Annotated in this window: 62 protein-coding genes, 5 tRNA genes and 2 pseudogenes (1 of these 69 only partly in view); 5 read left to right on the top strand and 64 right to left on the bottom strand. The window is 45.7% G+C overall.

Features of this window, described 5'->3' with window-relative positions:
* From NG78_RS03820 to nusA, 5 genes and pseudogenes are all read right to left on the bottom strand, one after another.
* On the bottom strand, positions 1-779 hold the 5' portion of the coding sequence (locus NG78_RS03820; protein WP_004134308.1) for a tRNA pseudouridine synthase B. 370 nt of this gene lie to the left of the window's left edge; only the first 779 of its 1149 coding nucleotides appear in the window; the start codon lies at positions 777-779; the stop codon falls past the left edge of the window.
* A gap of 23 nt (positions 780-802) precedes the next feature.
* A complete protein-coding gene (rbfA, locus tag NG78_RS03825) occupies positions 803-1339 on the bottom strand; it encodes a 30S ribosome-binding factor RbfA (RefSeq protein ID WP_004134307.1) in 537 nt (178 codons plus the stop codon).
* Positions 1340-1341: 2 nt separating this feature from the next.
* A pseudogene (gene infB / locus NG78_RS03830) lies at positions 1342-3705 on the bottom strand (translation initiation factor IF-2); the annotation flags it as partial.
* Positions 3706-4004: 299 nt separating this feature from the next.
* Positions 4005-4227, bottom strand: a pseudogene (locus NG78_RS06240) (translation initiation factor IF-2 N-terminal domain-containing protein); the annotation flags it as partial.
* 212 nt (positions 4228-4439) lie between these two features.
* Positions 4440-5477 carry a transcription termination factor NusA gene (gene nusA / locus NG78_RS03835; RefSeq protein ID WP_004134305.1) on the bottom strand — a complete coding sequence of 346 codons (1038 nt, stop codon included), beginning with the start codon at positions 5475-5477 and terminating at the stop codon, positions 4440-4442.
* A gap of 172 nt (positions 5478-5649) precedes the next feature.
* On the opposite strand from nusA, the gene NG78_RS03840 reads away from it, so the two are divergent.
* Together NG78_RS03840 and NG78_RS03845 are read left to right on the top strand one after the other, a co-directional pair.
* Positions 5650-6729 (top strand): hypothetical protein, encoded by a 1080-nt coding sequence (locus NG78_RS03840; protein WP_004134304.1) that lies wholly within the window; start codon positions 5650-5652, stop codon positions 6727-6729.
* Between the two features lie 36 nt (positions 6730-6765).
* Entirely contained in the window at positions 6766-7206 is a 441-nt protein-coding gene (locus NG78_RS03845) for a hypothetical protein (protein WP_004134303.1), read from the top strand.
* A gap of 161 nt (positions 7207-7367) precedes the next feature.
* Here NG78_RS03845 and NG78_RS03850 read toward each other — a convergent pair whose 3' ends face one another.
* From NG78_RS03850 to NG78_RS04060, 43 genes are all read right to left on the bottom strand, one after another.
* Positions 7368-8624: an ATP-binding protein gene (locus NG78_RS03850; protein ID WP_004134301.1), complete on the bottom strand. Its 1257-nt coding sequence runs from the start codon at positions 8622-8624 to the stop codon at positions 7368-7370.
* Positions 8625-8828: 204 nt separating this feature from the next.
* Positions 8829-8914 (bottom strand) — tRNA-Ser (locus tag NG78_RS03855).
* Between the two features lie 90 nt (positions 8915-9004).
* Complete coding sequence (locus NG78_RS03860; RefSeq protein ID WP_004134300.1) at positions 9005-9922, bottom strand: tRNA pseudouridine synthase A; 918 nt, start codon at positions 9920-9922, stop codon at positions 9005-9007.
* A gap of 27 nt (positions 9923-9949) precedes the next feature.
* Positions 9950-11194 (bottom strand): Mbeg1-like protein, encoded by a 1245-nt coding sequence (locus NG78_RS03865; protein ID WP_004134299.1) that lies wholly within the window; start codon positions 11192-11194, stop codon positions 9950-9952.
* Positions 11195-11322: 128 nt separating this feature from the next.
* On the bottom strand, positions 11323-11757 hold the full coding sequence (gene rplQ / locus NG78_RS03870; RefSeq protein WP_004129014.1) for a 50S ribosomal protein L17: 435 nt from the start codon (positions 11755-11757) through the stop codon (positions 11323-11325).
* Positions 11758-11842: 85 nt separating this feature from the next.
* Positions 11843-12838, bottom strand: a complete 996-nt coding sequence (locus NG78_RS03875) for a DNA-directed RNA polymerase subunit alpha (protein WP_004134296.1) — start codon at positions 12836-12838, stop codon at positions 11843-11845.
* A gap of 79 nt (positions 12839-12917) precedes the next feature.
* Positions 12918-13316, bottom strand: coding sequence for a 30S ribosomal protein S11 (gene rpsK / locus NG78_RS03880; protein WP_004105468.1), 399 nt, complete (start codon positions 13314-13316; stop codon positions 12918-12920).
* Positions 13317-13399: 83 nt separating this feature from the next.
* The gene (rpsM, locus tag NG78_RS03885) at positions 13400-13777 is read right to left on the bottom strand and encodes a 30S ribosomal protein S13 (RefSeq protein WP_004105472.1); all 378 of its coding nucleotides are present in this window, start codon (positions 13775-13777) and stop codon (positions 13400-13402) included.
* Positions 13778-13919: 142 nt separating this feature from the next.
* Positions 13920-14033, bottom strand: a complete 114-nt coding sequence (gene rpmJ, locus NG78_RS05975; protein WP_003842636.1) for a 50S ribosomal protein L36 — start codon at positions 14031-14033, stop codon at positions 13920-13922.
* Between the two features lie 21 nt (positions 14034-14054).
* Positions 14055-14273: a translation initiation factor IF-1 gene (infA, locus tag NG78_RS03890; protein WP_004129021.1), complete on the bottom strand. Its 219-nt coding sequence runs from the start codon at positions 14271-14273 to the stop codon at positions 14055-14057.
* A gap of 167 nt (positions 14274-14440) precedes the next feature.
* Entirely contained in the window at positions 14441-15001 is a 561-nt protein-coding gene (locus NG78_RS03895) for an adenylate kinase (protein WP_004129023.1), read from the bottom strand.
* A gap of 34 nt (positions 15002-15035) precedes the next feature.
* Positions 15036-16376, bottom strand: coding sequence for a preprotein translocase subunit SecY (gene secY / locus NG78_RS03900; RefSeq protein WP_004134291.1), 1341 nt, complete (start codon positions 16374-16376; stop codon positions 15036-15038).
* 195 nt (positions 16377-16571) lie between these two features.
* Positions 16572-17027, bottom strand: coding sequence for a 50S ribosomal protein L15 (rplO, locus tag NG78_RS03905; RefSeq protein ID WP_004134287.1), 456 nt, complete (start codon positions 17025-17027; stop codon positions 16572-16574).
* 2 nt (positions 17028-17029) lie between these two features.
* A complete protein-coding gene (rpmD, locus tag NG78_RS03910; RefSeq protein WP_004105491.1) occupies positions 17030-17212 on the bottom strand; it encodes a 50S ribosomal protein L30 in 183 nt (60 codons plus the stop codon).
* Positions 17212-17940: a 30S ribosomal protein S5 gene (gene rpsE / locus NG78_RS03915; protein WP_004134284.1), complete on the bottom strand. Its 729-nt coding sequence runs from the start codon at positions 17938-17940 to the stop codon at positions 17212-17214. The genes rpmD and rpsE overlap by 1 nt, the downstream gene beginning before the upstream one ends.
* The gene (gene rplR, locus NG78_RS03920; protein ID WP_004109670.1) at positions 17937-18308 is read right to left on the bottom strand and encodes a 50S ribosomal protein L18; all 372 of its coding nucleotides are present in this window, start codon (positions 18306-18308) and stop codon (positions 17937-17939) included. Before rplR ends, rpsE begins: the two co-directional genes overlap by 4 nt.
* Position 18309: 1 nt before the next feature.
* Positions 18310-18849, bottom strand: a complete 540-nt coding sequence (rplF, locus tag NG78_RS03925; RefSeq protein WP_004129046.1) for a 50S ribosomal protein L6 — start codon at positions 18847-18849, stop codon at positions 18310-18312.
* A gap of 16 nt (positions 18850-18865) precedes the next feature.
* The gene (rpsH, locus tag NG78_RS03930; RefSeq protein WP_004105495.1) at positions 18866-19264 is read right to left on the bottom strand and encodes a 30S ribosomal protein S8; all 399 of its coding nucleotides are present in this window, start codon (positions 19262-19264) and stop codon (positions 18866-18868) included.
* 86 nt (positions 19265-19350) lie between these two features.
* Positions 19351-19536, bottom strand: a complete 186-nt coding sequence (locus NG78_RS03935) for a type Z 30S ribosomal protein S14 (RefSeq protein WP_003808046.1) — start codon at positions 19534-19536, stop codon at positions 19351-19353.
* A gap of 1 nt (position 19537) precedes the next feature.
* A complete protein-coding gene (gene rplE, locus NG78_RS03940) occupies positions 19538-20110 on the bottom strand; it encodes a 50S ribosomal protein L5 (protein ID WP_004129048.1) in 573 nt (190 codons plus the stop codon).
* The gene (gene rplX, locus NG78_RS03945) at positions 20107-20442 is read right to left on the bottom strand and encodes a 50S ribosomal protein L24 (protein ID WP_004129050.1); all 336 of its coding nucleotides are present in this window, start codon (positions 20440-20442) and stop codon (positions 20107-20109) included. The genes rplE and rplX overlap by 4 nt, the downstream gene beginning before the upstream one ends.
* A 1-nt stretch (position 20443) precedes the next feature.
* Entirely contained in the window at positions 20444-20812 is a 369-nt protein-coding gene (rplN, locus tag NG78_RS03950) for a 50S ribosomal protein L14 (protein WP_004129052.1), read from the bottom strand.
* A 91-nt stretch (positions 20813-20903) separates the two neighbouring features.
* Positions 20904-21170 carry a 30S ribosomal protein S17 gene (gene rpsQ, locus NG78_RS03955; RefSeq protein WP_004114365.1) on the bottom strand — a complete coding sequence of 89 codons (267 nt, stop codon included), beginning with the start codon at positions 21168-21170 and terminating at the stop codon, positions 20904-20906.
* 2 nt (positions 21171-21172) lie between these two features.
* Positions 21173-21424 carry a 50S ribosomal protein L29 gene (rpmC, locus tag NG78_RS03960; protein WP_004129054.1) on the bottom strand — a complete coding sequence of 84 codons (252 nt, stop codon included), beginning with the start codon at positions 21422-21424 and terminating at the stop codon, positions 21173-21175.
* Entirely contained in the window at positions 21424-21843 is a 420-nt protein-coding gene (gene rplP / locus NG78_RS03965; protein ID WP_004109684.1) for a 50S ribosomal protein L16, read from the bottom strand. The genes rpmC and rplP overlap by 1 nt, the downstream gene beginning before the upstream one ends.
* A 4-nt stretch (positions 21844-21847) precedes the next feature.
* A complete protein-coding gene (rpsC, locus tag NG78_RS03970) occupies positions 21848-22663 on the bottom strand; it encodes a 30S ribosomal protein S3 (protein ID WP_004129057.1) in 816 nt (271 codons plus the stop codon).
* A gap of 2 nt (positions 22664-22665) precedes the next feature.
* Positions 22666-23025 carry a 50S ribosomal protein L22 gene (gene rplV / locus NG78_RS03975; RefSeq protein WP_004105510.1) on the bottom strand — a complete coding sequence of 120 codons (360 nt, stop codon included), beginning with the start codon at positions 23023-23025 and terminating at the stop codon, positions 22666-22668.
* A gap of 16 nt (positions 23026-23041) precedes the next feature.
* Entirely contained in the window at positions 23042-23320 is a 279-nt protein-coding gene (gene rpsS, locus NG78_RS03980) for a 30S ribosomal protein S19 (RefSeq protein ID WP_004114357.1), read from the bottom strand.
* A gap of 15 nt (positions 23321-23335) precedes the next feature.
* Positions 23336-24166 carry a 50S ribosomal protein L2 gene (rplB, locus tag NG78_RS03985; RefSeq protein WP_004129060.1) on the bottom strand — a complete coding sequence of 277 codons (831 nt, stop codon included), beginning with the start codon at positions 24164-24166 and terminating at the stop codon, positions 23336-23338.
* 34 nt (positions 24167-24200) lie between these two features.
* Positions 24201-24497 (bottom strand): 50S ribosomal protein L23, encoded by a 297-nt coding sequence (gene rplW, locus NG78_RS03990; RefSeq protein WP_004105515.1) that lies wholly within the window; start codon positions 24495-24497, stop codon positions 24201-24203.
* Positions 24498-24502: 5 nt separating this feature from the next.
* Positions 24503-25168, bottom strand: a complete 666-nt coding sequence (gene rplD, locus NG78_RS03995; protein ID WP_004129063.1) for a 50S ribosomal protein L4 — start codon at positions 25166-25168, stop codon at positions 24503-24505.
* Between the two features lie 5 nt (positions 25169-25173).
* The gene (rplC, locus tag NG78_RS04000) at positions 25174-25824 is read right to left on the bottom strand and encodes a 50S ribosomal protein L3 (protein ID WP_004105519.1); all 651 of its coding nucleotides are present in this window, start codon (positions 25822-25824) and stop codon (positions 25174-25176) included.
* 13 nt (positions 25825-25837) lie between these two features.
* Positions 25838-26146: a 30S ribosomal protein S10 gene (gene rpsJ, locus NG78_RS04005; protein ID WP_003808013.1), complete on the bottom strand. Its 309-nt coding sequence runs from the start codon at positions 26144-26146 to the stop codon at positions 25838-25840.
* A 321-nt stretch (positions 26147-26467) separates the two neighbouring features.
* A complete protein-coding gene (gene adhE, locus NG78_RS04010; protein WP_004134278.1) occupies positions 26468-29170 on the bottom strand; it encodes a bifunctional acetaldehyde-CoA/alcohol dehydrogenase in 2703 nt (900 codons plus the stop codon).
* A 332-nt stretch (positions 29171-29502) separates the two neighbouring features.
* Positions 29503-29991, bottom strand: a complete 489-nt coding sequence (gene rpsI, locus NG78_RS04015) for a 30S ribosomal protein S9 (RefSeq protein WP_004129066.1) — start codon at positions 29989-29991, stop codon at positions 29503-29505.
* Positions 29992-30008: 17 nt separating this feature from the next.
* Complete coding sequence (gene rplM / locus NG78_RS04020) at positions 30009-30458, bottom strand: 50S ribosomal protein L13 (protein WP_004134277.1); 450 nt, start codon at positions 30456-30458, stop codon at positions 30009-30011.
* Positions 30459-30719: 261 nt separating this feature from the next.
* Positions 30720-32885: a 4-alpha-glucanotransferase gene (gene malQ / locus NG78_RS04030; protein ID WP_004134275.1), complete on the bottom strand. Its 2166-nt coding sequence runs from the start codon at positions 32883-32885 to the stop codon at positions 30720-30722.
* A gap of 8 nt (positions 32886-32893) precedes the next feature.
* On the bottom strand, positions 32894-33526 hold the full coding sequence (locus tag NG78_RS04035) for a hypothetical protein (protein ID WP_004134272.1): 633 nt from the start codon (positions 33524-33526) through the stop codon (positions 32894-32896).
* A gap of 39 nt (positions 33527-33565) precedes the next feature.
* Complete coding sequence (locus NG78_RS04040) at positions 33566-34243, bottom strand: YigZ family protein (protein ID WP_004134270.1); 678 nt, start codon at positions 34241-34243, stop codon at positions 33566-33568.
* Positions 34244-34249: 6 nt separating this feature from the next.
* Entirely contained in the window at positions 34250-34543 is a 294-nt protein-coding gene (locus NG78_RS04045; RefSeq protein WP_004134269.1) for a metal-sensitive transcriptional regulator, read from the bottom strand.
* Between the two features lie 196 nt (positions 34544-34739).
* On the bottom strand, positions 34740-37640 hold the full coding sequence (locus NG78_RS04050; RefSeq protein ID WP_004134267.1) for a hypothetical protein: 2901 nt from the start codon (positions 37638-37640) through the stop codon (positions 34740-34742).
* 343 nt (positions 37641-37983) lie between these two features.
* A tRNA-Ser gene (locus tag NG78_RS04055) sits at positions 37984-38070 on the bottom strand.
* A 98-nt stretch (positions 38071-38168) separates the two neighbouring features.
* Positions 38169-39101: an EamA family transporter gene (locus NG78_RS04060; RefSeq protein ID WP_032837670.1), complete on the bottom strand. Its 933-nt coding sequence runs from the start codon at positions 39099-39101 to the stop codon at positions 38169-38171.
* A 97-nt stretch (positions 39102-39198) separates the two neighbouring features.
* Between NG78_RS04060 and dinB the strand changes: the two genes are divergently transcribed.
* On the top strand, positions 39199-40509 hold the full coding sequence (dinB, locus tag NG78_RS04065) for a DNA polymerase IV (protein ID WP_032837668.1): 1311 nt from the start codon (positions 39199-39201) through the stop codon (positions 40507-40509).
* A gap of 35 nt (positions 40510-40544) precedes the next feature.
* Here dinB and fdxA read toward each other — a convergent pair whose 3' ends face one another.
* From fdxA to NG78_RS04140, 15 genes are all read right to left on the bottom strand, one after another.
* Positions 40545-40877, bottom strand: a complete 333-nt coding sequence (gene fdxA, locus NG78_RS04070) for a ferredoxin (protein WP_004134259.1) — start codon at positions 40875-40877, stop codon at positions 40545-40547.
* Positions 40878-41044: 167 nt separating this feature from the next.
* Entirely contained in the window at positions 41045-42673 is a 1629-nt protein-coding gene (locus NG78_RS04075; RefSeq protein ID WP_004134258.1) for an APC family permease, read from the bottom strand.
* A 279-nt stretch (positions 42674-42952) separates the two neighbouring features.
* The gene (locus tag NG78_RS04080; RefSeq protein ID WP_004134256.1) at positions 42953-44233 is read right to left on the bottom strand and encodes an FAD-binding protein; all 1281 of its coding nucleotides are present in this window, start codon (positions 44231-44233) and stop codon (positions 42953-42955) included.
* A gap of 124 nt (positions 44234-44357) precedes the next feature.
* Positions 44358-44528, bottom strand: coding sequence for a 50S ribosomal protein L33 (gene rpmG / locus NG78_RS04085; RefSeq protein WP_004105548.1), 171 nt, complete (start codon positions 44526-44528; stop codon positions 44358-44360).
* A gap of 53 nt (positions 44529-44581) precedes the next feature.
* Positions 44582-44655 (bottom strand) — tRNA-Met (locus tag NG78_RS04090).
* Between the two features lie 4 nt (positions 44656-44659).
* Positions 44660-44731: transfer RNA gene (locus NG78_RS04095), tRNA-Thr, on the bottom strand.
* A gap of 1 nt (position 44732) precedes the next feature.
* Positions 44733-44814, bottom strand: a tRNA-Tyr gene (locus NG78_RS04100).
* 110 nt (positions 44815-44924) lie between these two features.
* On the bottom strand, positions 44925-46022 hold the full coding sequence (hisC, locus tag NG78_RS04105; RefSeq protein WP_004134254.1) for a histidinol-phosphate transaminase: 1098 nt from the start codon (positions 46020-46022) through the stop codon (positions 44925-44927).
* 134 nt (positions 46023-46156) lie between these two features.
* Positions 46157-46450, bottom strand: a complete 294-nt coding sequence (gene groES / locus NG78_RS04110) for a co-chaperone GroES (RefSeq protein WP_004127748.1) — start codon at positions 46448-46450, stop codon at positions 46157-46159.
* 175 nt (positions 46451-46625) lie between these two features.
* Positions 46626-47525, bottom strand: a complete 900-nt coding sequence (locus NG78_RS04115) for a hypothetical protein (RefSeq protein ID WP_004134252.1) — start codon at positions 47523-47525, stop codon at positions 46626-46628.
* A gap of 316 nt (positions 47526-47841) precedes the next feature.
* Positions 47842-48573 carry a hypothetical protein gene (locus NG78_RS04120; protein WP_080577888.1) on the bottom strand — a complete coding sequence of 244 codons (732 nt, stop codon included), beginning with the start codon at positions 48571-48573 and terminating at the stop codon, positions 47842-47844.
* Positions 48574-48770: 197 nt separating this feature from the next.
* On the bottom strand, positions 48771-48947 hold the full coding sequence (locus NG78_RS04125) for an FmdB family zinc ribbon protein (RefSeq protein ID WP_029600038.1): 177 nt from the start codon (positions 48945-48947) through the stop codon (positions 48771-48773).
* Between the two features lie 119 nt (positions 48948-49066).
* Complete coding sequence (locus tag NG78_RS04130) at positions 49067-49273, bottom strand: hypothetical protein (protein ID WP_004127727.1); 207 nt, start codon at positions 49271-49273, stop codon at positions 49067-49069.
* The gene (locus NG78_RS04135) at positions 49270-53019 is read right to left on the bottom strand and encodes a hypothetical protein (protein ID WP_004134246.1); all 3750 of its coding nucleotides are present in this window, start codon (positions 53017-53019) and stop codon (positions 49270-49272) included. The genes NG78_RS04130 and NG78_RS04135 overlap by 4 nt, the downstream gene beginning before the upstream one ends.
* 16 nt (positions 53020-53035) lie before the next feature.
* Entirely contained in the window at positions 53036-54490 is a 1455-nt protein-coding gene (locus tag NG78_RS04140) for an FHA domain-containing protein (RefSeq protein ID WP_004134244.1), read from the bottom strand.
* A 426-nt stretch (positions 54491-54916) separates the two neighbouring features.
* On the opposite strand from NG78_RS04140, the gene NG78_RS04145 reads away from it, so the two are divergent.
* Both NG78_RS04145 and NG78_RS04150 read left to right on the top strand, forming a co-directional pair.
* Positions 54917-55204: a type II toxin-antitoxin system RelE/ParE family toxin gene (locus NG78_RS04145; protein WP_004134242.1), complete on the top strand. Its 288-nt coding sequence runs from the start codon at positions 54917-54919 to the stop codon at positions 55202-55204.
* Positions 55176-55478: a HigA family addiction module antitoxin gene (locus NG78_RS04150; protein WP_004134240.1), complete on the top strand. Its 303-nt coding sequence runs from the start codon at positions 55176-55178 to the stop codon at positions 55476-55478. Before NG78_RS04145 ends, NG78_RS04150 begins: the two co-directional genes overlap by 29 nt.
* Before the next feature lie 740 nt (positions 55479-56218).
* On the opposite strand, the gene NG78_RS04155 is transcribed toward NG78_RS04150, so the two are convergent.
* Positions 56219-56974 carry a hypothetical protein gene (locus NG78_RS04155; RefSeq protein WP_004134238.1) on the bottom strand — a complete coding sequence of 252 codons (756 nt, stop codon included), beginning with the start codon at positions 56972-56974 and terminating at the stop codon, positions 56219-56221.
* Between the last annotated feature and the right edge of the window lie 697 nt (positions 56975-57671).

The following is a 57671-nucleotide window of genomic DNA, read 5'->3' as shown; positions in this document are numbered from 1 at the left end:
TCGCGCGTTTCTGAGTAAAGTTTAAGAATACGCGGGCTATTAACCGAAAAATTTCCGACACTTGTGCGTCGAAGCGAAATCAAATGTCCACCGACGCCAAGAAGACGGCCTAAATCGCGCGCTAAAGCACGAATGTATGTGCCGCTACTGCAAGAAACAGTTGCAGTAATATCGCATACTTTTCTGCCACTTTTGCCGCACGAAATACGAGGATTGGCAACATAAAAATCGCTAATAGTTATTTCACGCGACTGAATTTCTACAGTTTTCCCTTCGCGAGCTAAATCGTACGCACGCTGACCGTTAATTTTAATAGCAGAAAAAGCGGTAGGAGCTTGCATAATTTTGCCAGTTAAGTTTTCTTTAATAACTTGCTTAATTCGCTCAAAAGCTTGGTTTATAAGCTCGCTATTGCAAGAATTACTTTCAAAAAGAAGCTTCGAAAACACATCATCTGCAGATTTAGCAACAACTCCCGGACCTAATTGTAGATTGTTTTGTTGCAAAATCTCACCGTCGGCATCATCTGTAGTCGTAGACTCACCCAAGCGAATTACCGCTTCGTAAGTTTTGTTGTGACCTAGCATGTAGTTAAGAAGCCGCGTTGCGTTACCAAATCCTACAATAAGCAAGCCTGTTGCCATAGGATCAAGCGTTCCTGCGTGGCCTACGCGCTTTGTGTGCAAAAGGTGACGCGCGCAGGCTACAACGTCGTGACTTGTAACGCCTTGCGGCTTATCTACAAGTAAAAGACCGGAAGATGATGTGAATTGCGTCATATGCAAATTAAGATTTTTTCGCGCTATTCTGCAGATTCGGAAGATTCTGAAGATTCTGCAGGTTCGTCGTCTTCAAAGTCGTCGTCATCAGAATCGTCTTCAAAGTCGTCGTCAGACTCATCATCTTCATGCGGCTTCTTATAAGGATCCGACTCGCCAGCATACTTAGCATTTTCGCGCATTTTAGCTAACTCTTCGTCACGATGACGAGCAGCAACCAAAATATCCTCAATTTCGTGCGCTTCCGTAGGCACTTCGTCGTAAACGAACTGCAATTGCGGAGTTAAACGCAAGCCAGCTTTTGCACCAACCAAAGAGCGCAAACGTCCGTGAGCCTGCTGTAAAGCCTGGGCTGTACGTTGACGCTCACCCTGCTCTTTTCCAGCATGGCCAAGCTGAGTCCAATAAACTTTTGCAATTTGCAAATCGTTAGTAACTCGAACTTCCGTAATAGTTACACTAGCAAGACGCTTATCGTGCAACTGCGATTCCATATTAGAGGCGATTACGCGCTGAATTAACGCTGCAATACGTGCAGCTCTAGGATTCGTTCCTGCCATAATTACTTGCGCTCAATCTGCTTCATTTCAAAGGTTTCGATTACGTCGCCAAGCTCAATGTCGTTGAAGCTTCCAAGGTTAATACCTGCTTCATAACCTTCGCTAACGGACTGCACGTCATCCTTGAACCTACGCAAGCTGGAGATTTCCAGGTCGTTGACTGTTGCAACACCGTCGCGCAAAATACGGCACTTCGTACCGCGCTTGACTTCGCCGTCTTGAACCATAACACCAGCAATATTGCCGAACTTGGAAGAGCGGAAGATTTCGCGAATTTCGGAATGCGAAGTAACAACTTCTTCAAATTCCGGCTTAAGCATACCCTTCAAAGCAGCTTCAATATCTTCAATTGCCTTGTAAATAACAGAGTAGTACTTAACTTCCACGCCCTCGCGATCTGCCAAATCTGCAACCTGACGGTTTGGACGCACGTTGAAGCCAATAATCACAGCCTTGTCAACAGTTGCCAAGTTCACATCGTTCTGAGTAATTGCACCAACACCGCGGTGAATAACCTGGATTCCAACTTCTTCAGAAACCTCAATCTTCATCAAGGAATCTTCCAAAGCCTCAACAGAACCGGAAGAATCACCCTTAATAACAATGTTCAGCATGTCAACTTCAGACTTAGCGAACTGTTCCTTAAGGCTTTCAAGAGACACAACCTTGCGACGCTTAGCAAGCTGAGCTGCACGCTCTGTAGCTGCACGCTTCTCCGCAATCTGACGAGCAGAACGGTCGTCGGAAGTAACCAAGAACAGGTCACCTGCGGTTGGAACAGAAGTCAAACCAAGCACCTGAACAGGAGTGGAAGGAGCTGCATCCTGCAAGTGATTGCCGTTTTCGTCGAGCATAGCGCGAACGCGGCCGTAAGAAGTGCCGGCAACAATAGAATCGCCAACGTGAAGAGTACCCTGCTGCACCAAAACGGTAGCAACAGCACCGCGACCCTTGTCGAGTCGAGCCTCAATAGTTGCGCCACGAGCGTCCATATTTGGATTTGCTTTAGGATCAAGCTCAGCGTCAGCAGTCAACAACACGGCTTCAAGAAGCTTATTGACGTTAGTGCCCTGCTTTGCGGAAATATCCACAAACATGGTGTCACCACCGTACTCTTCCGCAACCAAACCGTATTCAGTGAGCTGACCGCGAACCTTATCTGGGTTAGCACCTTCAACATCAATCTTGTTTACAGCCACAACAATCGGCACGTGAGCCGCTTGAGCGTGGTTAATTGCTTCAACAGTCTGAGGCATAACACCGTCGTCTGCTGCAACAACAAGAATAGCAACGTCTGTAAGCTCAGCACCGCGAGCACGCATAGCAGTAAACGCTTCGTGACCTGGGGTATCGAGGAATGTAATCTTACGAGGCTTACCCTCAAGATTTACAGTTACCTGATAAGCACCGATTCGCTGCGTAATACCGCCAGCTTCGCGATCAATAACATTCGACTTACGGATGGTGTCGAGCAAACGAGTTTTACCGTGATCAACGTGACCCATAACGGTAACAACAGGTGGACGAGATTGCAAATCGTCATCTTCCTGCAACTCTTCTTCATCCAAATCGATATCGAATTGCTGCAAAAGCTCTTTATCTTCTTCTTCAGCAGAAACAATATTGATATTCCAGCCGATTTCTTCACCCAAAATCTGGAATGTCGACTCATCCAAAGACTGCGTAGCTGTTGCCATTTCACCCAAGTGGAAGAGCACAGTTACCAAAGCTGCTGGATTGACATCAATTTTTTCTGCCAAGTCAGAAAGAGTTGCGCCCTGACGCAAACGAATAGTAGCGCCATTACCGGAAGGAATGCGAACGCCGCCAATAACTGGTGCTTTAAGCTCTTCGTATTCACGACGCTTCGCTAAACGGTTCTTACGAGCCTTAGAGGACTTGCCTCCCTGACGACCAAATGCGCCTGCAGCGCCTGCCCTACCGCGACCGCCGCCGCGAGATGGACCACCGTTTGGAGCACCTGCTGCTGCAGCCTGGAAAGTTGCAGCTTGATTTGCATTAAAGCGCGATTCTGCAGATGGCCTGCTATTTGAAGAGCCAGAGCCATTAGAAGCGCCACCGCGACGCTGACCTGACCACTGAGAACGCCCAGCTCCTTGGTTAGAGCGACCGCCGCGAGAACGATTTCCGCCGCGTTCACCGCGCGCACCATTTGCGTTACCCGCTCCACCCTGGCCTGGACGGCCACCGCGGCCATCTTGAGCGCCTGGGCGAGACATTGGGTGAGGACGTGGAATATCTCCAGGGGTAGGAGAATGCATGCCCTGCTTACGGCTAAACGGATTATTTCCAGGACGAGGGGTTGCATTACCTGCTCCTTGAGCGCCCTGATGTGGGCGCGGACGAGGAGGCATCTGCGCACGATTCTCGCGATTCTCACGGTTTTCACCACGACGCTCTGCATGTTTCGATTCGCCAGAAGAAGATGGACGAGGATTATGATTTGCGCGAGAGTGATTTGCTTCAGATTTTGGTGATGCCTTAGAAGCTGCAGAATGTTCGGATTGCTCCGAATTTTGATTGCCTGCAGCGCGCTTTTGAGATTCAGTCTGAGACTTAGCTTTTGGTGCAGAAGGTTTTGCAGCACCAGAAGGTTTTGCAGACTGATTTGCAGACTGATTTGCAGCTTGCTTTGAAGCTGTAGTTGCAGCAGGATTTGCCGCAGCTTTAGCAGGCTTGCTAGCTGACTTGCTACCTGCCTGATTTCCTTCAGCTGCCAGCGCCGCCTGCAAACGACGCACTACTGGAGCCTCAACTGTTGAAGAAGCGGACTTAACAAATTCGCCCATGCCCTTCAAACGCTCCAACACGGTTTTACTGTCTACACCAAATTCTTTGGCCAGTTCATACACGCGCTTTTTAACCACTCAGTGTTCTCCTCTGTCTGTGGCAGCGCTAGAGCGCGCGGCCACTTTACATTATTGCGAGCTTATTATTTATTATCGTGCGATATATCATCGTGCGACCATGATCTTGTACCTCGTCTTGTGCAGGACGATGCTACTGCTTTTTCGCCCAGATTCCAGGTTTCAGCATACTCGAAACGTTGGATTGGTGCGAGTGTCGCCACTACTAAAAACTATGCGTTTTGACCTTGAGCTGCAGCAACTTTCTTATCATGCTCTTCTTGGGACTCAATGCCAATCTTCCAACCAGTTAGCTTTGCAGCCAAACGAGCATTCTGACCTTCCTTGCCAATAGCAAGAGAAAGCTGAGCATCGTGAATAAACGCAACTGCAGTCTGATTTTTTTCGCTAACTACCTGCACCTGCGTAACAGTTGCTGGAGAAAGCGCGGCGGCAACAAACTTCGCTGGGTCATCCGACCAATCGACAATATCAATCTTTTCCTGACCCAAATTTTCCATTACCGCACGCACCCTAGAACCGCCAGGACCAATCAAAGCTCCCTTTGGATTAACGCCCTCAGAGTTAGCGCGTACAGCAATCTTCGTGCGAGCTCCAGCCTCTCGAGCAATCGCCATAATCGAAACAGCGCCAGAAACAAGCTCTGGAACCTCACGCTCAAAAAGACGACGAACAAGCTCAGGATGCGACCTAGAAACCACAATTTCTGGTCCGCGAAGACCACGCGCAACATTTACAACATATACGCGAATACGCTCACCATGGCGGTAACGTTCACCTGGAACCTGCTCACGGCGAGGCAAAATCGCTTCAACATCCCCAACAGCAACGTGAATATTAGTAGTGTCTTTGGCATCCTGCTGAATAATTCCATTAATCAGCTTGCCTTTTTGACCAGAAAAAGCACCAAATACGCGATCATCTTCAGCTTTACGGAAGATTTGGCTAATAACTTGACGGGCTGTTGCCGCAGCAAGACGGCCAAAATCGCGCGGAGTATCGTCGTACTCTTCTCCAAGCGTTGGTGCCGGATACGGGTTATCTTCAGTAGGCTTACCAGGAATTTCATCCCTAGCCCACACAGTGAACGAACCTGCACGTTCATCCAGTTCAACTCGCACATGCTTTGCAGGATGAGCGGTTTTAATATACGCAAGACGCAAGGCCTCGGCGAGCGCCTCGTCCAGCTCCTCGGCATTAATCCCCTGCTGTGCCGCAAGCTGATGCATTCCCGCCAAATCCAATTCCATCGCGCACGTCCTCTCGTTATAACGCATTCATTTATGATTATTATTTTTGCAACTGTTTTGCCTTCTGATATAGCTTTTATAATCAGATTTGCTTTAAGTTGCAGACAAGCCAACATGCTACTGAATTAATACAGTCGATATTGGTCACAGTCAGTGGCTATTTTAGTAGATTATGCAGACACTTTATGTTTTGTTAAAAGCCGCACGCAATAACGCAAATAGCAGCATAAAAATTGCGATTAAGATTTTCGTTTGTGCACTATTAGCACCTACCCTAGTTTTTACTCTAGCTTCTTGTGGCATACCTCAAAACATTCACGTAGATCATACTGTAAAATCTGCTTCTGGCGAAAATATTTGCGCAAAAGCATATCGTTTAGCGCAAAAAAATCAACAATTTATTGAAAATAACGTAAATAATGTATCTGCTTCGGACTGGGAATCTTCCGCAAAAGAATGGGAAACTGTAGCACAACAATGCCCAGGAAGATTAAGCGAAAGTATTGTTTATAGCGCACAAGCAAAATGGGAAATATTATCTAAAGAATCTGGAAATAATAAGTCAAAAATTGCCGAAGAGATTGCTGGCACAAACGATGAGGAAAATGCTGACGAAGGCACAAAAAACCAAGAGAACACTGTAAGCACAGAAAACCAAGAAAACCCAGAAAACCCAGAATCTTCAATAACTCATCAACTAGAACGTAACGCTTATATACAATTTACAAAAACAGTAAAGCATTACAACAATTTCCAATGGACGCATCACCCTTTGGCCAGCGCAGCAGCTGCAGAAGATCAACTAGCGTTTATACTGCAAACTTTAGCTGCAAAAAAAGTTCCAGGACTGCCGTTGGAGTACAGCGATATGGCCTCAAGCAATGCTCAAACTTTTATGAACGCAGCCGGAAAAGGCGATGATTTACGCAAAAAAATATACGAGATTCCAGCAGACGCTCTTGAAAGTGGAAAAGCACAAGATAATGCAAGCGGAAAAGATTTGCCGATTGCGGCCATAGCTTATATGGATTGCGCTCGAGCTGAGCTTACTGCTTTTAACCAAATAATAGTTATTGAAGAAAATAAAACTAGAAGCTCGGCAAAAAACAATCGCAACGAAACAAGCTACGAATACTCTGCTGTTCAAGCACATAAGGCTTTTAAAGATGCGGTAATAAAACTAATCACTTCCAGACTATTGCGCGCCTACGCACTCGGCTACCCAACAGAGACAAATTTGGTTTTGAAATAGCGTAATTTGGTATGGTCTACAATAGAGGTATAACTAATGTCGTTACTACATTATTTAAAACGTACACTGTCTAATCGCTTATCAGAGCAAGCTAAAAAACGTATTCGTAAATATATTACTGTTTTTATTGTTTCGTATATGATTTTACTTTTGTTATCATATATACTTCTTGAACATGAGGAATCAGTTTGTGAATATGCTGTAGTAAATGCAAATTCCACTGCATCTGTTGTTGTAGATATGGAAGAATCTAAATCATTGCAAAAATACGTTAAATTAGTTAGAAAGAGAAAAACACCTAATTTTGATGAAAAAAATACTTGTCCAAGAAGTATTTTTATTTGGGATGTAATTGGACGATGGCTATATCTTCGTAGATATACCAATGAATTGCAGATATCTACTATGGACGACTTAGATTGGATTAGTTCCGTATTAGAGAAAGAATCACAAGCAAATGAAAATAAAGTTTATTAAACTAAATGTCGTTATAATCTAAAAATCTAGAGCAATCGGCAAAAAGAGGTCTACTATGCAATAGCTAGCAGTCCTCTTTTATATTCAACATAGATATATAACAAATGCAAGCTGAATATTACAAAACTTATATTTATAAATCTTAAATTATTTATCTCAAGTTATTCAAATGCTTCACGCTCCCACAGTGCGCTTAGTGGTATTGCCCACAAATTATCCGCCCACTGCATAATTTTTTGACCCAAATAAACAACGTATCCGCGCTTAAATTCATGTCTTTGCGAAAGAGCTACAAGTCCCTTAAAATCGTTACGATTCACCATGCTAGAACTTTTCACTTCCACACCAACCAGATTCCCGCGGAAGCCTAGCACAAGATCAACTTCTTTAGGACTGCTACCAGTTTCACGCCAATAGAAGCAATCCGGATGCGTTTTAGACCATTGCACAGCAGGCATAATCTGATTTACAACAAAACTTTCGAGCAAATTCCCATACATAACGGGATCTTCCAAAGGATTATGCCCCTTACTAATCATTGTTTGAACACTTAAAGACGTATCAACCGGATGCATTTTAGCTCTAGTAAAAGTTTGACGATTCGGCGCGGTTTTTATATTCGGGAGCGCATTTATTAAAAACCTGCGCAAGAATACGCTAACATAACGCTCAATAGTTCGCCTATCTAAAGCAAGATCTTGACCTATTGAACTCGTGTTAAGAATCCCACCAGGCGTACACAGCAATTTATTAAGTATGCTAACAGCCAAACTTCTGTCTAATCGCTCTCCTGGAAGAATAGTATCTCCCAACACCGCAAGAATATCGCTTGACACAAGCTTTTCGCGTTCCCAATCTTCGTAAGAATCATATGATTGCTGATATTCTGGGAATCCGCCAGCAGCCATAATTTTATATACTTCTTCTCTGCCTATTTCTTTTTCATATTTAAGATTTGGATTACTTTCTATAAGACTATCTACAATATTTCCACTATTTTGAGTAATTTCGCACTGCGTAAAAGGACTCATTATAAAGTGCTGAGCGCGCCTAGCAAGAGGATCTTGACCATCTAATCCGTTGCGATTTATAAGCGCACTACCTGTTAAAACATACTGAAGACTGTTTGACGTTGAATTATCAACTATTTCTTTTATTGCAAGCGGCAGATCTGGAAGTCTTTGCGCTTCATCAATAACAACTGGAGTATTAAGATTTTTTAGCAAACCATATAAATCTGTTGAGGCAAGCGCAAACGTATTTTCATCCGCAAGACTCACGTATGAAAACCCTTTAGACACAAGCTGACGCTTTGACATCATAGTTTTGCCTACAGCTCTTGCGCCTTCAAGAATTACGACTTTTCGTTTTGCGTGAAGAATAGCATCAGCAATTGGTCTAGGAAAATACTCGCTCATAAAAACAACTATACACGAAAAACGTAGTTTTTGTACATTCGATGTACAATTTTTTGTACATTGGATGTACAAAAAATACAATATGCGCATATTACGCTCGCGCGCGAAACTCGCGTTGGAAGCACACTGTGCTTCCAACCTGAGCAAGCTCGGCGAATTAAAAAAGCCTAAAGCAATTTACATGCTTTAGGCTTGGTTAATTCGCGGATGAAGCGAGATTCGAACTCGCGGAGGATTTTACCCTCACACGCTTTCGAGGCGTGCTCCTTAGACCGCTCGGACATTCATCCACTTGCGATTCGCGCAACAAAATCGCGCACAAACGCAACTTTTCAATTGTAAACCATGGCGCGAATATAAAATTATGGCGAGTTGAAACGCTATAACTCAGCAGAATCACGGCGAGCGCGAATCTTTTCCGCACGCTCCGCAAGCTCATTATCTGGCGGATACGCCACATATTCTAAAGTCAAACCTTGCGGCGCAATAGGACCAGTAGAACCTTCTCGAATCGGCGTATTAATCTTCTCAACAAACCAATCAAGCGTGCGCTTACCACGCCCAATCTGCACGCAAGCCTGCACAAGCGAGCGCACCATATTGTGAGCGAAAGCATCAGCAACAATAGTAAACTCAAGCAAACCCTGCTCAACAGGCGGCACACAGCCAGTTTTAAGATTAACGAGCACGTCATTAGCGCGCTCTCCCACACGTTCCCAACAAGCACTCTTTACATCGCGAATAGTAGTGCCGCCAGGATTAGGTCGAGCAAAAGATCCAAAATCGTGAAGACCAATCATAAGCCCAGCAGCCTGGTTCATTGCATCAACATCCAAAACATCGTCAAGTTTCAAAACAAAACCACGCATACGAGGATCGTAATCACAATAATCAGAAGCGTCGCAAATACGATACACATACGTGCGCTCCAACGCAGAAAAGCGCGCATCAAAACCAAGTGGAGCAACACTTACCTTATGCAACGAAATATCTTGCGGCAAAACGTGTCGCAGCCGGTACTCGAGCGCGCAAACACCGTCCAATCCAGTATGCCCTACGCATCGCAGCAAAGTTTCTTCAGAAACATCAAGATGACAAACCTGATGCGACGCATGCACGCCCGTATCCGTACGTCCAGCCACAGTAAGGCGCAGCGGCTCAGCAGCATCCCCTTCTGGCACACGCAATACTGTGTGCAAAGCCCCCTCAATTTCACCCTGCACAGTTCGCAAAGTAGGCTGCTTAGCCCAACCGTAAAATCCGCCACCATCGTAAGCTAAATCTAAGCGAAGTCGCATTCAAAACCTTTCCAAACAGACTTTCCACTAGCTTTTCTTATCCGAAGAGCTGCCGCCCGCAAGCGCAAAAGCACTCATAACACTACGAATCAGCTCATAAGTTTTTGAATCCATATGCATTGCAATCTTCAATAATTTAGGAACAACCTCCGACCAATGAGAAGACATTTCATCAAAAGTTGGGTATCCCAAACTGCTAAAAATGCTATAAACGCTGTCAATTCTGCGCTTTCGCTCCTCAAATGGCAGATTCATCATCCACTCGTTTGCAGCCTTAGAAACGGCCAGAGCGCGCGGAGTTACGCAATCACAGTAGTCAAAATCACCATTTTTAATCTGCCAATACATGCCAAAATGTTGCATTAATCCAATCGAATCGGCAAATGTAACCTTATACGGCACTCCCGTATCCATAATCAATCCAATAAAGGCAGACTGCGGAACTACTTTTTCAATACGACTTGAAACATTCGCAAAAACGCTTGTATCCACTACATCAGACGCAAAACCAGGTCCGTCCATAGAATAAATTTTTGATACAAGATCACCTAGTTTTTGACTTGTAGCATCTAAGCGCATAGCCGCATAAGCAGCCATGTTCCCACCTTTTGAATGACCTACAACAATAATATTTGGATTATTATTTTGCAAGTCTACGGAAGATTTTGAAAAGCGGGCAAAAAGTTTGTTCGCAAAAATTTTATTAAAGAAGTTTTTATTAGAATAACGCTTGCTATATCTTTGCGCTACAGAAGTCAAATATTCAGCAGCAGATTCTTGCGCTGGCACTGGGCAGCGGAAAGCCATGTTGAAATCTTCTTTCCACCCAACAAGCGTACTGTCAGTGCCGCGAAAAGCCACAACAAGAGTATGAGGATTATCAATCCCCTCGCAATTGCTAAGATCAAAAGTAACTCCAGCAAACTGCTGCTCTAATGATTCGTCAATATTTGATTCATCAAACCTCTCAAGATACTCCCCTACGCGAATTCCCCTATACCTAGGGCTGGAAGCGACAGCAAGAAGCAGCTTCCTGCGGAATTTATCTACTTTGGGAGATCCAGAAGAAAACATTGACGAATATTCTTCTATTCTAAGCAATTCGTTAATAGATACAGTAGAAATATTCTTTGGATTATCACAATATTTTGGCACGTACGTTGGCATATTTATATAAGATAGCTCGCACAAAATCAGCGCATCCACGGCATTAAACTTGCGCTTAGCGAAGGTAGAGAAATCGTTGCGCAACAAATCAATAACATTCGACATAATTCAATAATAATACAAATAAAAAACGAGCCGAGGAAATCCTCGACTCGTTTTAGCAATTCTTCAAGAAGCGATTTTACGCTTAACTTTAAGATTTACTTTACCGATGCGTAAAGCTGAAATGCTGACTACTCGGCAGCTTCTTCTTTAGCTGCTACCTTAGTAGCTGCTTCAGCTTCCTTCACAACAGCCTTCTTTGGGCTTACTGGCTCAGTTACAAGCTCAATAATTGCCTGAGGAGCGGTATCGCCACGACGTGGAGCAATCTTCACGATGCGGGTGTAGCCGCCTTCACGCTGCTTCATCTGCTCAGCAATCTGAGTGAAAAGAACGTGAACCACGGACTTGTTGCGAATCACGCGCAACACGCGACGACGCGAATGCAAATCGCCACGCTTAGCGAATGAAATCAAACGCTCAGCAAGCGGACGAAGACGCTTTGCCTTTGGCAACGTCGTCACAATACGACCGTGCTGGAAGAGGCTGGTCGCCATGTTGGCCAGCATCAGGCGCTCATGAGCCGGGCTAGAAGCCAGACGAGGGCCTTGTTTCGGTGTAGGCATTATTACTCCTTATTGTCGCAATTGCCGAAAACTCAGGTGGGCATCAACCCGAACATCCGAATTTTACGACGATTGCAGGTGAATTCTACTCGTCTTCAGGCGAGAAGAAAGTGCCACCTTCGAGATTATTGGCGTCGAAGCCAATCGGCGAAGCCTTCAAAGACAGACCCATGGACTGCAACTTCTCTTTGACCTCATCGATGGATTTCATGCCGAAATTACGAATATCGAGCAAATCCTGCTCAGTGTGAACTACCAATTCGCCGACTGTATGAATACCCTCGCGCTTCAAGCAGTTGTAGCTGCGCTGGGTAAGATTCATTTCTTCAATCGGTATAGCCAGCTGGGAATCAGATTCCTCACGCATTGGCGCTGGACCAACTTCAACACCTTCAGCTTCAAGATTAAGCTCACGGCAAAGGCCGAAAAGCTCAACCAAGGTTGAACCTGCGGACGCAACAGCATCGCGCGGTGTAATAGCTGGCTTGGTTTCCACATCCAGGATGAGCTTATCGAAGTCCGTGCGCTGTTCCACGCGGGTAGCTTCGACCTTATAGCTCACCTTCAAAACTGGCGAGTAGATCGAATCCACAGGAATGCGGCCGATTTCGCTGTTCTCCTGCTTGTTCATCTGAGCTGGTACGTAGCCGCGACCGCGTTCAACAGTAAACTCAATTTCAAGTTCACCATCTTCAGCAAGTGTAGCAATATGCAATTCAGGGTTGGCAATAGTAACGCCAGCCGGAGGAGTAATGTCTCCAGCGGTTGCTTCACCTTTACCATTCTTGCGCAGATACATCACTACAGGCTCGTCGTACTCACTAGTGAGCACGATGCCCTTGATGTTCAGCAGAATTTCAGTGACATCTTCTTCAACACCTGGCAGAGTCGTAAACTCATGCAAAGCTCCGGAAATGCGTACCGAAGTAACGGCAGCACCTGGAATGGAGCTCAACAAGGTACGACGCAGCGAATTGCCGAGAGTGTAGCCAAAACCTGGTTCCAACGGCTCAATAGTAAAGCGAGAACGCTGGGGATTCAGTGATTCCTCGGTAAGTGTCGGACGCTGTGCGATAAGCACTTTGGTATCCTTTCAGCTTCTGGTCGGTGGTGCACTCGCCGCCCATAAGCGGGTTGGATGGATGGATTCGTAAGAGTGCTCAGACGCGGCGACGCTTTGGTGGGCGTACGCCGTTATGCGCTTGCGGGGTAACGTCGGTAATAGAACCAACTTCGAGACCCGCGGACTGGAGGGAACGGATAGCGGTTTCACGACCGGAACCTGGACCCTTAACAAACACGTCGACCTTCTTAAGGCCATGCTCCATTGCCTTACGAGCGGCAGACTCAGCGGCCATACCTGCAGCGTAAGGAGTCGACTTACGGGAACCCTTAAAGCCGACGTCACCACCGGAAGCCCAGGAAAGGACTGCACCGGATGGATCGGTGATGGAGATAATCGTGTTATTGAATGTTGATTTAATATGCGCCTGCCCAACCGGCACCGACTTGCGGTCCCGGCGACGCGGCTTGCGCGAGGCTTGCTTTGCAGCTGCCATTGACCCTCGTTTCCTAATGACGAATGAGTTGGTATGTCTAGACGATGGAAATGTATCCGTGGCCTAGAGCCGACCACCGACTACTATCGGGTGGCCTTCTTCTTCCCGGCGACAGTACGCTTCGGGCCCTTACGGGTACGAGCATTAGTCTTGGTACGCTGACCACGCACAGGAAGACCCTTGCGATGACGCTGGCCTTGATAGCAGTTGATCTGAATCTTACGACGGATGTCTGCGTCAATTTCACGACGCAAATCGCCCTCGATCTTGTAATTAGCCTCGAGATAATCACGCAAGGTGATCAGCTGTTCATCCGTAAGATCCTTGACGCGAGTGTCCGGATTCACACCGGTCGCGGCAAGCGTTTCCTTAGCGCGAGTGCGGCCAACACCAAAAATGTAGGTGAGGGCAATCTCAATGCGCTTCTCATTGGGAATATCTACTCCGGCAAGACGTGCCATTGTAATTCCTTTACTGTTACGCAGGTCGTGCACCAAGTCTTCCGCATTAATAAATTAGATGCGGCCTGGGCCTGCGCACCCAGGGTTCAGCTTCTGCTGTGACTTAGCGCCTTATTCTTTGTATTCCGCGATGGAAATCTGCTCAGCCCTGACGCTGCTTATGACGTGGGTTAATGCAGATCACCATGACGCGGCCGTGACGGCGGATCACGCGGCAGTTTTCGCAGATCCTCTTCACGCTAGGGCTGACCTTCATGGTTTTCCTTTGCTTGTACCTTTACTTATAACGGTACGTAATACGTCCACGGTTCAGATCGTATGGACTCATCTCCAGCACTACACGATCCTGCGGAAGAATGCGGATATAATTCTTACGCATTTTTCCGGAAATCGTAGCTAGAACGATGTGCTCATTCTCGAGCTGAACACGAAACATCGCGTTCGGCAGTGCTTCGACTACCTTGCCTTCGACTTCAATCACACCGTCTTTTGCCATGAGCCTCGTTCCGATCCTTGGGCATACTACTTCGCGCATCCGAAGACACGCCAATCTTCTATATTACAGTAAATGCGCCCTATGCAACACTCGGCGTGTCGCATAGGGCGCATCAACTCTTTACAAACCTGACCGTAATAAATCAGTCTATTATTGTTTTACTGCTATTAGTTTAGCGATTCGATAATGCGATTATTAATTTCTTTAATATCGCCAACACCATCAACTTCAACTAACTGGCCGCGGCTATCGTAAATATCAAGAAGCGGAGCAGTTTCTTTTTCGTATGTTTCCAAACGTTTAGCAATAACTTCTGGAGTATCGTCAGAACGACCCTGCTCTACTGCACGCTTCTGCATGCGCTCGAGCAAAACCTCACGCTCAGCTTCCAAGGCCACAACGTGATCGAGCGGAGTTGAAAGCTCTTCCAACATTAAATCCAAAGCCTGAACCTGGGAAGCGTTACGAGGATAACCGTCGAGAATCCAGCCATTCTTAGCATCATCTTGTGCAAGACGATCCTTAACAATGCTGTTTGTCAGTTCATCTGGAACCAACTCGCCCTTGTCAAGATAAACCTGCACTTGCTTGCCAAGCTCAGTCTGATTCTTTAAGTTATAGCGGAAAATATCACCAGTAGAAATTGCTGGAATATTGTAATGCTCACTTAACAAAGCAGCCTGAGTGCCCTTGCCAACGCCCTGAGGACCCATAATCAGCAATCGCATATTCATCTCCTTGATTCTTCACAAATTATTTTATTTACTTAGATACTTGTTTTTGATTTTCGTGGTTGAACAAGAAACCAGCATACTGGAACTGTTCAGTCTGAGCCTTTGCCTGACGCAAAGTATCCAAACCTACACCAGCAATAATCAGAATTGTTGTACCGCCGAATGGCAACTTTGTATTCAAGTGCAAAGCCATAATCAAAACGGTAGGAATCAAAGCGACGAAAAGCAAATAAATAGCGCCGACAGTGTTAAGCCTGTTCATAACATAGCTCAAGTAATTGCTAGTTGCGCTACCTGCGCGGATTCCAGGAATAAATCCGCCATACTCTTTCATGTTATCTGCAGTTTCATCCGTATTAAAAGTAATCTCGGTGTAGAAGAAGCAGAAGAACACAATCATAACCGTGTAGAACGCAATGTACCAAGCAGACGTGGAATTTGCCAAATTTTCTTCAATCCACTGTACCCAAGGCTTGCTCTTATCTCCGAACTGAGCAATAAGAGTAGGAACAGCAAGAATAGAAGAAGCAAAGATTGGTGGAATAACACCGCTCATATTGATCTTCAAAGGCAAATAAGTGGAAGATCCGCCGTACATCTTGCGGCCAATCATGCGACGAGTGTACTGCACAGGAATACGACGCTGCGCAAGTTCCACAAAGTCAACGAAAACAAGAATTACAAGAAGCACGCCGCCAACGATGGAGAACTTAGTCCAATCACCATTAGAACCGTTAGTGCCCCAACCAATTTCCCAAAGCTTTGGCAAGAATCCGGAGCAAATGGACATAAAGATTAAGACGGACATACCTTGGCCGATGCCCTTATCTGTAATAAGCTCTGCCATCCACATAATAAGGCCAGTGCCGCCGGTCATAATCAAAACCATTACAACCAAGCTCCAGAAGCCACCATCTGGAATAACCTGACCGCACTGATAATTAAACAAAGCGCCTGAGCGAGCAGTTACCAAAATTGTTGTTGACTGCAAAACAGCCAAACCAATAGTCAAGTAACGAGTGTACTGAGTAAGCTTTGTCTCGCCAGACTGACCTTCCTTATGCAACGCTTCGAAGCGCGGAATAACAACGCGAAGAAGCTGAATCACAATGGAAGCTGTAATGTAAGGCATTACGCCCAAAGCAAAGATAGAAAGCTGCAACAGCGAGCCGCCGGAGAACAAGTTGACCAACCCAATAAAGTTCTCTTTTGACGAAGCTAACTTAGCTGTGCAAGCACGAATTACTTTATAGTCAACACCTGGAATCGGAATAAACGAGCCGATACGGTAGATGATAATCATAGCGAAGACGAAGAGGATCTTATTCCTCAACTCCTTCGTCCTGAAGGCCTGGATTAACGTTTTCACCTGGGTCTTCCTCCCTTTTTTCGCGCACTCCTAGGCGCAACAGTGCAAAAAACAAACTCTGAGGCAATAGTGTAACTCACGGTGCATACTGAAACAGATTATTGGTGAGTTTTGTCGATAAAAATAGTCCCCCTAGACAATGCTAGAGGGACTATCTACAGCTTTATAACTGCATCAAGCTTAAAGTAGTTCTAACTACTCTTCGCTGATGGAGCCGCCTTGAGCCTCAACCTTTGCCTTAGCAGAAGCAGAAGCCTTCATACCCTTCAAGTTCAAAGCAACAGTCAATTCACCATCGCCCAAAACCTTAACTGGGTAACCATCACGCACGGCGCCCTTTGCAATAAGGTCAGCTACAGTAACATCGCCACCCTTTGGGAAGAGTTCAGCGAGAGCTGCAACGTTAACGACCTGGAACTCCTTCTTGAAAGGACTCTTGAATCCACGCAACTTAGGCAAGCGCATGTAAAGTGGAAGCTGGCCACCTTCGAAGCCAGGACGAACCTGATAACGCTTCTTTGTGCCCTTGTCACCACGACCCGAGGTCTTACCCTTGGAGCCTTCACCACGGCCTACGCGGATGCGATCCTTCTTAGCTCCTGGAGCTGGACGCAATGTGTGCATATGCAGCATTGGTTCTTCGTTAGCCATAATCAGTCGACCTCCTCGACGCTCACCAGGTGGCGCACGGCCATGACCAAGCCACGATTGACGGGGGTGTCTTCGCGAACTACGCTGTGACCAATCTTATGAAGGCCGAGCGTATGAACATTCGCGCGCTGGCGCTCAGTGGTGTGAACCAAACCGTGCACCAGAGTGATCTTCAAATTAGACATCACTCACCATCCTTTGCTTCAGCTGCCTTGGCGGCCTGAGCTTCTTCGCGAGCCTTGCGAGCTTCGGCAATGCCGGCAGCACGCTCACGGAGCAAAGCATCAGGAGCAACTTCCTCAAGAGAAAGACCACGACGAGCAGAAATCTCTTCTGGCTCTTCGAGCTTCTTCAAAGCGTCCACAGTAGCGCGCACCACGTTTACAGCGGTCGCAGAACCCATGGACTTGGTGAGGATATCTGTAATGCCAGCGCACTCCATAACAGCACGCACAGCACCACCAGCGATTACACCAGTACCTGGAGCAGCTGGACGAAGCAACACGGTACCAGCAGCATCGTGACCGAGCACTGGATGAGTGACGGTACCACGAATACGTGGAACAGTGAACATATGCTTCTTAGCGTCAAGCTGACCCTTAGCGATAGCTGCTGGAACTTCACGAGACTTGCCGTAACCAACACCAACAGTGCCCTTACCGTCGCCAACAACAACAAGTGCTGCAAAGCTGAAGGTACGACCACCCTTGTGGGTCTTGGAAACACGGTTAATAGTAACTACGCGATCCAGAAGCTCTTCGCCGCGGTTTTCTTCACGACGATTACGACGCTCGCCGCGCTTACCCTCGCCCTTATTGCGGCGAGAACGACGATCATCGTTGCGTTCCTCAGCGGATGCCTGAGTGTTCTGAGTTTCTTCAGCCACTTGGGTTTCCTTTTCGTTGTCGCTCACAGTGCTAGACCTCCCTGACGGGCGCCTTCAGCTACTGCTGCGACGCGACCATGATATTTGTTACCGCCACGGTCGAAGACTACAGCGGTGATGCCCGCTTCCTTCGCCTTAGCCGCTACTAATTCGCCAACCTTGGTTGCAGCTTCAGTCTTCGTGCCGGTGAAACCAGCGAAGTCAGCTGTCAAAGTGGAAGCGCTTACCAAAGTAATGCCCTTGGTATCGTCCACAATCTGAGCAACCATGTGACGGTTAGAACGAGAAACAACTAAACGAGGACGTTCAGATGTACCAGCAATATGCTTACGAAGACGGGCGTGACGACGCAAACGTGCGACTTTGGTACCCTTACCGAAAATCTTAACGCTCATATCACTTACCAGCCTTTCCAGCCTTGCGCAGGATACGTTCATCGGTGTACTTAATACCCTTACCCTTGTAAGGTTCTGGAGCACGAAGCTTGCGGATGTTAGCAGCAACCTGGCCAACAGTCTGCTTATCGGTGCCCTTAACGATTACCTGGTTAGGATTTGGCAACTCGAACTCAATACCTGCCGGTGGTTGAACGGTAATAGTGTGAGAATAACCGAGCGAGAACTCAATGCCCTTGCCCTTCATTACTGCACGATAACCGGTACCGACAATATCCAAAGTCTTGGTGTAGCCTTCATGCACACCCTTAACCATGGAAGCAACAATCGCGCGAGCCAAGCCGTGCTTTGCACGAGTTGGACGCAAATCGTCAACTGGAGTCAAAACAATCTGATTCTCAGCAACTTCCGCGGTAATGCCCTCTGGAATTACATAGGAGTCAGAACCCTTAGCGCCCTTGACGCTGAAGGACTGACCTTCAATCTTTACTTCCACGCCTTGAGGAATGTCGACGGGGAGCTTACCAATATGCGATGCCATCTTCAGCTCTCCTTTCTCACCATACGTAGGCGACAATTTCGCCGCCAATGCCTCGGTCGAGGCATTCCTTCTGAGTCAACAATCCCGAGCTGGTCGAGATAATAGCGATACCGAGACCACCAAGAGGCATTGGCAAAGCATCAGACTTAGCGTAACGACGCAAGCCTGGCTTAGAAATGCGCTTGATGCCCTGGATAGAACGCTGGCCATTGGAGCCATACTTCAACGTAATTTCCAACGTCTGTCCAACCTTAGCTTCCTTAGCAGCGAAGTCCTTAATGTAGCCTTCGTGCTTAAGAATCTCGGCGATATTCGCCTTGAACTTGGAGTACGGCATTTCCACGGTATCGTGCTTTGCCGCGCTCGCGTTACGCAGACGTGTCAACATGTCTGCGATTGGATCTGTCATTGTCATGTGGGCTAACGCCCTTTCTCGCCGTGGTTTCCACCGCCTCTATATAAGACCTTTGTCTTTAGGCAGTGGACCTTCAGCGTCGATATTTACCAACTGGACTTCGTAACACCCGGCAACTCACCGCGATGAGCCTTCTCACGAAGGCAGATGCGGCACAGACCGAACTTGCGATACACGGAGTGAGGACGACCACAAACCTGGCAACGCGTATAAGCGCGTACCTTGAACTTCGGCTTAGCGGCCGCCTTGTTTTTCAGAGCGGTTTTTGCCATTTCAGTTCTCCTTGAATGGGAAACCGAGGTGCTTAAGCAAAGACTTGGCCTCCACATCGTCCTTGGTGGTAGTCACCACGGTGATGTCCATACCACGCTGATGATCAATCGAGTCAGGATCAATCTCATGGAACATAGACTGTTCCGTAAGACCGAAGTTGTAATTACCCTGACCGTCAAACTGGTTGCCGTTAATACCACGGAAATCGCGGATACGAGGCAAAGCCAGAGTAAGCAAACGATCCAAGAATTCCCACATACGATCGCCACGAAGGGTTACGTAAGCACCGATAGCCTGGCCTTCGCGCAGATGGAACTGAGCGACAGACTTCTTTGCCTTAGTGACCTTTGGCTTCTGGCCGGTGATCAAAGTGAGATCCTTAATCGCACCTTCGATGAGCTTGGAATCACGTGCTGCAGCGCCGACGCCCATAGAGACGACAACCTTCTGTACACGGGCCACCTGCATAGGATTGGTGTGGCCAAATTCCTTCTCCAAGGCTGGAACGATTTCATCCTTGTATTGTTGCTTTAAGCGCGGAGTTGCCGGCAACTCAACTGTAGTATCGGTCATGCCAGCTCCTTTCCGGACTTCTTGGCGACACGCACGCGCACGGTCTTAACCTTGCCGTCACGAGCCTCTTGCTTAACAATCACGCCAACGCGAGTAGGCTGCTTGGTTTCTGGATCAATAACCATCACGTTAGAGCGATGGATTGGAGCCTCAACCGAAACAATGCCCGACTGCTGACCCTGCTGGGTGGCGCGAACGTGCTTCTTAACGACCTGAACGCCTTCTACGACTAAACGGTCGTCGGCAAGTACGCGAAGTACTTTGCCTTCCTTACCGCGATCCTTACCGCGGATAACCTTCACCTGGTCGCCGGACTTAATCTTGGCTACCATATCAGATCACCTCCGGGGCAAGGGACACAATCTTCATGAAGTGCTGATCACGCAATTCACGACCGACTGGTCCGAAGATACGAGTGCCTTTTGGTTCACGGCCAGAGCCGAGAATGACGGCGGCGTTCTCATCGAACTTAATATAGGAACCATCGACACGGCGATGTTCCTTGACAGTACGGACGACGACAGCCTTAACTACGTCGCCTTTCTTGACCGACCCGCCAGGGATCGCGTCCTTGACGGAGGCGACGATGATGTCGCCGATGCCGGCATAGCGTCGCTTCGATCCACCGAGCACGCGGATGGCAAGTAATTCCTTAGCACCCGTGTTGTCGGCGACATGAAGCCGCGTTTCCTGCTGAATCATTGATTCTCCTTAGCCGAGCTGGTTCTCCCCACTCACCTGTGCCTGCCCAAAGAACAGACACAGGTGAAGCGCGGAGCCTTGCCGAACTTGTTTACTTGGCGCGCTCGATAATCGAGTCGAGACGCCAACGCTTGGTCTTGCTCAGGGGCCGAGTTTCCATAATACTCACGAGGTCGCCAATATGTGCCTCGTTGTGTTCATCATGGGCTTTGACCTTGCGGGTGGAGCGAACGACTTTACCGTAAAGCGGGTGTGTCGAACGCTGCTCCAGCTCAACGGCAATCGTCTTGTCCATGGCCTCGGACACGACGTAGCCGCGACGAACCTTGCGGAAGTTGCGCTCTTGGTTCTCAGCCATGCTTACTTCTCCTTGACCTCAGTGGCGCCAGGCTCTTGGCTGATGCCGAGTTCACGCTCACGCAGGACAGTATACATCCTGGCTATGTCGTGCTTGACCGCCTTGAGGCGAGCGCTGTTTTCAAGTTGACCAGTTGCTGCCTGGAAGCGCAAGTTAAAAAGCTCTTCCTTGGACTTCTTCAAGAAGCCTTCAATTTCAGCATTGGTCTTCTCGTTCAAATTCTTGATGGTGTAGTCTGCAGTTCCGACTGGCATCAGATGTCACCGCCTTCACGCGCAATAACGCGGCATTTCATTGGGAGCTTATCGATAGCGCGGCGCAAAGCCTCGCGAGCGATGTCCTCAGAAACACCACCGATCTCGAACATTACGCGTCCTGGGTGGATGTTGGCAATCCAGAATTCTGGAGCACCCTTACCGGAACCCATTCGCGCACCAAGCGGGTGCTTGGTTAATGGACGATCTGGGAAGATCGTAATCCACACACGACCGCCACGCTTAATGTAGCGGGTCATTGCGATACGAGCTGCCTCGATCTGTCGGTTAGTGATGTAGGCCGGAGCCAGCGCCTGAATACCGAAATCGCCGAAAGCAATCTCGGTGCCACCCTTAGACATGCCGCTACGGGTAGGACGGTGCTGCTTACGATATTTAGTCCTCTTTGGGATAAGCATCTGCTCACTCCTTCGTTTCCGTTGCGGCAGGAGCTTCAGCAGCTGCAGCTTCAGCTGGCTTTTCAGCCTGTGCTTCAGCAGCCTTCTGCTGGTTAGCAGGACGTGCGCCACGACGTGGACGACGATCGCCACGACGGCCTTCACGCTTACCCTGCTGAGCCTGCTGCTCTTCAAACTCACGCTCGGTCATATCACCCTTGTAAATCCAGACCTTAACGCCAATACGGCCGTAAGTGGTCTTAGCTTCAAAGAAGCCATAATCAATAAGGGCACGAAGGGTCTGCAGTGGAACGCGACCCTCACGATAGAACTCAGAACGGCTCATTTCGGCGCCACCAAGACGACCGGAGAGCTTAATACGAATACCCTTGGCACCAGCGCGCATTGCGTCCTGCTGTGCCTTACGCATAGCACGACGGAATGTAACGCGGTTTGTCAACTGTTCCGCAATTCCCTGAGCAACCAACTGAGCGTCAAGTGCAGCATTCTTCACCTCAAAGATGTTGAGCTGTACTTGCTTGCCTGTGAGCTTCTCAAGCTTTGCACGAACGCGCTCAGCTTCAGCACCACGACGGCCGATAATAATACCTGGACGAGCGGTGTGAATATCAACACGAACGCGATCACGAGTGCGCTCGATGACGATACGAGATACGCCAGCACGCTCGAGGTCATGGCTCATTTCCTTGCGAATCTTGTCATCCTCAAGGACGAAGTCACGATAACGCTCGCCAGCCTTGTTGGAGTCGGAGAACCACTTAGAACGATGATTCTCGGTGATGCCCAGGCGATAGCCGAAAGGATTTATCTTCTGACCCATCTTTAGCGGGCTCCTTCCTTAAGCGAGACGATAACGGTGATATGGCTTGTGCGCTTGTTAATGCGCGCAGCGCGACCCTGTGCACGAGCGCGGAAACGCTTAAGCGTTACACCCTCATCCACGTAGGTTTCCTTGATGACCAAGTCCTGCTCACGGAATGGTTCACCGGCTTTTTCAGCCTTAACGCGAGCGTTAGCGATCGCGCTTTCAAGAACCTTGCGCACCGGCAAAGATGCGTCCTGAGGAGCAAACTTCAAAATGGTAATAGCTTCGCTTGCACGCTTGCCTCGGATGAGGTCGACCATGCGGCGAGCCTTGCGCGGCGTCACGCGGACGTGACGAGCGATTGCTTTAGCTTCCATGTGTCCTAACTCTCCTTTAGCGGCGTGCCTTTTTGTCGTCCTTCACATGACCCTTGAAGGTCTTGGTTGGGGCGAACTCACCGAGCTTATGACCAACCATGGCTTCGGTAACGAATACCGGCACATGCTTGCGGCCATCGTGTACGGCAAAGGTGTGTCCAATGAAATCAGGAGTGATCATCGAACGACGCGACCACGTCTTAATGACGTTATGCGTGCCCTTGTCGTTTTGCTCGTCGACTTTCTTCTGCAAGTGGGCGTCGACGAAAGGGCCCTTCTTGATGCTACGAGTCATCTATTCGACACTCCCTTACTTGCGGTTCTTACCATTCGGGCGACGACGAACAATCATCTTGTTCGAAGCCTTCTTTGGACGACGTGTACGAACCTCGCCCTTGCCCCATGGAGAAACTGGCGGCTTGCCACCACGGGTACGACCACCATGTGGGTGGTCCACAGGGTTCATGGATTCGCCTCGAGTGATTGGCCTACGACCAAGCCAACGAGCGCGACCAGCCTTACCAAGTTCAATGTTGGCGTGATCAGAATTACCAACTTCGCCAATCGTAGCGCGGCAACGAGCGTCAACGTTACGAATTTCGCCAGATGGCATACGCAACTGAGCGTAAGCGCCATCCTTAGCGACGAGCTGAACAGCAGCACCAGCGGAGCGAGCAATCTTTGCGCCACCAAGTGGACGAAGCTCGATTGCGTGAACCACGGTACCGGTTGGGATATTCTTCAGAGGCAGGTTGTTGCCTGGCTTAATATCAGCCTGAGCACCAGTCTCAATAACGTCACCCTGGGCAATGCCTTCAGGAGCGATAATGTAGCGCTTCTCACCATCTGCGTAGTGCAGCAATGCGATGCGAGCGGAACGGTTAGGGTCATACTCAATATGAGCGACCTTTGCTGGCACGCCATCCTTGTCCCAACGCTTGAAGTCGATGAGACGATACTGACGCTTGTGACCGCCGCCGCGATGGCGAGAAGTCATGCGGCCGTAAGAGTTACGACCACCAGTCTTGCTGAGTTTGCGTACCAACGATTTTTCAGGCGTAGAACGCGTGATCTCGGCAAAATCCGAAACCGAAGCGTTACGACGGCCTGCAGTCGTCGGCTTATAAACGCGGATAGCCATAATATAGTATTCCTTTACTTTTCTCGGCTAGCCTTCAGTTACCAAAGATGTCAATCGTTTGACCTTCAGCCACGGTGACAATAGCGCGCTTCTGGTTCACACGACGGCCGAAACCGGTGCGAGAGCGCTTTAACTTGCCAGCGCGGTTCAAAGTGTTAACGTTTGTCACCTTGACCTTGAAGATTTCTTCGATAGCCTGCTTGATCTGAACCTTGTTAGCATCTGGAGCCACTACGAAAGTGTACTGACCACGATCAGAAGCTGCATAACTTTTTTCAGAAACAACTGGCTTAAGAATTACGTCATGTGCTGGGTTATGGACTGCGACCATTTAAATCAGGCCTCCTTAACGACAGGCTCGGTCTTAGCAGCAACGAAGGCTTCGAAGCCTTCCTTGGAGAAGACGACGTACTGAGCTGTAACAACATCGTAAGTGTTGAGCTGATCAGCGAAGATCACGTGAACAGTTGGAATGTTGCGTACAGACATCCACTCATTGATGTTCTCACGAGAAAGAACAACAGTAGTGAACTGGTTATTGGTCACAGGGGTAAGTGCTGCAACTGCCTGCTTGGTGGATGGAACATCCTTAATACCAAAGTCAACTACAGCAATACGTCCAGCATTTGCACGATCCGAAAGAACATAACGAAGAGCAGCTGCCTTCATCTTCTTCGGGGTGCGCTGATCGTACTTACGAGGAACTGGACCGTGGACAACGCCACCATGTACCCACTGTGGAGCACGAATGGAACCCTGGCGAGCACGACCGGTGCCCTTCTGCTTCCATGGCTTCTTACCGCCGCCGGAAACATTAGCACGATTCTTCACAGCATGGGTGCCCTGACGAGCAGCAGCAAGCTGAGCGATTACGACCTGATGAACCAGTGGGCCGTGAGCCAAAACGTCTTCGTTGGAGATGCCGAAAATTTCAGCAGGAGCTTCAACGGTTCCGCTTGCCTTGCCCTTAGTATCAGTGACGTTCAGAGTTACGTTTGCCATAATTATCAGGCTCCCTTCACTGCCGAACGGACGAGAACGATTGCGCCCTTAGGACCTGGAACAGCGCCCTTAATAGCGAGAATGCCGTTCTCGACATCCGAAGAAACGATGGTGAGGTTAAGCGCGGTGGAAGTCACATGACCCATGCGACCAGCCATACGCTTGCCCTTCAAAATGCGGCTTGGAGTTGCGCAAGCGCCCACAGAACCTGGGCGACGTTCGTTCTTGTGCGAGCCGTGAGTACGACGATAGGACTTGAAGCCCCAACGCTTAATAGTGCCAGCAAAGCCCTTACCCTTGGTAGTGCCAGTGACATCTACTTCAGAACCCTCAGCGAACAATTCAGCGGTCAATTCCTGACCTGGCTGATAATCTGCTGCGTTCTCCGTGCGCACCTCAGCGAGGTGACGACGAGGAGTTACACCAGCCTTTGCAAAATGACCAGCCAATGGCTTGGTCACCTTGGTAGGATCAATCTGGCCATAACCGAGCTGTACTGCGCAATAACCGTCAGACTCTACAGTCTTTACAGCGGTAACTACGTTAGTAGCAACTTCAACCAGAGTTACGGGGACGAAGAAGCCGTTTTCATCCCAAACCTGCGACATACCCAGCTTGCGGCCGAGCAATGCAGTGCGATTCTTATTCTGCGACATTTTCTCCCCCTTCCTACAGCTTGATCTCGATGTTTACATCCGCAGGCAGGTCAATGTGCATCAAAGAATCCACAGCCTTTGGCGTTGGATCTACGATGTCAATGAGGCGCTTATGAGTGCGCATCTCGAAATGCTCGCGAGAATCCTTGTATTTATGAGGAGAACGGATAACAACAAACACGTTCTTCTCGGTCGGCAGAGGAACCGGACCCACCACTGTGGCGCCCGCGTTCGTCACCGTCTCGACGATTTTCTTCGCCGATTGGTCGATGACCTCATGGTCATAGGACTTAAGCCTGATGCGGATTTTCTGTCCCGCCATTGCCGTCCGCCCTTTCTAGCGATTCGTTTACTGTTTACCAACCTGAATTCAAGGGCACCGGCGAGAATAAGCCCCTAGGGCAATTCCACATCAGTGCGCGGCATCAAAAACCTATTCATACAAAAAAATTCGATTCAAAGTTTTTGCTTCCGCGCTCGCTTTTTTTAATTACAATATGCGAGCCTTAAAACAGGCAACTAAGTAATTAAACCATCAACCTTCGATTATTAAAAACCGGGCGTGTCGGCTATTTTCCAACAAAAAATGGCAGAAACTACAATTAGTTTAGCTTCTGCCATTATTAACTAAATACGCAAATAATTACGCGGCTTCACGCTCCAAGCGCATGCGATGGCCTTCTTCTTGAGAAACACCATAATATGCAGCAATAGCAATATCCTTCATATCCTCAATTTGCGGAATACGAGGATTTGCAGGAGCGCACTGATCTTCGTAAGCACGCATGCCAATATTGTCAAGTATCGACCAGTAGTACTCTTCGTCTACGCCACAAGCCTTAAACGAAGCGTCCATTCCAAGCTTTTCATTTCGATACTCTTCAACAGCGCGAGCAAGATTTTCCACGCCTTCTTCAGGAGTCTTACCAGGATCTACACCAAGATTCTTAGCAATCTCCTGATACCTTTCAAGCGCAATGTAATGATTGTACTTTGGCCAGCTAGTTGGTTCTTGCGGAATCTGACCGTTGTAGCGAATAACATAAGGCAGCAAAATTGCGTTCGTATGTCCGTGTACAACATGGCACAAAGCACCAATAGTATGAGCCATAGCGTGGCACATACCTAAGAATGCGGAACCAAATGCCATTCCGGCCATAGTAGCTGCATTGTGCATTTTTTCTTGCGCCTCAACCTTGCGCTGAGAATCTTCACAATTCACAGAATCGTTGAGATTTTCCCAAATAAGTTTCGAAGCATGCAATGCCATAGCGTCCGTGAAATCATTCGCGTAAACAGACACGTAAGCTTCCATAGCGTGAGTTAAGGCATCAAAACCAGAATCGCACGCCAAACGACGAGGCTGCGTACGAGCTAACACAGGATCTACGATTGCAACAGTTGGAGTCAGAGCGTAATCCGTAATAGGATACTTGTATCCGGTCTTGTGATCTGTAATAACAGCGTAAGGCGTAACTTCAGATCCAGTTCCGGAAGAAGTTGGTATGCAAACAAGCTTAGCTTTGCCACCAAGAGGCGGAATCTTAAATGCGCGCTTACGAATATCGAAGAACTTTTCGCGCAAATCAGCGAAAGAAATCTCCGGATGCTCGTACATAAGCCACATAATCTTAGAAGCATCCATTGGAGAACCGCCACCAACAGCAATAATTGTGTCTGGCTGGAATTCGTCACGCATCATTGCGGCTCCGCGCTCAACCGTTTCAACGCTTGGCTCAGGCTCAACGTAATCAATAATGCGGAAAGTAACGCGATTATCTCGAGCACGAAGCTGGTCAATAATCTTATCTACTACGCCAAGCTGCTCCATAACTTTATCGCACACAATAACTGCGCGCTCAACGCCGTACATATCCCTCAAATAACGAATAGCATTCGGCTCAAAATAAGTTTTAGCCGGAATCTTAAACCATTGCATATTATTATTCCTTCGTGCAATACGCTTAATATTAAGAAGATTTATAGCTTGTACGTTGCCAGAAACGGAATTTCCACCATAAGATCCGCATCCAAGAGTAAGCGAAGGAGCAATCGCATTGTAAATATCTCCAACGCCACCAAGAGATCCAGGAGAATTCCAAACAATTCTGCAAGCATGCATACGAACGCCATATTCGCGCACAAGATCTTGATTATTTGTGTGAATTACAGCAGTGTGACCAGCTCCATGCACAAGCATCTGCTCGCACATCTTGAAGCCTTGTTCCTTATTTTCTGCGCGAAGCATTGCGTGAACAGGAGCAAGCTTTTCCATAGTAAGCGGCTCCATCTCACCAACTTCTTTGCACTCTGCAACCAAAATCACAGCATCTTCTGGAATTTCAAATCCAGCTTCGTGAGCAATGTATTGAGGAGATTTTCCTGGAACAGTGGAGTTAAGTTTTGGAGTATTTCCAGAATATGCAGTACAGCCAAACATATATTGTTCGAGCTTAGCTTTTTCGTCAGCATTAACAAAATACGCTTTTCTGCGCTTTAATTCGCGAAGTAACGGCTCGTATACGTCCTTATTTGCAATAATTGCCTGCTCGGTTGCGCAAATCATTCCGTAATCGAAGTGCTTTGAAAGAATTAAATCGTTTGCAGCACGCGAAATATCAACATCGCTGTCAACATACGCAGGAGCATTTCCAGCGCCAACGCCAAGAGCTGGCTTTCCCGAAGAATAGGCAGCCTTTACCATTCCAGGACCGCCTGTTGCAAGAATGGTTGCAATCTTCGGATGCTTCATTAAAGCGCCGGTTGCAGCAATAGAAGGATGCTCAATCCACTGAATGCAATCTTTTGGCGCTCCAGCCGCAACAGCAGCATCGCGAACAATTCGAGCTGCTTCAGAAGAGCACTTTTGTGCGAAAGGATGGAATCCAAAAATAATTGGGCAGCGAGTTTTTAGCGCAATAAGCGACTTAAAAATTGCTGTTGAAGTTGGGTTTGTAACTGGAGTTACGCCTGCAACAATACCAACCGGCTCAGCGATTTCGTCAATTCCAAGTACATCGTCTTCGCGAATAATGCCAACTGTTTTCTGCCCAGCCAAGTAATGCGTAATATGTTCGCATGCAAAAATGTTTTTCGTTGCTTTATCTTCAACAAGACCGCGCCCAGTTTCATCAACAGCCATTTTTGCAAGAACCAAATGCTTATTTAGTGCTGCAACAGATGCTTTAGCTACAATATGATCAATTTGTTGCTGATTAAGCTTTTCAAATTCATCTAAAGCATGCGACGCTTTTTCAACAAGTTGATCAACCTCTTGCTGTGCTGCTAATTCAACATCATCGACGGTTTTAGACTCTGTTTCGGCCTTATTCTGTGCCTCAACCATGAGTAGTCCTCCTTGATCTTTACCAACGGCATTAATAACGGCATTAATAACGACGTTAATAGCAAATATTTTTTGCCTGTTGTTACTCACAGTAAGTAAATATGTGATACAAGTCACAATTTAGCCTTTTTACTGTACTTTTGCATCTTTGCAGCGAGTTGCGCTATTTATGATTGAGCACGGTAGAGTTATGTTCGTTTTTTGAGTACTTTTGCTTACTTTTACGTTCGTTTTATTTTGCTACATAGATTTTAAGATTTAGATTTTGATATACAAAAATGGCTCCAAGCAAAAGCCTGAAGCCATTTTGTAAAATATATATTCTGCGAAACTTAACGCTTCGAGAACTGAGGTGCACGACGTGCCTTGTGCAAACCAGCCTTCTTGCGTTCCACAACGCGAGCGTCGCGGGTCAAGAAGCCAGCCTTCTTCAAAGCAATACGGTTTGCATCGCGATCGATGGAATTCAATGCACGAGCAACACCCAAGCGAATAGCGCCAGCCTGGCCGGTGGTGCCGCCGCCGTCAACGAGGACTACGACGTCGAACTTGCCTTCAAGCTTGAGCAACACGATTGGTGAATTCACTTCGCGCTGCAATAAGCGAGATGGGAAGTACTCTTCCAAAGTGCGACCATTGATGGTCCACTTACCAGAGCCTGGAACCAAACGTACACGAGCTACAGCTTCCTTACGACGACCAGTGCCGTAGCCTGGCTCGATTGCGGAAGTGCCGGTGCCTGCACCAGCGTTAGTTTCAGTAGTGTAGCTAGTCAGTTCTTCTTCGTTTTCAAGAACCGCGGAGTTGTTATTTTCTGCCATATCTATTCTCCTTGATCTCACTTAGCCTGCTGAGAGACCTGAGCGATCTCGAAGACCTGTGGCTTCTGCGAAGTGTGCGGATGCTCAGCGCCAGTGAACACACGAAGGCGGTCAAGCTGCACCTTAGCAAGACGATTCTTTGGAAGCATGCCCTTGACAGCAGCCATGATAATACGCTTTGGATCCTTCTCCAAAAGCTCTGCATAGCTATCACGACGAAGGCCGCCTGGACGACCAGAGTGGGAATACAGTTCCTTGCTCAACTTATTGCCGGTCAAAGCAATCTTTTCAGCGTTAATAATAATAACGTGATTGCCAGAATCAGCATGAGGAGCAAACGTTGGCTTATTCTTACCACGCAGCAAGATTGCTACCTGAGAGGCCAAACGACCAAGTACCACGTCAGTGGCATCGATGATGTACCAGTCATGAGTCAAATCTGCTGGTTTCGGTGTGAAAGTCTTCACAATCGTACCTTTTCTCTATTGTGTTTCGAGCGTTGCATTTTCTTGGTTTATAGAAAATACGTTACTCATAATCCGTGGGCTCCCTGAAAGTCCTCGATGGCGAGTGGGAAAAGCGCTTTGAAGGACCCCTTAGGGAAACACAACAATCTGCAAGTATATCGCCAAGTGACGACTACTTGCAAGTGTCTATTTTATATAAGGCTGAGACGAATACAAAACAAATTGCTAAACAAATTGCTAAACAAAATAAATCACAAGATGTTATGCATTCATAATCGCAGCAAGCGAGCGCACACGAGGCAAATCAAACATAGTATCCAAAGACACCGGATTGCCGTCACCATCAGCTAACGGAATACGCCAATTCGGGTACTCATCATTAGTTCCAGGCTGATTTTGCGCACGATACTCACCAACTGCATCAACCAAAGAAGCAGCAAGCAAACGTGAAGGAGCATCCTTCAAAGCACGATACAACGCCTCAATAATCTCCTGAGTATGAGCATCCTCATCCTCAAGCAACTGAGCATCCAAATAACCGCCCTTTACCAGCATGCGCATCATGGCACGATGCTCTGCAACAGCTCCAGCGCGGAATTCTTCAACAGAACCAGTAAGCAAGTGCAAACGCTCGCGAATATTAACCTGCTCATAGCGCAAATAACCAGCAGCAGGAGGTAAATCGTGAGTATTTACAGAAGCAAGTGTCATTTCGCGCCACTTGTCTGGAGTACGGAATTCACCATCTTGCACTTCGAACCATTCAACCGTGCAACCAAGCACAGCCTTCTTGCGCAGCACTTCCAAAGCATTTGCAGGCAAAACACCCAAATCTTCACCAACAACTACACCGTGAGCGCGAGCGGCTTCGATTGCCAAAATGCCAAGCATAATGTCGGCATCGTAGTAAACGTAAGCACCGCCACTTGGAGCTGAACCTTCTGGAATCCACCACAAGCGGAAAAGTCCAAGAATGTGATCAATTCGCACAGCACCAGCTGAAGCAAACATGCCATGAACCATATCTCGGTATGTTTTAAAACCAGTGCGCTCAAGCTCAAACGGATGCAGTGGAGGCTGAGACCAATCCTGGCCTTGCTGATTGAAGTAATCAGGAGGCGCGCCAACAGTAGCTCCGTTAGCAAATCGCTCTGGATTCCACCAAACTTCAGATCCTGCAGGATGCACGCCAACAGCCATATCTGACATAATGCCGATTTTCATACCAGCTTTACGTGCAGCAACTTGAGCATCATGCAATTGCGTAAAAGCAACCCATTCAAGCCAACGATAAAACTCAAGGGTATCCGGGAAGCGATTAGCTAATTCGCGCACTTGGTCAGAATCCTTATTAAGAGTCTTCTCCCAGCAATCGTCACCCTTTGGAGCACCCCACTTGTCGTAGCACAAGCACCATGTGGCGTAGGATTCAAGACGCTCGCCCATCTCCTGCTTAAACTCGTCAAAAACGCGAGCGCGATTTTCTGGCATGCCAGCCTTGAAAATCAGCCACAATGCGCGCATTTTTACACGCCACATAGAATCTCTATCAATGATTTGAGCATCGTTGTTAAGAGGCTCTACCTGGGCATGTAATTTTTCGACTTCTTTTCGAGTTTTATCGTTTAACGTTTCATACTCAGGAATACTTTCTGGGCGAATATACGTTACGTTTACCATTCCTCGAGCAACCGGCAAGTACGGAGATGGCGTAAGCGGAGTTACAGGCTCACCTGCATGCATTGGGTTGATTAGCACAAAGTCGGCGCCAGTTTTTTTCTTAGCTTCAGCAAGAAGAGTTGCTAAATCTGCAAAATCGCCAACACCCCAAGACTTTGAAGAACGGATTGAATAAAGCTGAGCCATCCATCCCCAAAGCTGCTCGCCGTTTGCTTCAAGAGAATCAAGTGTAGTAATGCTTTCTGGAGCACTAATAAGTGTTGCTTCTTCTTGACGCTCACCAACAGTTACTCGCAAAGTGTGGTAGCCCATTGGCAAATCTTCAGGAATTTTAATTAAAGATGTAGCTACAAACTTGCCATTTACAGGGTATGCAGTGGTGTTATCGTTAGGTACGATTTCTAATTCACCCTCATACTGTTCGCCATTTTCCAACGTAATAGTTGCCACTGGATACTCGAGAATTCCAGTATTCACAGTTACTTCATCGCACTTTCCAACCGTATGCAAAACTGTTGGAGCAACAATACGCCCGTGACGGTAAGCCAAAACATCTTGTATAGATTTTTCTATTGCAGCATCGCTAGAAGCATCTACACCTAATGCGGCTAAAACAGACACCAATACATTATCTTGAATTTCATGTTCTTTATTGTCGGAACCAACGTAACGCACACCTACGCCCATTAATTCTGCTAGGCGATGCAGTGGCGACGCTTCTGTCACTTCTTCTGTTTTATTATTCATGTGTTCCATTATTCGCGAGAGCAACGACCGCGCGCCGCCAAAGCTACATCTTCCGACTTGTCGTTGCACAAAGTTTGCAAAACATTCTGCGGAACTCCAGGATTTAGCGCAACTGCTCTACGCACCATAGTTGCCAATACGCCTGGAGCGTTTTCTTCTATACTTACTCCAAGAGATGCAAGATATTGCAAGGTTTTCGCGCTTACACCATCTACTTGTGCACCTTCTAAACGCATTTTCCAAGATGCTTTTGGATTACACAATGCGGCATCGCGAACTTTAGGACAAGAATCTTTTGTAAGTCTTCCAACTAACCAATTTTTAGCATCGTGATTTTCAGCAACAGCTAAACGCACATCGTCGGATGCGTCTTCTGAAAGTTTCACTAATATATTCGGGAATGGCATTGAAGTAGCTAAGTAGATTCTGTCTTCTTCTGGAGTATTTGCGTTCCCAGCAACAGCTTCTAGTAAAGAAGTGGCTCTAGAAAACGCGGCTTGATCAGACCTATCTGGCAACTTACGTCTAGCAAATTCGTGAAGTTCTGCAGAATCCTCACTATGGCGCAAATGCTCATATACTGCGGTTAAAGGCTCATATTCTGCATCATTATTTGGCTGCTCTTGATTATTCGTACTCATAAAATCACCTTTAACGCTTTATGTCGATTAGCTTATTATTTAGAGTACCATCTGCTTTCGGCACAACACTTCAGGAACAACACTTCCAGAAAAAGCATTTTTAACTAGCAAAAGAAATTCTTCCGATTTATAAGTTGGTACGGAAATATTTAGAGTAATATCAGCTCCATAATTTTCGCTGTCAATTGCGCCTTCTACTTGATTGACTATATGCTGCAACATGCGCAATTGCTGGTATTTAAGATTGCAAGCAAAGCTAACGCAAGAAACAATATCTACGATTTTTGCTGCTGCAACCGCCATACTTGCAGACTTAGCATAAGCTCGCGTTAATCCGCCCGAGCCAAGTAAAATACCGCCAAAGTAGCGCGTTACTGTTACTACACAATCTGTTAAATTTGCTGAGCGTAAAACATCAAGTATTGGTTTTCCAGCTGTTCCGGCAGGCTCGCCGTCATCGCTCATTCGCTCGCATAATTGCGCTCCATGCATTCCGCATATAGCAGCATACGCAACGTGACGCGCTTTAGGATTCGCAACTTTAACCGACTGCACAAAATCCACAGCTTCATCAAGAGTTGTTACATGACAAATATTGCCAATAAATTCTGACTTTTTCTCAACAAACGCATCATGCGCCGGATTAGAAGAATTTTCTTGCACTGTGTGCAAAACAGTATGCAAATCAGTATGCAAATCAGTATGCAAATCTGGCACTATATACTAGGCCTTTTCGTAGCGAAGCAAACGATCAATAATCTCAGTAACATCTTCCATTGCTTGTTTTGCGCCTTCAGCCGTGCCTGTTTCAACAGCACGTTGTATATCACTATTAACATGCTCACGCGCAGTCAACACAGCTAAAGAATGCAACGCAGCTGTTGCAGCAGAAAGTTGCATAAGAACATCTTTGCATTCAGCATCTTTCTCAATCATAGTATTGATAGCGCTAAGCTGACCCTGCACTCTGTGCAAGCGTACTAACAGTTTATTTTTATCAATATCATAATCTTTCATTGCTGCTCCCTCTTCAATAAAAGCACAGTAACCTAGATGTCATAACGTCATACTCAACATAGTACAAGTTGACATACTACTCATATTATGCGCAAATTGTAAAGCAATTACAACAAAAAATTGACGCGCTAATCATATTTTTTGAAAAATTCATAAGATTAACGCGCCAAATTCCGCATATTCCTAGTAATAAGCACTACACCAATCTACGTTTCAATTGACGAGCACAACCGTGACGCGCGTTGTCGAATTTGCGTCCGTGTCTAGGAATTACAGCAACAAATCGTCCTAGGAACATTCCGCTAGCGAATGTTAGCGTTGTTAGCGCAAGAAGCATTACAGTCGCATCAGACACGCCAGTAACAGCCAGTGAAGATGGGTTCGTATTTGTTATTTCATCACTATCATCTTTATCTAATCTGTTATCCGACAATTCATCCAAATTGTTTGGAGTAGACTGTGTATTGCTTTTGCCACTCTTAGCGTTATTCCCATTATTGCCATCCGCAAAACCAAAATTCTTTAAATCAATTGGATAATTTGAATTTGCATCGGACTTACCATCTGCACCGCCTTTACCACTTTTGTCGTTTTCGCCATTTACACCTTGATTCTCAAAATCAGCTTGATCATCCTGATTCTGATCTCCATAAGAGCGCGCAGAATTATCCATTACCTGCACAGTTTCACCCTCTACACCCAAAACATGAGTAGCTAAAGGATGACCTTGAGCATCGAAAACTTCCGCCTTCCAATAAACAATTCCGTCGTGATTCAAAGTAATATCCGCAGATTTAACGGTAATTGGAGATTTCTTGCTATCTTCAGATTGCTTATCCGTAATATTTACGCGCGATTCAGGCATAATCTCATCGCTTTGTGCAGATGTTACAGAGTTGGCAGATGGTGAAGCATGAGGCGCATCAGTTGCTTTTGCCTTTGCTTTTGCCTTTGACTTTCCTTTTCCTTCTGCATCAGACTTTAGCGAAGAAGACTTGGCTTTATCGTTAGCATTATCGTCACCATACGCATATGCGCTAAATACTACGTAGCTTCCCTTTGGAACGTCACCGGTAATACGAGCATTGTCATGGAACTTTTCTCCAACCTGCACTTTATCGTCACTAACTCTAGTTGTTACAGATACAGGATGAATCAAAGCAGTTGGTTCCACATACGTGCGGCTCCACAAATTGTCGTACGCCGATTTATAAGCTACAGCGCGCGAAGATCCAGGAAAATCGTACACAAACACATACCAGCCTGAAGCACTATTCTTATCGGCACGAATATGCACGTTATTTTCCAAAACTTTCGGCTCAGTAGTAGACCTATCAGTTCCAGCAATAGGTCTAAGCGTAATATTTCCGTTGCCAATCTTGTAGACGCCATTAACTGCAGGAACATCCCACTTAGCAATCAAATGATGATGACTATCTTCTTTTGGCTCTTGCGCGGACGGCTCGCCTTTAGATCCAGGCATATAGTTTTCGTTATCTTTTTTAGTAGGATTTTCTGTGCCAGCACCAGCCCACCAAACGCGAATATGCGCTTTTTTATCTTCGTTAAAGCCGTAACTGTTATTCCCCTTAAAAGATCCATAAGTTTCAGGAAGACCTCTTACAGTAATTTCATTAACAATTTCCGTATTAAGCCCAACAGTTTGCTGCTTAGCAACAATGTCTGAACTTACAGTTGCTTGATGAACAGCCGTAGTGTCAGTAGAACCAAATAGCTGCACAACATCATCTTTCAAAAACTCTCGGTCAGATTTATTCTGAGCATCGCGAGAAATAATCCAAACCCATGTGCCAAACGATCCTGCTTCTAAATCATTTACTTTATAAGCTTCTGCTTTATCAAGATCAGAGGCTGTAATATCGCCATTAGCACGTTTTGCTACTGCAGTTATAGTTTCGCCAGAATTAGAGAAATTAGCTTTTGCCGCAGCAACTTGACGCAAATTAGGCATAGAACGCATGCGATTCAAGTACTCTTTAGCAGATTCACCACTATTTCGCTGTTGAATATGCAAAATATCTTCAGCAGAACCTACAAAATAGTAGCCTTGCGCGCGAAGACGAACATTTTCTGGCCAAGAATCATTTCCTGCAACACCGCTAGTTACAGTACTATCTACCTGCTCTCCCGCACGCAGCTCATGCTTTGATATTTTCGACTTAAGCAACGGCTGGAAAGTTTTTTCTACACTAAACTGAAAATCTTGTGGATACCATGTATTTTCAAAAGATCTAATCACATCTTGACCATTTGGAGAGAATAAACGTTCAGCTTTTGGAGCGTTAAAAGAAACCTCAACTCGAGCATTTCCAGCATCAAGCGCGTTCCAAGTAATATCTAAACCTTCTTTTTTAGATTTTCCTTCAAAAGATTCAGACCCGTTAGCAAATTTAATGAGATTATTTGAGGCTTTTACTTTAATAGGAACTCCACCTAAAGAATCTCCATTAGAATTTTGCAGACTAATATGCATTACACCAACGCGTTTGCCCTTAGTGTAATCATTTTTTATCACAGCATTAACCGGAGTTTCTTTAACACCCTGCTGCCACAACTCATCTGCCTTATTTTTCAAAGTTTCTGTTTCAACGTCTACAAATCCGTTTTCAACAGCCTCCTTCCATCTATCTTGATTAATATCAAAATGATTATGAATCATAAACGCCAAAGCAGCCTGAGTTAAATCATCGCCATGGTTGACGTGCGTTTTAATAATATTTGCAGCAATACGATAATCTTTATCATTCATCTGCTTAATATCGCCTTGGTAATCTACAAACACGGAAGATTCCATGCAAAAAATAGAATTCTCTCTGCCTCCCCACTTATCCCTAACAGGACCGAGCCTTAGCCTTGCAAGCCTTTCACTTAGCCATTCAACAGTATTCGACTTTTTGTAATAATAACCCGTTAATTTATCGACAGATCCCATAGCAATTTGCGAACAAAGCACCGAAGGAACTAGTACTGCGGAAGTAAACAATGCCAACATTTTGCGAATATTTTTTTGTTTCATGAGGTTTCGCAATTTATTTGCACAACTAAAACTAGTATGCTTCCCCAAATATGTTTCCATAAAAATCTCCTTTAACCCAACCCTTAGCAAATAGCGAATTATGAGAATAATTTTCTATTTGCATTGAGCGCTAGAGTAAGCGCTCATGACATCAACTATGACTTTAGAAAAGATTTGCGTAAATATTTTTTTAGTATTGTGGTTAAAAGGTCAGATTTGAATAAAAGTTATGCACAAATCCACAATTTTGCCTAAATCTCTTGCCTAAATTGCTTGCCTAAATTTCTTGCCTAAATTTTTGCCGCTTACCCGCCTCTTACCCGCAGCTTACCCAATTTTTTCTCGTGGAGATTTTTAAAAAACAAAAAACTCCGAACCGCAAAAAGCAGTCCGGAGTAATCCGCGGAGTCAGAGAGATTCGAACTCTCGAGCCGCTTACGCGACTAACACCTTAGCAGGGTGCCCCTATCGGCCACTCAGGCATGACTCCAATTATTTGTTGCGTACAATTAGCAACAGATTGACACTATAGCACCTCTTACGGACTGTAAACAAGCCCGACGACACACTTAAAAATCAATCAAAGCACTAAACAGGATTATGGTCGCCAGAGAACGTAACTACCACAGCACACATAACCAAAGCTATACCAGCAACATCGCTTAGAGTTGGAATCTCGCCAAATCCCATTCCAATAACCACAGCAATTGCAGGATACAGTGCTTGCATAACAGAATATTTTGCAGAGCTAACGCGCTTAAGTAAAACCTGATCCAGCAAAGTCGGGAAGAACGAAGCACAAACTGCAATCACAAGCATCAACGCAAGCAAAGCAACGGATCCTCCAGGCCTGGAAGCCCACGTAGCTTCTGCTTTAGGCCAAATAACATTCTTAACTGCAGGAACAGCAAGAACTGTAGATTGCAAAAGCCAGCCAATAAGAGCAGCAACGCTTACGCGGTCAATAGCATGCGAAGCTTTTGCAATTTTTCGTCCGGAAACAATATACAATCCCCACATTAAGCCGCCAACAAGAATAGCGCATAAACCGATTAGAAAATGCGGACTTACTGCACTATGTATGGAAGCGCTTGCGAGTAAAGCAATTCCGCAAACAGCAATTACCATACCCACTCTTTCACGCCATTCATGACCAGTAATAACAGCAACAAGCAACGGGCCAATAAATTCTATAGTTACAGCCACACCCACCGGCATGCAGCTAATTGCCACATAAAACATGGTATTCATAGCAACTAAAGAAATTCCAACCGCAATAACAATAGCCCATTCACGCAAAGTTTTTGGCAACAAGCTACGTTTTGCGCGCGAAAATGGTCTTCGCCAAGCCAGTAGCATCAAAGTCATAAAACCAACGCGATACCACACAGCATAAAGTGGGTCTAACTGACTAAACGCAACTTTTGCAACAGACGTAGCCGTATACACCATTGCAGCTTCAATAACTATGATTAACAACACTGGCATGCGGTGTAATACATTTACGACAAATTGCTTCATAGCAACAACCCTACATGAATATATAGGCGACATTCGCTTTTTTGCAAAAAACATTACTCTTTTCTATAAAATCGAACGTTTGTTCTATTATAAATTTATGAGTACAGCACCGAGAGTTCAGGCAGCAAAACGAGATTGGGGTCACGATACCTCCGGCTGTAACATACTTCATGTTGATATGGATGCGTTTTATGCTTCTTTAGAAGTTGCAAGACACCCGGATCTTAAAGGAAAGCCTCTTATTATTGGCACAGGAAATCGTGCTGTTGTTTCTGCAGCAAGCTACGAAGCTCGCGCTTATGGCGTTAATTCCGCAATTCCTGTTGTTAAGGCTAGAACTCTTTGCCCGCAGGGAGTTTTCTTGCCAGTTGACATACCCTACTATTCAAGCGTTTCTAAAAGTATTTTTGAAGAAATTTTTTTGCGTGTGACTAATCAAGTCGAAAAAGTTTCTGTTGACGAATGCTACATGAACGTTAAATCGGCTTTATTACAGTGGAAGTCGCCTGTAAATATTGGAGCTTGGATACGAAAAGAAGTATTTGAAAAATATCATATTACGTGCTCTGTTGGCATTGCCAGCAATAAACTTATTGCAAAAATGGCTTCAACTAACGCAAAACCTAATGGAATGCTTCTTATTCCGCAAAAATGTAATGAAGATTTTGTGTCAATAATGCCTTTGCGCGCAATACCAGGAATCGGTCCTTCTTTAATACATAAGCTTGAAGACTGGGGATTATCTACTGTTACATCACTTAAAAATGTTGATGAAAAAACTCTTGCTCGCATAACAGGCTCGCAAAGCATGGCAAGAATGATATATCAGTCTGTTAGGGGCATTGACGAGCGAACTGTAATACCTAGAGCGCCAGAAAAATCTATTGGCACCGAGCGAACTTTAGATTCAGACACAACTAGTGAGCAAACTGTTCAACAATTACTGCAACAATGCTGCAGCGAAGTAACTCAGCATTTGCGAAATCGTAAGCTTATGGCGCGAACTATAACGCTAAAACTACGATTTAGCGACTTGCATTATGTTACTAGATCTTCTACTTTGCAAAATGCCACTGATTCAACGCACGAGTTTTACAAGCACGCTATTGACTTGCTTTCTAAAGCTAATCCAACTGTTCATAATTACATTCTTGGCGGCAACAACACGAAGCTTTTAAGTCCGGTTCGCTTAGCTGGTATTACAGCTAATAATCTTGTGCCAGCAAATAAAGTTTCTCTGCAGCCTTCATTAAACGATATTCTGGAAGAAAATACGCGCGAATCTAAAAATCCTGCACAAAACAGCATTTCTGCAATGAATAAAAATACTAGATTGCGTCACGCGGAGCACGCTTTGGATGCTGTTCGCAAAAAATACGGCGACGATGCAGCTCACATTGGATTGTAAACTCGCGCCACATTAAACAATAATTTGGCAAATAGCTAATTACCTGCTTTATCCGCACGCGAAGGCAGTGCCGCAACGCGCTCTTCATCCCATCCGGAAGCTCCAGCATCTGTAGCTCCGCCTAAATCGCCAAGCTTGTCGAAATAATCAACTGCAGCATCTCGATACCATTCCCAGCCTTCTGGCAAATCATCCTCGTAAAAAATAGCCTCTACTGGGCAAGCTGGCTCGCAAGCTCCGCAATCAACACACTCGTTCGGGTTAATATAAAGCGTGCGATCGCCCTCATAAATACAGTCCACAGGACATTCGTCTACACATGCTTTATCTTTTACATCTACGCAAGGCTCTGCAATTACATATGGCATAATGCCCTCCTTTCTGTTTTTATGCAACTTTTCTATTATAGAACATTTTTGAAAAGTCTATAACAAAAAGTCGGCATGCGAATCTAACCGTATGCCGACTTCTTGCTACTTAAATAATCTATTAATTTTTGATTATTTTACTAAGATGCAGACTGTTAAGTTGCAAACTATTCAGATGCGGACTGAGGTGCAGCAGCTACCTCAGCTTCAGCTTCTGCGCGAGCCTGCTCTTCAGTTTCTCCTTCAGCTACCTTTTCTGCAGCTGCAGCATCTTGAGCAAACAAGGTTTCAACCGGCACGCCGAGCTTCTTGGCTTTACGCAACTGCCTTCCAAGCAGAGAGTTGCGGTAAGAGTAGCCGAAGTACACAGCAAAACCGATTGCCAGCCACACTGCAAAACGAATCCAAGTCAATACAGACAAGTTAAGCATGAGCCAGAATGTGGAAAGAGCTGCGAACAGCGGAAGCCACGGATTGCCCGGAACGCTGAACGAACGGTGCAAATCAGGCCTACGCATACGCATAATCGGAACGCCTGCAGAAACAAGCAGGAATGCAGAAAGCGTACCAATATTAACCATGTCGGAAAGAATGCCAATATCGAGAGTGGAAGCAACAACTGCCACAACAATACCGGAAACAATCTGAAGCCTTGCAGGAATACCACGCTTACTTACCTTGGAGAAGCTACGTGGAAGCAAGCCATCGCGGCTAACAGCGAAGATAATTCGCGTAAGACCAAGCAAAAGCACCATAACAACGGTTGTTAAGCCAATAACAATACCGAGGGAAATAATCTTTGCAGCCCAAGTTGCACCCACGAGTTCGAAGCTTGTGGAAAGCGAAGGAGATGGCTGATTTGCCAAATCCTTGTAGGAAACCATACCGGTTGTTACGACTGCAACGAGGATGTAAAGGGTGGTCACAATTAACAAACCAAGGCCAATGCCTCGTGGAATGTTCTTATGTGGATCCTTAGTTTCTTCTGCCGTGGTTGCCACAACGTCAAAACCGATGAATGCGAAGAACACGAGTGCTGCACCGGAAAGAATGCCAGGAACGCCATAAACGGCTGGCTGCATGCCGGTTACCCACTGCCACAAAGGCTGGCTCATAACACCAGAAACTTCTATTCCTTTTACGTTGGCAACGTCAGTTGCAGGTGGAACGAATGGCGTAAAGTTTGAAGCCTTAATGTAGAAGAAGCCCACAACTACCACGAACAGAACAATACCAATCTTCAAAATCGTTAAAGCGCCGTCGAAACGTGCAGAAAGCTTAGTTCCAAGAACAAGCATAGTTGTAAAGAATGCAACGATTATAATTGGAGCTACGTCAATAGAGAAACCACCTAGCTTAAAGCTGGTGGTCATATTCAAGCCGAAAAGCTTCATTAAATCGTTAAGATACACACCCCAATACTTTGCAATTACTGAGCCTGCCATCAGCATTTCCAGGATCATATCCCAGCCAATAATCCAAGCAACAAGCTCGCCTACCGTAGTATATGTGAATGTATAAGCAGATCCAGCAACTGGGATCATAGAAGCAAATTCTGCGTAGCACATTGCAGCAGAACCGCACACAACACCTGCAATAATAAAGCTAATAATTACAGCAGGACCAGCGTGAAATGCTGCAGCCTGAGCACCGACAGAGAAAATACCGGCGCCAACGGCAACGGCAACACCCATAACTGCCAGATCCCACGCATTTAATGTACGTTTAAGATGGCGATCACCATCCATCGTCTCTGCGATAGTCTGTTCAACAGACTTTTTTCTCCATATTTGCATAATAAACGCACTTTCGTCGATGTATAGGTATAAAGGTATTAGACGCAATTAGCAACGCATCAACGAATTGCGCGAAACTGTTGCGACTTAATCTATATAAAATTCTGCCAAATCACAATAAATGGTATTAAACAAAACTTTTATACGGATAATGTAGGTAAATATTACACAAAACATTGCTTATACGGTAGTTTTACAGTGTGTTCCTTTATTATTTACGAAATTTTACGAAATAACTTTATATATTTCTGTGTAAGCACCTGTATAAGTGTAAAATTTTTAGTTTACAGAAAGACCTATAAGCACAGGTTCTGGTACAAGCGTCACGCCAAACTTATTACGCACACCTTCAATAACAGTTTTAGCTAAAGAAAGCACGTCGCTAGAAGAAGCATTATTGCGATTCGTCAACGCTAAAGTATGCAAAGAAGAAAGCCCTGCTGCAGAGACTTCTCCGTTTTCACTAAGCCTAAATCCTTTATGAAAACCGGCATGATCAATAAGCCAAGCTGCAGAAGTTTTTACACCTTTAGAGCCGTCCGGAAGAAGCGCATCAAAACGAGGAGCATCCTCAGGCAATAAATCAGCCTCAGCTTTTGTCATTACTGGATTCATAAAGAAACTTCCACAGCTATGTCGGTCGCTATAAGGATCATCCCCTTGCAAAAATTCGCCAGTAACATAATCCTCATTTTGCAATTTCAAAGCAAAATCAACGCCTTGAGCGCTTTTTGTGCCGCACATCCACTGATTTTTGTATCTCAAAGCATCTTCAAGCATGCCTTTAGAAGCTCTAACACGCAAAACCTCACGACGAATTGCCGAAGTTTTCATACGCTCGCCTACTTCAACTTTCAAAGCGCGAGCCAATTGCGAATGAGCAACAACGCCTGTATCACTATGCTTCAAACAAAAAGTAACAGAAAGCACAACGTAACGAGGAGTAGGAAAATACGAATCGCCTGGAACTCCTGCAGAAGCGTACATGCTTTGTTTAAGAGCAGAAGTACGATACCCAAAATGCAACTGATCTTTTGACAATTCAAGCGTTACTTTATTTTTACGATCCCAAACTTCTACAGAAGTAACGCTTTGAGAAACTTCCTGGCCATACGCGCCAATATTTTGAACCACACAAGCGCCAACAGTGCCAGGTATTCCAGAAAGACCTTCCACGCCCTCTAAACCGAGCTCAATAGCGTGAGTTACAAAATCATCCCAATTGCAGCCCGCCTCTGCATTCACATGTACAATATTCGCTCCAGTTTTGGCATCAACGCCATCTTCTGCTGGTGCTGCTTCATCGAGAACGTTAATAGTGCGACGAGCATCGCGCACAACCACACCATTAAAGTTAAGATCTGAAACCAGCATATTAGATCCGCCGCCGATTACACACAGCGGAAGATTAGCCTCATCTGCATCTTCAACAGCTTCAATAACAGCAACGCGCGTTTTTGGCTCTACGAAGCGAGTAATTTTGCCACCAACACCAATTGTTGTAAGATCTGCGAAAGTTGGATTTGCGGTAGACGTAGTAGATGATGCTTGCATAGTCATAGTTTTAATCTTAACAACACTAAATAACAAAAACCCCGCAAAAAGCGGGGTAATAAGTATAAAATCTGCGTAATCTAAATAGGTCTAAAAAAGACGCTATATTAACGCAGCAAGCTGAATATTTTCAGCGAGTCTCGCGATGAAGCGTGTGCTTGCCGCAGCGTGGGCAGAACTTGTTCAACTCAAGACGATCAGGCGTGTTACGACGATTCTTCGTCGTGATGTAGTTACGCTCCTTGCACTCCGTGCATGCCATTGTGATGCCCGGACGGATGTCGGCGCTCTTGCTTGCCATTTCGTTCACCTCTACAATTCATTGTTGGCCAGCCAGTCTCCTACTGGCCGTTGTAGCGAGGAAGAGACTCGAACTCTTGACCTTACGATTATGAGTCGTACGCTCTAGCCAGCTGAGCTACCCCGCCAGAGAGCCTCGAGTGAGAATCGGACTCACGACCTCTTCCTTACCAAGGAAGTGCTCTACCACTGAGCTATCGAGGCGTGGCGGGTAGTGGATTCGAACCACTGAAGCACGAAGCGGCTGATTTACAGTCAGCTCCCTTTGACCACTTGGGAAACCCGCCAGCAGTCTCCGTAAGAAGTGAACTTCAAACGGCAACTTTGTTATTTTGCCACGAGTGCGAGACTAATGCAAGTCTAAGACACGCCGAAAACAAAATTTTATGCTAAAAAGCTAGTTATTTAGCGAAAAACCATCTTTTTTTAAATCTTCGCAAACGGTTAGAACGCGATCATTCGCCTCGCGCTCACCAATGCTAATACGAATACCTTCGCCAGCAAAAGCACGAACAGATAAACCGACTGCCACAAAGCGCTCAGTTACACGCTCAGTATCCGCACCAAACGGCATCCAGAAGAAGTTTGCATAAGCATCCTCAATATTCCAGCCTTGATTGCGCAAAGCCAAAATAATGCGCTCACGCTCAGAAACAAGAGCTGCAACGCGCTCATTCATCTCCTTAACTGCTAAATCTTCCAAAGATGCCAAAGCTGCAACCTGTGCTATTTGAGAAACTCCAAACGGAACAGCAACCTTTCGCATGCCCTCTACAACCTCTGCAGGAGCAATACCGTAACCAATACGCAAACCAGCTAAGCCATACGCCTTCGAGAAGGTTTGTGCCACAACCACATTTGGATACTCGCGATACAACTTCATGCCATCTGCCGTGCCTTTTGCAGTATTGAACTGCACATAAGCTTCGTCAATAAGCACAAGAACGTCGCTTGGAACAGCGTCCAAAACTTTGCGCGCGTCAGCTTCACTAAGAGATGCAGAAGTTGGGTTATTAGGATTGTTCAAAATAACTAAGCGCGTACGCTCGTTAATTGCGTTAATAATTCCATCTACGTCGTGAGAACCATCGGCACGATTTGGAACTTGCACGCTTTTAGCTCCAGCGCCAGTCACAATAATCGGATACGCTTCAAAGCTTCGCCAAGGGTACACAACTTCATCACCAGGGCCTGCAACAAAGTCAACAAGCTGCGTAATAACTTCAGTAGAACCGCAACCAAGCACTACTTCGTCTGGTGTCACTCCAAAGCGCTTAGCGAGCTCTTCAACAACTTGCGTGCCGCGCATATTTGGGTAACGGTTGATTACATTAAGTGCGCGAGTTGAAATAGCTTCTTTTACGCTTTCCAAAGGCTCATAAGGGTTCTCATTGCTGGAAATCTTATACGCACGAATGCCGTCCAATTTAGGAGCTGGCTTCCCCTGCTTGTAGCTAGGAATCGTATCTACAATGTTACGGTGTTTGTATGTCATACTTCTCCATAATACTCCACGCACGACTTAACTGTGCAATAGCGCATCACATTACGTGCAGCAATAAAAAAAACGCTGGGAATGACATTTGCGTCATTTCCAGCGTAAGTTTTATTGTTTCAACCGGCTAAAGACTAGCCAAGAATAGCAAGCACGTCGCGAGAAGACACGATTAAGTAATCCTCGCCATCGTAATGCACTTCAGTGCCACCGTACTTGGAGTACAAAACCTTGTCTCCAACCTTAACGTCCATAGGAATACGCTCGCCCTTATCGTCACGACGACCAGGACCAACCGCAAGAACTTCGCCCTGCTGTGGCTTTTCCTTTGCATTATCTGGAATATACAAGCCAGAAGCAGTCTGAGTTTCTGCCTGAGCCTGCTTTACAATAATCTTATCTTCCAACGGTGTGAGCTTAATCGACACTGTCGCCACCTCTTTCTTAAGAGAGATACTAACTTTGTACGCAAGCGTTTTACATACGAGGCTGACGATCACGTTTGCAATCGCACTTACGTTCTGTGTTTCATAGTACCGCGAAATTAGCACTCTAACAACTCGAGTGCTAATCTTTTAAGAAAATTTTTAGAAAATTCTTAAATTAGGCATTGCGACGAGCTAAAACTTCGCGCAGATTTGCAACTCCCAGTGAGTCTGCAGAACTTTCCGGAGCCTCTACTTGACTTTTCTGCTCTTCTGCGTGGAATTGCAAAGAAGTTGACTTTAGCGAATTTTTAGCATTCTTAGATTTAGAAGTCTTAGCGCTTTTAGCAGCTTTAGATTTAGCAGGCTTAACCACAGGTATTGCTTTAGCAACCTGCTTAGTTGACTTGATTTCCAAGCTTTCCGGAGATTTTGCCACAACAGAAGAATTGCTTAAATCAGACTTTGTGTCGCTTCCAAGAGAGAATGAAATCAAATCTTGATTATTTTCGATAGCGGCAATATCTTCAGCAGCGTTTTCAGCAGCGTTTTCAGCATTTTCAGTTGCTTCACTTCTTGCAAGAAGAGCCGCATTACGCTCCTCTTGAGCACGCATTAACGCAACTTTAATTTCGCCCTTTTCCATAACGGAAGTTGCGGTATCGTCTCGAGAAGAATGTTGCTCAGACGATTCTGAAGGTTCACTCTTCAAAGATTGTTCCTTAAAGGATTGTTTCTTCAAAGATTCACTATTCAAAGACTTGTTGCGCAAAGAATCATTCGCCAAATCTACAGATTCCAAAGAGCCAGAGCGTATCTTAGCTACGCGCGCTTCCCATTCGCGAGCATGCTTAGCGGCACGAGAACCGAAATAAAGCACTGCAACCAGCATAGCTCCTGGAATAAGCACGAAAGCTGGCGAAAACACTCCAGAGCACCCAACTATAAACACAAGAACTGTTAAAACAGCAAGAGCGCCAACCAATACGCAACGGCGACGAATAGCGGCTCGTCTTGCAGCACGAATACGCGCAATACGTTCAGGAGTTAATGTTCGTTTTCGTTGAGTCGGTTGCATACAAGCCCCTTTTGCCAACATACCTGTGCCGTCACAAATGCGTGCAGCACTCCACTCACCTACAAGATGTAGTGTTGGTGAAAACCTATCCTCGCGATGCTCAAGCATGGTCTTCATGCCATTAACCGTGCGTTTAGGCAACCACCCGAACCATAAGGCTACGAGGATGATTAACACAATTAGTGCGCTAACCGATTCATAACCCATATCTATTAATATAAAGACGTCTAAGGATGTGTAGCAATATAAACACGTCGGCGTGTCGCCAAAATGTGGGAATATGCAATCTTTCTTCACACAACATGCTGTGTTATAGCTAACGGTTATTAACGTGCTTCATAGCAACAATCGCAAGTGAAGGGTTCACAGACTGAGCTTGCAACAAGCGTAAAGCGTCTGCAGCAGGCATAGCAAGAGTCGTAGTATTCTGCTGATCTTGAGAAGATTGTTGACTTTTAGCTATTCGCATTACAATAACGTGATTAACAACATCTACATATCTTCTATCGATCTGCGTAATATCAGTTTCTTCAGTTTCTTCAGATTCTTCGTCGCTACTTTTACTACTTTCGCTATTTTTACTACTTTTACTTGCAGAGCTGCCGGCTTCCTGAGCATTCTCACCATTTTTTGTAGAATCGTCCGACTTTTCACCCTCTTCTTGAACAGGCTTACTAAAAGCAAGATCTACCTCTTCTCCGGGTATTATCGTGTGATCTGCGCTAGATAAATGCACAGCAATCGAAGTAAAACCTTCAGGAATATCCGGCACATGACTTACAGCATTTTGCAAAATTGGCATACCAGTTTTGATTTCGCAAGTTGCAATAAGCGGATTGCGCGAGTTTATTCGCCCAGCAAGCGCATAACGAAACACAGAATGCTGCGGAACTCGAATGTAATTAACATCCGTTTCGCTGATCTTAGATCCTTGATGAATATTACGAGCAGCTACTGGTATTACTTGCGTAGCTTGGGAATCAATAATTGTAGACACCACTAGCAAAGACATGATTGCCGCACATAAAATAACAATAATTTTCCGCACAAAATCATGTTGGCGTCTTTTAACCAATGCGCTAGAACGGTCGGAGCGCTGAAATCCCGAGAATAAAGAAAAACGTGTACTCATAACATGCATTTTTACGTAAGCAAAAGAGTCACGCAATAAAAATTGCGCGTTGTGGATAAAACCTATCAACGCGCAAATAAAGCGTAAGCAAAACGCAAATAAAGTGCTTTTATTTACTTATCAGTTCTGTAAAAGCCTTTGCCTTTAAAATTGATTGGAGGAGCAGAATACACTTTGCGCACAGTGTTTTTGCCGCACTGAGGGCAAATAGTAATAGGTTCATCCGAAAATGATTGATGTTCAGAAAAATCGTATCCGCATTCTTTACAACGGTAATGATAAGTAGGCAAAAGTTCCTCCGAAGTTTCACAAATGTAAGACAAAAACTTACTGTTCCTTCAAATATCCTATTATACGCCGTGACAGCCGAGGCAAACTCATAAGTTTATTGGCAAACTAGCGAGAGCGACTAGTTTCGTCCGCGCTCAGAAAACACAGCCCAATGCGGCGGAAGCTCGCTTAAAATGCGATTATCGTCGTCCAAAGCACGCTGCTCTTTCGTAAGTTCATCAGAAGGCTCTAGTTTTACGCCATCGGCATCAAAAAGCTCAGAGCCTTCACGCACTACTCTTACAGATTTGCGCGGAGAGCGTCGATTAGGATCATAATCGCTCATTCGTTGTCACCATACAATTCACCGAGCCTTGAAACAACGCGGTCAACTTCTTTTTCTGGATTAACGAATGCACCAACGCTCCAAACAGTCATAACAGACCATCCAAGAGCTTCCAAATCTTGAATCATCATACGATGACGTTCACGAGTGGACTGAATACTCATAAATTGCGCATCATCAGTAAGCACAGCCAAAGCAAATGGCTTATCTGCAAGACCAACAACAAGCGGAATACGAACGCCGTTATCGAAACCATAATTAACTGCTACATTTAATCCGCGCGAACGAATACGCTCAGCTAAATCAGTAAATAGCACATTATTTTGAGCAGATAAAGCCGCAACCTGCGCTTCAACATCATGAGCATCTTCCGGACGCAAAGGCTTATCACTTAACTGCTCAGCCCACTGCAACAAAGTCTTAAGCAGCTTTGGACCATCCTGATGCAAACGCTCATCATCCATATCTTTGGAAGTAAATGCGCTAACAATATCAAGATGCCTACGAGCCAAAGCAAGCGCATCCAAAAGCATACCCTTGCCGTCTTCTTCTTCCAGCAAACCAAATTGCTGAAGCAAACGTCCGTGAGAAGTTTTTGCGTAGCACAGAGACAGAATAACATCCGTAGCAATAGCTCCGGAAGCTTCATGAACACTCATTAAACGCACATGACGCAAGAATCGAGCCATATTTTCATCTTTAATAGACAAAGACTTCAATTCTGCACCCAAACGACTGCGGAATACGTTTGTTAAAGTCACAACCACAAGCATGTAGCTTGAAGGAACAACCGTGAAAGTCTTCGCGCGTTGACGAATAAGATCCACCACTTCGTCAATTTCGCGCTGGCTGCTTTCAATCAGTCCGGAAGACAGCACTGGAACGCCAGTAGCATCAACCTGATGCAAACGCACCTTGCCTTGCAAACGTTCAACAGGAACATCGTGACGCAACTTTCCGTAACCGTGCTCTTCCAAGAAGCGAGCCAAGCGCAAAGAACGCCTTGTAGCGCGAGAAACAACCGTAACAGACGGCAGAATAGAAATAAGCTTACGCAAGCTTTCGGAGCTTACAGTCTGCTTATGCGCAAGAACAACTACTTGCGAAGCGCGAGCCAAAATAGAGAATAACTCAATATTTGATATATGCTCTGCAGAATCAATAATTACAGTGTCTGCAATAGGGCCAAGCGGAGTCATCATAGTAAGCGTTGATGGCATAGCCACTAAAATTGGCTTTGCAGCAAGCAAAATCTCAGCATAATTGCGCAAAAGCTTGTTAAATGTTATTCCGGAACGGTTGCTTGCAAGCATAGTGTGCAGTTGATTTGCTTCCTGAGTATGCGAGAACAGCAATTCGCATAAATGCCTCATAGCTTCTTGCTGAACCATCGGTCCAATAGAACGCACATGCTCAGTATCTACTTGCACAAAACGATCCGAAGCATCCTGCATAGCAGAACCATCTTGATGCGAAATAATCGCAGAAGAATTGACAATATCTTCAAAAACGGTAGTCCACCAAGCAAGCTGCAACTCGCCATCAAGAGCATCTCCTGTAACATGACGATGACGCAAATCGCTTACTAAATCAAGCAAACCAGCCTTGCTAAATTCACTTTCCAACTTGCAGCGACCTGGAAGAGTATCAAGAGATGCGCGATCGTCATGCAAATCCTGCAAACGTGCCTCAAGTTGCGCAAACTCAATATTTTCAAGATCCGCACCTTGACGAGTTGTAGACAATACTGCGTCAAGAGCCACCAGATTCCTAGATAATACTTCTTGAGTATTTACCAATTCGTCTAATTTTGGCGGCAAAACAGGCCATCCACCGTGAGGCACAAAAGTACGCCACTGAGCAGCCTGCTGAGCAACAATCTTCAAAGCTTCATGCAAGTCGTCAACCTTAGCTCCAACTCTAAGTAAACTACGAGCCTCTCGCACGTGACGGCGACGCTCCCAGAAGCCCATAATCGTACCTTCAGCTTTTCTAACAGCTTTCGGTTTACTAGCTTCAATCATTGCGTCCAAATCGCGCTCAAAAATTTCAGGTTGGAACACGTCGAGCACGCGTCGCAAATTCTTCAAAACTGTAACTTGTCTGCTCCATTCGCGCGCAGTTGTTGGAACAGGGAATCCGCAGCTTTGAACAGTGCTTTTAACCTGCTCGCGAGTAGCAGGAAGTAGCTTAAGAAGCACGTCTACTATTCGCTGATACACCGATACGGCTTCGTTTTCGTCGTAAATAGAAGCGCCAAACCACGGAGTATCTTCAGGATTAATATTAAATTCACCAAGCTCGTCCGCTTGATGGAATTTTTGCAACCAAGTATCGATTTGACCAGTAATTGCATGAGCTGCAGCAACGTCTAAACGCACGTGCGTAGAAGGATGCGTTGGGAGCATAGCAATTGCAGCAAGATTTTGTATTGTTTGATACGCCGACACTCCCCAAGTTTCATTAACTCCGTGAAGGTCACCTAAATAGCGAGTAAGACGCGAGCGCACACCAACTAATTCGTCGGCAACCTGCTCAAAACGCGATGTTGCAACGCTTTGACGCGCTCCAACTGCAGAAATAAGCTGCGAATCAACATGCTTGGCAATGTGCCCATCTGCAACATCTAATGCTAGTGAAGAAATTTCATGCGTATTAAGCGTATAGCGGAACCTACGCTGCTGCTCAATCACATTTGGCACATACAAAACCGAGCGCCCTGCAAGAACTGAACGCGAAGCGATTGCGGCAGCAATAGCGGCCGAATCCGAACCGGAATCAATATTAACGAATAACGAGTTTCCGGAAGAAACAAGATATGCAGCATAGCGAACAGTGTTGTCAACATCTCCAACTTCGCACTCACCATGTGGATCTGCATCAAAAGGACTATATTCCGGCTTATTATCAGCGTTAATCGCTTGTATTGAACGCTCATCTCCTGCCATAGCGTCAATAAGCGTATTTCCAACATTGCCGGAGCGTAAAGCGTTAAGAATTTGCTCACTTTCCGCCACAAAACGAGACCCTGCATCCGTAAAGCATCCAAGTACAATATCTCGCTCAATGTCGAAATCTGGGAAAGAAGTGCGCGCTTTCTTGCAAATAGCGTCAAAAACAACAGAAGTTTCTGGAGTACCGCTTTCGTATTGAGAACCGTCGAACAGCACATCCTCACGAAGCTCAACTCCGCGAGCACTCAAACGCTGAACAAGAGCATGGTTTAGCCCAACGCTACCGGAGAAGTAAATAGTTGCTGCAGTTTCGTCTTGATTAGTATCTCGAACTACATGCACCGGGTATGTGAGAACTGGAACATGATTGCCATTCCACGATGCAACTCCAACAACCAAAGAAAGCTCAGATACGCCGCTTTCGTGCGCTTTTGCGTCGCGGTCTTCAAAAACGCGATCCAATCTACGCCCAGCAGCACGCAACATTCCAGCATCACGGAATAAAGCTTTTAACGTTACTTTTCCACTTGCAAAAAGTTGCGCTATTCCAGAAGGATGTGCGTGAGTAAGCTCTAATTGCGCTGCAAGTTGCGTAATATCTTCTAGCGGAGAAGGAGATAGCTGAGACTGATACTGCTGCTTCCAGGCAACAATATTTTTGATTGCGCTGCTTCGAGCACTTACTTGTGAATTGTTTTGATCAACGCTGTTCTCAACGTTTTGATCAACATTTTGCTCAACGCTGTTCTCAACGTTTTGCTCGCCATTCTGCTCGCTGTTTGCCTCACTCATTTTCCCACCTACTCACTTACTGTTCAATAGCTTTACGGTATGCACTATAACCGCTGTTACGCGCAAGTGCTGCATCTACATCCGCATTGCCTTGTGCTGCAAGCCAAGCGTATAAGTCGTCGTACAATCCAGGATTTGAAGCTAAGTATGGCAGCAATTCGGAATGTTGAGCCATTTCAAATTGCTTTGAAAAATCTGTGCTTTCTTCTGCTTCTTTAGAAGTGAATCCGCCAGCCTCTACAATATTTTGCTGAGCGTCGAACTCACCTTTCGATACTTTTTCAAATACGGATCCTGGTTCAAAAGCAGGAGTATAAGATGCGTCGGAATCAATACCACTAATATCGCTAATATCGCTAATATCAATACTTGTGGCCGTGAAGCGCGAATCAAGCGGACCTATATTTGTGTAATTTTCGTACGCTTTATTAGAGTCTTCGTGAGTTAAGTAATATCGATTACCCTCTAATGGATTTGATGCGGTGTTGGAAGGCTTGATTTCAGCTGGTTCTGTTTCAGCCGATTCGGTTTCAGGTGATTCGGTTTCAGCTGATTCAACTTTATCTGATTCTGTTTCATAGGACTCAGCTTGAGCGGATTCTGCTTGAGATTGCTCTGCCTGAAGAGGCTCTACATTAAGAGGTTCTGCTTGAAGCGGTTCTGCCTGAGATTGCGCAACTTGAGCATTTTCGCTCTCTGCTTGAGCATTTTCACTTTCCGCTCGAGCGTCCGCAAACAAATTACGCGGCTCAACAGGCGCTTCCTGCTGCTCCAAAACAACAGGAACTGTTACATCGTGATTAATTGGTGCAGCATTGATTGGATCTGAATCAACCGACGCTGAATCAATCTGCTCAGAATCAGCAGACGCAGAATCAGCCGACGCAGTACCCTCAAGCGCATCCTTAATAGATTGGCCTTTTTGCCAAGACAATCCAGGCTCCGACACCGACTGTGCGTGGAAAATTCCAGTCGGCTCGCCCGCGCGCAAATCAAGAATCTGATCTACCGACAAGCCAGACGCGGCAGGCTCTTCATGCTTTTCATCATCAGTGGCATAAGAGAATAAGTCGCGCACATTACTATGCTCTTCTTCCTGAACTTCATCTTCTACGCGCACAAAATCAACAGGAACATCGCCAAACTGCATTCGCATTAAACTGTCTGGAAGCTGGAAATCAACATCTGGGTCAAGTCGCAACAAATCACCGTTTGAGCCAACTAAGTAAGTTCCGTTTGTTGAATGTAAATCGCGTATTGTTGCCACGCCTTTAGGATCAACAATGAGTAGCGCATGGCGCTTAGACATAGAACGCTTATTATCTACTATGTCAATGCGCTTAAATCCATCTTCACGCAATGGGCGTATAGGCTTTCTACCAATCTCAACCGACTGGCCTGCTCCAATGCGCGCCTGCTCAACACCGCCTACTGTAATCATCCAGCGCTGCACGACTTGTCGCTCACTCACGTGATCTGCTCCCTTCAGAAAACATACACTACCTTCTATTGTGTCATGCTTTGTGTATATTGCGCTACTTTTTATTGATTTTTCGCATAAAAATGTTACATATTTACGTAGCCGACCTAAACTACTCACGCGCGTGACGTTTTGGTCGGATTTTCTTGCGTAGGCGACATAAACTACTCGACGCTGAGTCGTTTTGGCCGAAATCTTCCGCAAAAGCGCAAATATTACACGTTGAAACAACTGACAGATTGATAAAAGTAAAGCCAGAAGTTCATCAACAATCATATAAAAGCACCCCCCCCCGTAGCCAAAAATAAACGACATTAATCAAAAATCAACTAAAAACAGCATAATAAACACTTGATAGCTCTAACACAAATAATACTCACGCTTTACATTAGTAACGCAATGCATTACTATAGTTCTATGGAAACCAGAGAAAAGGAACTTAATGATTACCTATACGGCGGTCCATACCCAAAAGGTTATCCCACTGGATTAGAAAAAATCCTAAAAAGAAAGCTGCAAATACTAGAAGCTGCATACGATTTACAAGATCTTAAAGCACCGCCAGGAAATCATCTTGAGCCACTCAAAGGCAATCTACTTGGATACTGGAGCATAAGAGTAAATAAACAATACAGACTAATTTTCAAATGGAACAACAATACGAAAGAAGCTTACGATGTCTACTTCGACGACTACCACAGATAACTACTTGAGCACTCCTGGCGAAATTTTGCGCGAAGAATTTATGGAACCGCTTAAAATCAGCTCATACAAACTTTCTCACACTATCGGTGTATCCCAAACAGCAATCGGAGAAATCTTAAACGGCAAACGCGCAATCAGCGTAGCAATGGCATACAAGCTATCTAAAGCTTTTAGAACAACTCCCAATTTTTGGCTCAATCTCCAACTCGACTACGACATTCTGCGATTTGACGAATCCAGCATAGGAAAGATACAGCCACTCGTTTCGGCGTAGATTATTACACAGATAAGTGCCAAATTATAGCTAAATCTTTACTTATTTTCCCATAATCAACAATGTTTTCAACGCGAATGCCGTCGTAATCATCGTCCAAAGCCTTGCTCAAAGTAATAACCAGCTTCTCGTAATTATTCTGAATCTTACTTAACTTATAAATACTATGTCTTAAACTTTGATTTTTTACAAGTTTAGGTTATTCGTGACCTAAACTTTGATTTTTTACAAGTTTAGGTTATTCGTGACCTAAACTTTTGATTTTTAGAAGTTTAGGTTATCAATGACCTAAACTTTTGATTTTTAATCCGTTTCGCAGCGTAGACAAAGCAGTGGCGACATAAACTACTCAACGCTTAGTCGTTTCTGTCGCATCGCACCAACAAGCAGCACTCACACCGCAGCAAACAGACGCATAAAAAGAAAGGGCCTGGAATCTGATGCCCCTAGTAGCACCAAACCCAAGCCCTTTAACAAAACCGACTCGTTTCCCTAACAAACAAGCCAGCCAAACACTCAACAGTCACGCCATCGAAAACCAGCGCACAACACTACCGTGAAGAAAGAGATTTGGCAAAACAGTAGAATCATGCAAAAGCCCGAAAGCAAACCCGCTGCAAAAACATAAAGCCCTTGCGGCACGTTGAGTGAAAGATTTAACAAGTGAGCGCACCATACTCACATACAGTGCGCTCACAAACAAATCATTAAACAATCAACACACTTAATGTGCTAAAAGCTTAGTGACGGACCTTGCGAAGAGCAACACCCATGCCAGCAAGCACGGAAGCAGCAACAGCAGCCAAAGCTACAGCAGCACCGGTCTTAGCCAATGGAGCAGCCTTCTTAGCATCAGCCTTCTTATCAGACTTCTTATCAGACTTCTTAACATCGGCCTTCTTGCCACCAAGATTGTTCAAGAACTTAGCAAAGCGTTCCTTACTTTCCTTGTAAGCCTTCTCAGCTTTAGCAAGCTCATCCTTGGCTTCCTTCTCAGTCTTAGTAGCAGCAGAAATACTATCTAAGAATGGAACATTAGTGTAGTAAGACTTACGCAAAGCAGCAGCAGCTTCATGTTCACCTTCAGCGTCAAGATAATCAGCCTGAGCCAACATATCAGCCCACTTAGCCTTCAAAGCATTCAAAGCAGCAGTAGCTTCATTAGCCTTGGACCTAGCTGCTGAAACCTCTGCAGCACCACGACCATTCAAGGTGCTCAAAGAACCATTTACAATGTCTCCCTTTTCGGAACCGTTAAGGAAGTTGTCAAAAGCCTTGGACTTATCGAGATTATCTAAAACTGCCTTATTTTCCTTAGCTTTGTTCTCTTCAACCTTTTTAGCCAACTCATCTTTATCAGCCTGTTCCTGCTTCTTAGCATTTGCAATAGCATCAGCAGGTAACTTAGCATCAGCCATTGCTGGAGCAGCAAAAGCCAAGCCGGAAACGAGGGTGGCGCCAGCAGCGAGTGCGGCGATAGCCTTCTTGTTAAACATAATATTTTCCTTTCTTCTTCTCCACCACGCTTAAAACGCAGTGAAAAAAACATAAACCCACAAAATCAATCTCTTGTGGATAACTTTCAGATAGAGCATCTAGCTGAAAGCTGTTATTAACATACCCCCCCCCCGTTCGAAAAAGTCAAGAGCAGAAACAAGCAGCCAACACAGAAAATATCATCAAAATTACAAAAATATTCCAGTAAAAGCTCGTAAAACCATAAAAAATACAACAAACTACACTGTTTAATCGTAAAAAATACTATTTCAAGATTTTCAAAGATTTTTCTCAGAAAACTCTCAGGAAACTCGCCGCCGCTCCCCCACACCGCCCCCAAACCCTTGAAAAACCGCCACTCACAGCGCGACACGCGCGGAGACCACACACGCCGCAACCTCTCTCATAACCTATTCGTTACTAACGCAGATTGTCTACTGCGCAAGTAACGATAAATCGCAATTATTCGTTACTAACGCAGTCTACATACTGCACCAGTAACACATAACCGTTGTTTTCTCAGTTTGTTAGCTGAGTTAGTAACGGTATTTGGGCTATCAGTGTTACTTTCTCAGTTTGTTAGCTGAGTTAGTAACGATATTTGGGCTATCAGTGTTACTTTCTCAGTTTGTTAGCTGAGTTAGTAACGGTATTTGGGCTATCAGTGTTACTTTCTCAGTTTGTTGACTGAGTTTT

This window comes from Gardnerella greenwoodii 00703Dmash (assembly GCF_000263635.1).
In the GTDB taxonomy this organism is placed as follows: domain Bacteria; phylum Actinomycetota; class Actinomycetes; order Actinomycetales; family Bifidobacteriaceae; genus Bifidobacterium; species Bifidobacterium greenwoodii.
This window is presented reverse-complemented; position numbering and strand designations above follow the sequence as displayed.

Excerpts from the sequence above, each read along its gene's own strand:
- rbfA (WP_004134307.1), bottom strand. The coding sequence starts at position 1,339 with ATGGCAGGAACGAATCCTAGAGCTGCACGTATTGCAGCGTTAATTCAG.
- nusA (WP_004134305.1), bottom strand. The coding sequence starts at position 5,477 with ATGGAATTGGATTTGGCGGGAATGCATCAGCTTGCGGCACAGCAGGGG.
- NG78_RS03840 (WP_004134304.1), top strand. The coding sequence starts at position 5,650 with ATGCAGACACTTTATGTTTTGTTAAAAGCCGCACGCAATAACGCAAAT.
- NG78_RS03845 (WP_004134303.1), top strand. The coding sequence starts at position 6,766 with ATGTCGTTACTACATTATTTAAAACGTACACTGTCTAATCGCTTATCA.
- NG78_RS03850 (WP_004134301.1), bottom strand. The coding sequence starts at position 8,624 with ATGAGCGAGTATTTTCCTAGACCAATTGCTGATGCTATTCTTCACGCA.
- NG78_RS03860 (WP_004134300.1), bottom strand. The coding sequence starts at position 9,922 with ATGCGACTTCGCTTAGATTTAGCTTACGATGGTGGCGGATTTTACGGT.
- NG78_RS03865 (WP_004134299.1), bottom strand. The coding sequence starts at position 11,194 with ATGTCGAATGTTATTGATTTGTTGCGCAACGATTTCTCTACCTTCGCT.
- rplQ (WP_004129014.1), bottom strand. The coding sequence starts at position 11,757 with ATGCCTACACCGAAACAAGGCCCTCGTCTGGCTTCTAGCCCGGCTCAT.
- rpsK (WP_004105468.1), bottom strand. The coding sequence starts at position 13,316 with ATGGCAGCTGCAAAGCAAGCCTCGCGCAAGCCGCGTCGCCGGGACCGC.
- rpsM (WP_004105472.1), bottom strand. The coding sequence starts at position 13,777 with ATGGCACGTCTTGCCGGAGTAGATATTCCCAATGAGAAGCGCATTGAG.
- rpmJ (WP_003842636.1), bottom strand. The coding sequence starts at position 14,033 with ATGAAGGTCAGCCCTAGCGTGAAGAGGATCTGCGAAAACTGCCGCGTG.
- infA (WP_004129021.1), bottom strand. The coding sequence starts at position 14,273 with ATGGCAAAAGACGGTGTGATTGAAGTCGAAGGCAAGGTAGTCGAAGCA.
- NG78_RS03895 (WP_004129023.1), bottom strand. The coding sequence starts at position 15,001 with ATGCGATTGCTGATTATGGGTCCTCAGGGCGTTGGCAAGGGCACTCAG.
- rplO (WP_004134287.1), bottom strand. The coding sequence starts at position 17,027 with ATGGCTAACGAAGAACCAATGCTGCATATGCACACATTGCGTCCAGCT.
- rpmD (WP_004105491.1), bottom strand. The coding sequence starts at position 17,212 with ATGTCTAATTTGAAGATCACTCTGGTGCACGGTTTGGTTCACACCACT.
- rplR (WP_004109670.1), bottom strand. The coding sequence starts at position 18,308 with ATGAGCGTTAAGATTTTCGGTAAGGGTACCAAAGTCGCACGTTTGCGT.
- rplF (WP_004129046.1), bottom strand. The coding sequence starts at position 18,849 with ATGGCATCGCATATTGGTAAGCTCCCCGTCGACATTCCTCAAGGCGTG.
- rpsH (WP_004105495.1), bottom strand. The coding sequence starts at position 19,264 with ATGACAATGACAGATCCAATCGCAGACATGTTGACACGTCTGCGTAAC.
- NG78_RS03935 (WP_003808046.1), bottom strand. The coding sequence starts at position 19,536 with ATGGCAAAAACCGCTCTGAAAAACAAGGCGGCCGCTAAGCCGAAGTTC.
- rplE (WP_004129048.1), bottom strand. The coding sequence starts at position 20,110 with ATGACCGATACTACAGTTGAGTTGCCGGCAACTCCGCGCTTAAAGCAA.
- rplX (WP_004129050.1), bottom strand. The coding sequence starts at position 20,442 with ATGGTAGCCAAGATTAAGTCCGGCGACCAGGTGAAGGTTATCCGCGGT.
- rplN (WP_004129052.1), bottom strand. The coding sequence starts at position 20,812 with ATGATTCAGCAGGAAACGCGGCTTCATGTCGCCGACAACACGGGTGCT.
- rpsQ (WP_004114365.1), bottom strand. The coding sequence starts at position 21,170 with ATGGCTGAGAACCAAGAGCGCAACTTCCGCAAGGTTCGTCGCGGCTAC.
- rpmC (WP_004129054.1), bottom strand. The coding sequence starts at position 21,424 with ATGCCAGTCGGAACTGCAGACTACACCATCAAGAATTTGAACGAGAAG.
- rplP (WP_004109684.1), bottom strand. The coding sequence starts at position 21,843 with ATGCTTATCCCAAAGAGGACTAAATATCGTAAGCAGCACCGTCCTACC.
- rpsC (WP_004129057.1), bottom strand. The coding sequence starts at position 22,663 with ATGGGTCAGAAGATAAATCCTTTCGGCTATCGCCTGGGCATCACCGAG.
- rplV (WP_004105510.1), bottom strand. The coding sequence starts at position 23,025 with ATGGAAGCTAAAGCAATCGCTCGTCACGTCCGCGTGACGCCGCGCAAG.
- rpsS (WP_004114357.1), bottom strand. The coding sequence starts at position 23,320 with ATGACTCGTAGCATCAAGAAGGGCCCTTTCGTCGACGCCCACTTGCAG.
- rplB (WP_004129060.1), bottom strand. The coding sequence starts at position 24,166 with ATGGCTATCCGCGTTTATAAGCCGACGACTGCAGGCCGTCGTAACGCT.
- rplW (WP_004105515.1), bottom strand. The coding sequence starts at position 24,497 with ATGGTCGCAGTCCATAACCCAGCACATGACGTAATTCTTAAGCCAGTT.
- rplD (WP_004129063.1), bottom strand. The coding sequence starts at position 25,168 with ATGGCAAACGTAACTCTGAACGTCACTGATACTAAGGGCAAGGCAAGC.
- rplC (WP_004105519.1), bottom strand. The coding sequence starts at position 25,824 with ATGTCGCAGAATAAGAATCGCACTGCATTGCTCGGCCGCAAGCTGGGT.
- rpsJ (WP_003808013.1), bottom strand. The coding sequence starts at position 26,146 with ATGGCGGGACAGAAAATCCGCATCAGGCTTAAGTCCTATGACCATGAG.
- adhE (WP_004134278.1), bottom strand. The coding sequence starts at position 29,170 with ATGGTTGAGGCACAGAATAAGGCCGAAACAGAGTCTAAAACCGTCGAT.
- rpsI (WP_004129066.1), bottom strand. The coding sequence starts at position 29,991 with ATGGCAGAAAATAACAACTCCGCGGTTCTTGAAAACGAAGAAGAACTG.
- malQ (WP_004134275.1), bottom strand. The coding sequence starts at position 32,885 with ATGAATAATAAAACAGAAGAAGTGACAGAAGCGTCGCCACTGCATCGC.
- NG78_RS04035 (WP_004134272.1), bottom strand. The coding sequence starts at position 33,526 with ATGAGTACGAATAATCAAGAGCAGCCAAATAATGATGCAGAATATGAG.
- NG78_RS04045 (WP_004134269.1), bottom strand. The coding sequence starts at position 34,543 with ATGAAAGATTATGATATTGATAAAAATAAACTGTTAGTACGCTTGCAC.
- NG78_RS04050 (WP_004134267.1), bottom strand. The coding sequence starts at position 37,640 with ATGGAAACATATTTGGGGAAGCATACTAGTTTTAGTTGTGCAAATAAA.
- NG78_RS04060 (WP_032837670.1), bottom strand. The coding sequence starts at position 39,101 with ATGAAGCAATTTGTCGTAAATGTATTACACCGCATGCCAGTGTTGTTA.
- dinB (WP_032837668.1), top strand. The coding sequence starts at position 39,199 with ATGAGTACAGCACCGAGAGTTCAGGCAGCAAAACGAGATTGGGGTCAC.
- fdxA (WP_004134259.1), bottom strand. The coding sequence starts at position 40,877 with ATGCCATATGTAATTGCAGAGCCTTGCGTAGATGTAAAAGATAAAGCA.
- NG78_RS04075 (WP_004134258.1), bottom strand. The coding sequence starts at position 42,673 with ATGCAAATATGGAGAAAAAAGTCTGTTGAACAGACTATCGCAGAGACG.
- NG78_RS04080 (WP_004134256.1), bottom strand. The coding sequence starts at position 44,233 with ATGACTATGCAAGCATCATCTACTACGTCTACCGCAAATCCAACTTTC.
- rpmG (WP_004105548.1), bottom strand. The coding sequence starts at position 44,528 with ATGGCAAGCAAGAGCGCCGACATCCGTCCGGGCATCACAATGGCATGC.
- hisC (WP_004134254.1), bottom strand. The coding sequence starts at position 46,022 with ATGACATACAAACACCGTAACATTGTAGATACGATTCCTAGCTACAAG.
- NG78_RS04115 (WP_004134252.1), bottom strand. The coding sequence starts at position 47,525 with ATGCAACCGACTCAACGAAAACGAACATTAACTCCTGAACGTATTGCG.
- NG78_RS04130 (WP_004127727.1), bottom strand. The coding sequence starts at position 49,273 with ATGAGCGATTATGATCCTAATCGACGCTCTCCGCGCAAATCTGTAAGA.
- NG78_RS04135 (WP_004134246.1), bottom strand. The coding sequence starts at position 53,019 with ATGAGTGAGGCAAACAGCGAGCAGAATGGCGAGCAAAACGTTGAGAAC.
- NG78_RS04145 (WP_004134242.1), top strand. The coding sequence starts at position 54,917 with ATGGAAACCAGAGAAAAGGAACTTAATGATTACCTATACGGCGGTCCA.
- NG78_RS04150 (WP_004134240.1), top strand. The coding sequence starts at position 55,176 with ATGTCTACTTCGACGACTACCACAGATAACTACTTGAGCACTCCTGGC.
- NG78_RS04155 (WP_004134238.1), bottom strand. The coding sequence starts at position 56,974 with ATGTTTAACAAGAAGGCTATCGCCGCACTCGCTGCTGGCGCCACCCTC.